The sequence below is a fragment of the Bradyrhizobium sp. genome (assembly GCF_047605465.1).
In the GTDB taxonomy this organism is placed as follows: Bacteria; Pseudomonadota; Alphaproteobacteria; order Rhizobiales; family Xanthobacteraceae; genus Bradyrhizobium.
Map to the genome: position 1 here is coordinate 1 of NZ_JASGFS010000013.1, position 57,671 is coordinate 57,671.

General features: G+C 65.1%; 52 protein-coding genes (1 of these 52 running past the window's edge). 24 read left to right on the plus strand and 28 right to left on the minus strand.

What is annotated here, in order from left to right; translation table 11 throughout:
- From QM712_RS13560 to treY, 5 genes are all read left to right on the plus strand, one after another.
- Window positions 1-2,137 (plus strand): putative maltokinase (locus tag QM712_RS13560; protein WP_415023612.1); only part of this gene is annotated, 2,137 nt, incomplete at its 5' end.
- Window positions 2,130-4,277 (plus strand): 1,4-alpha-glucan branching protein GlgB, encoded by a 2,148-nt coding sequence (gene glgB / locus QM712_RS13565; RefSeq protein WP_415023613.1) that lies wholly within the window; start codon window positions 2,130-2,132, stop codon window positions 4,275-4,277. The genes QM712_RS13560 and glgB, both read left to right, overlap by 8 nt.
- A 3-nt stretch (window positions 4,278-4,280) precedes the next feature.
- The gene (gene glgX, locus QM712_RS13570; protein ID WP_415023614.1) at window positions 4,281-6,359 is read left to right on the plus strand and encodes a glycogen debranching protein GlgX; all 2,079 of its coding nucleotides are present in this window, start codon (window positions 4,281-4,283) and stop codon (window positions 6,357-6,359) included.
- On the plus strand, window positions 6,356-8,110 hold the full coding sequence (gene treZ, locus QM712_RS13575) for a malto-oligosyltrehalose trehalohydrolase (protein ID WP_415023615.1): 1,755 nt from the start codon (window positions 6,356-6,358) through the stop codon (window positions 8,108-8,110). The genes glgX and treZ overlap by 4 nt, the downstream gene beginning before the upstream one ends.
- Before the next feature lie 2 nt (window positions 8,111-8,112).
- A complete protein-coding gene (gene treY, locus QM712_RS13580) occupies window positions 8,113-10,887 on the plus strand; it encodes a malto-oligosyltrehalose synthase (RefSeq protein ID WP_415023616.1) in 2,775 nt (924 codons plus the stop codon).
- Window positions 10,888-10,890: 3 nt separating this feature from the next.
- On the opposite strand, the gene QM712_RS13585 is transcribed toward treY, so the two are convergent.
- Window positions 10,891-11,208: a polyhydroxyalkanoic acid system family protein gene (locus QM712_RS13585; protein WP_415023617.1), complete on the minus strand. Its 318-nt coding sequence runs from the start codon at window positions 11,206-11,208 to the stop codon at window positions 10,891-10,893.
- A 179-nt stretch (window positions 11,209-11,387) separates the two neighbouring features.
- Between QM712_RS13585 and QM712_RS13590 the strand changes: the two genes are divergently transcribed.
- Window positions 11,388-11,552 carry a DUF3309 family protein gene (locus tag QM712_RS13590; RefSeq protein WP_007595743.1) on the plus strand — a complete coding sequence of 55 codons (165 nt, stop codon included), beginning with the start codon at window positions 11,388-11,390 and terminating at the stop codon, window positions 11,550-11,552.
- 99 nt (window positions 11,553-11,651) lie between these two features.
- Here QM712_RS13590 and ligD read toward each other — a convergent pair whose 3' ends face one another.
- A complete protein-coding gene (gene ligD / locus QM712_RS13595) occupies window positions 11,652-14,315 on the minus strand; it encodes a DNA ligase D (protein ID WP_415023715.1) in 2,664 nt (887 codons plus the stop codon).
- A 118-nt stretch (window positions 14,316-14,433) separates the two neighbouring features.
- Here ligD and QM712_RS13600 point away from each other — a divergent pair, with 118 nt between their 5' ends.
- Window positions 14,434-15,318, plus strand: a complete 885-nt coding sequence (locus QM712_RS13600; RefSeq protein ID WP_415023618.1) for a Ku protein — start codon at window positions 14,434-14,436, stop codon at window positions 15,316-15,318.
- A gap of 141 nt (window positions 15,319-15,459) precedes the next feature.
- On the opposite strand, the gene QM712_RS13605 is transcribed toward QM712_RS13600, so the two are convergent.
- From QM712_RS13605 to QM712_RS13630, 6 genes are all read right to left on the minus strand, one after another.
- Window positions 15,460-16,149, minus strand: a complete 690-nt coding sequence (locus tag QM712_RS13605; RefSeq protein ID WP_415023619.1) for a response regulator transcription factor — start codon at window positions 16,147-16,149, stop codon at window positions 15,460-15,462.
- A complete protein-coding gene (locus QM712_RS13610) occupies window positions 16,146-18,869 on the minus strand; it encodes a DUF4118 domain-containing protein (RefSeq protein WP_415023620.1) in 2,724 nt (907 codons plus the stop codon). Before QM712_RS13610 ends, QM712_RS13605 begins: the two co-directional genes overlap by 4 nt.
- Before the next feature lie 40 nt (window positions 18,870-18,909).
- Window positions 18,910-19,515 (minus strand): K(+)-transporting ATPase subunit C, encoded by a 606-nt coding sequence (locus QM712_RS13615; RefSeq protein WP_415023621.1) that lies wholly within the window; start codon window positions 19,513-19,515, stop codon window positions 18,910-18,912.
- Between the two features lie 46 nt (window positions 19,516-19,561).
- Window positions 19,562-21,676 carry a potassium-transporting ATPase subunit KdpB gene (gene kdpB / locus QM712_RS13620; protein ID WP_415023622.1) on the minus strand — a complete coding sequence of 705 codons (2,115 nt, stop codon included), beginning with the start codon at window positions 21,674-21,676 and terminating at the stop codon, window positions 19,562-19,564.
- Window positions 21,677-21,710: 34 nt separating this feature from the next.
- Window positions 21,711-23,414 carry a potassium-transporting ATPase subunit KdpA gene (gene kdpA / locus QM712_RS13625; protein ID WP_415023623.1) on the minus strand — a complete coding sequence of 568 codons (1,704 nt, stop codon included), beginning with the start codon at window positions 23,412-23,414 and terminating at the stop codon, window positions 21,711-21,713.
- A gap of 111 nt (window positions 23,415-23,525) precedes the next feature.
- Entirely contained in the window at window positions 23,526-23,615 is a 90-nt protein-coding gene (locus tag QM712_RS13630) for a K(+)-transporting ATPase subunit F (RefSeq protein ID WP_131869582.1), read from the minus strand.
- A gap of 621 nt (window positions 23,616-24,236) precedes the next feature.
- Here QM712_RS13630 and QM712_RS13635 point away from each other — a divergent pair.
- From QM712_RS13635 to QM712_RS13680, 10 genes are all read left to right on the plus strand, one after another.
- The gene (locus tag QM712_RS13635; RefSeq protein WP_415023624.1) at window positions 24,237-24,704 is read left to right on the plus strand and encodes a hypothetical protein; all 468 of its coding nucleotides are present in this window, start codon (window positions 24,237-24,239) and stop codon (window positions 24,702-24,704) included.
- Window positions 24,705-24,726: 22 nt separating this feature from the next.
- Window positions 24,727-25,005, plus strand: coding sequence for a hypothetical protein (locus QM712_RS13640; protein ID WP_415023625.1), 279 nt, complete (start codon window positions 24,727-24,729; stop codon window positions 25,003-25,005).
- Between the two features lie 131 nt (window positions 25,006-25,136).
- Entirely contained in the window at window positions 25,137-25,391 is a 255-nt protein-coding gene (locus QM712_RS13645; protein ID WP_415023626.1) for a hypothetical protein, read from the plus strand.
- Window positions 25,392-25,413: 22 nt separating this feature from the next.
- Window positions 25,414-26,331, plus strand: coding sequence for a 4-hydroxy-tetrahydrodipicolinate synthase (gene dapA, locus QM712_RS13650; protein ID WP_415023627.1), 918 nt, complete (start codon window positions 25,414-25,416; stop codon window positions 26,329-26,331).
- Between the two features lie 26 nt (window positions 26,332-26,357).
- On the plus strand, window positions 26,358-26,753 hold the full coding sequence (locus QM712_RS13655; RefSeq protein WP_415023628.1) for a hypothetical protein: 396 nt from the start codon (window positions 26,358-26,360) through the stop codon (window positions 26,751-26,753).
- Window positions 26,754-26,865: 112 nt separating this feature from the next.
- Window positions 26,866-27,057, plus strand: a complete 192-nt coding sequence (locus QM712_RS13660; RefSeq protein ID WP_415023629.1) for a hypothetical protein — start codon at window positions 26,866-26,868, stop codon at window positions 27,055-27,057.
- 45 nt (window positions 27,058-27,102) lie between these two features.
- Window positions 27,103-27,483: a hypothetical protein gene (locus QM712_RS13665; protein WP_415023630.1), complete on the plus strand. Its 381-nt coding sequence runs from the start codon at window positions 27,103-27,105 to the stop codon at window positions 27,481-27,483.
- Window positions 27,484-27,588: 105 nt separating this feature from the next.
- On the plus strand, window positions 27,589-27,717 hold the full coding sequence (locus QM712_RS13670) for a hypothetical protein (protein ID WP_415023631.1): 129 nt from the start codon (window positions 27,589-27,591) through the stop codon (window positions 27,715-27,717).
- 85 nt (window positions 27,718-27,802) lie between these two features.
- Window positions 27,803-28,438 (plus strand): uracil phosphoribosyltransferase, encoded by a 636-nt coding sequence (gene upp / locus QM712_RS13675; RefSeq protein ID WP_415023632.1) that lies wholly within the window; start codon window positions 27,803-27,805, stop codon window positions 28,436-28,438.
- A gap of 33 nt (window positions 28,439-28,471) precedes the next feature.
- Window positions 28,472-30,046, plus strand: coding sequence for an AMP-binding protein (locus tag QM712_RS13680; RefSeq protein WP_415023633.1), 1,575 nt, complete (start codon window positions 28,472-28,474; stop codon window positions 30,044-30,046).
- 6 nt (window positions 30,047-30,052) lie between these two features.
- Here the strand turns inward: QM712_RS13680 and QM712_RS13685 are convergent, their stop codons facing one another.
- The 11 genes from QM712_RS13685 to QM712_RS13735 form a co-directional block, all read right to left on the minus strand.
- The gene (locus tag QM712_RS13685; RefSeq protein WP_415023634.1) at window positions 30,053-30,964 is read right to left on the minus strand and encodes a flagellin; all 912 of its coding nucleotides are present in this window, start codon (window positions 30,962-30,964) and stop codon (window positions 30,053-30,055) included.
- 15 nt (window positions 30,965-30,979) lie between these two features.
- Window positions 30,980-32,755: a flagellar hook-associated protein FlgK gene (flgK, locus tag QM712_RS13690; protein WP_415023635.1), complete on the minus strand. Its 1,776-nt coding sequence runs from the start codon at window positions 32,753-32,755 to the stop codon at window positions 30,980-30,982.
- 18 nt (window positions 32,756-32,773) lie between these two features.
- Window positions 32,774-33,229, minus strand: coding sequence for a flagellar protein FlgN (locus QM712_RS13695; RefSeq protein WP_415023716.1), 456 nt, complete (start codon window positions 33,227-33,229; stop codon window positions 32,774-32,776).
- A 15-nt stretch (window positions 33,230-33,244) separates the two neighbouring features.
- Entirely contained in the window at window positions 33,245-33,505 is a 261-nt protein-coding gene (locus QM712_RS13700; RefSeq protein WP_415023636.1) for a hypothetical protein, read from the minus strand.
- A 3-nt stretch (window positions 33,506-33,508) separates the two neighbouring features.
- A complete protein-coding gene (gene flgE, locus QM712_RS13705; RefSeq protein WP_415023637.1) occupies window positions 33,509-34,774 on the minus strand; it encodes a flagellar hook protein FlgE in 1,266 nt (421 codons plus the stop codon).
- A gap of 31 nt (window positions 34,775-34,805) precedes the next feature.
- On the minus strand, window positions 34,806-35,471 hold the full coding sequence (locus QM712_RS13710) for a flagellar hook assembly protein FlgD (RefSeq protein ID WP_415023638.1): 666 nt from the start codon (window positions 35,469-35,471) through the stop codon (window positions 34,806-34,808).
- Window positions 35,472-35,845: 374 nt separating this feature from the next.
- Complete coding sequence (locus tag QM712_RS13715; protein ID WP_415023639.1) at window positions 35,846-36,118, minus strand: hypothetical protein; 273 nt, start codon at window positions 36,116-36,118, stop codon at window positions 35,846-35,848.
- Window positions 36,119-36,287: 169 nt separating this feature from the next.
- Complete coding sequence (gene fliS / locus QM712_RS13720; RefSeq protein WP_415023640.1) at window positions 36,288-36,716, minus strand: flagellar export chaperone FliS; 429 nt, start codon at window positions 36,714-36,716, stop codon at window positions 36,288-36,290.
- Window positions 36,716-38,413, minus strand: coding sequence for a flagellar filament capping protein FliD (fliD, locus tag QM712_RS13725; protein WP_415023641.1), 1,698 nt, complete (start codon window positions 38,411-38,413; stop codon window positions 36,716-36,718). The genes fliS and fliD overlap by 1 nt, the downstream gene beginning before the upstream one ends.
- Before the next feature lie 73 nt (window positions 38,414-38,486).
- Complete coding sequence (locus QM712_RS13730) at window positions 38,487-39,311, minus strand: flagellin (RefSeq protein WP_415023642.1); 825 nt, start codon at window positions 39,309-39,311, stop codon at window positions 38,487-38,489.
- 141 nt (window positions 39,312-39,452) lie between these two features.
- Window positions 39,453-40,151, minus strand: a complete 699-nt coding sequence (locus tag QM712_RS13735; RefSeq protein ID WP_415023643.1) for an RNA polymerase sigma factor — start codon at window positions 40,149-40,151, stop codon at window positions 39,453-39,455.
- A gap of 513 nt (window positions 40,152-40,664) precedes the next feature.
- Between QM712_RS13735 and QM712_RS13740 the strand changes: the two genes are divergently transcribed.
- The 3 genes from QM712_RS13740 to QM712_RS13750 all read left to right on the plus strand — a co-directional run bounded on the left by QM712_RS13740 (window position 40,665) and on the right by QM712_RS13750 (window position 45,010).
- Window positions 40,665-43,079 (plus strand): HAD family hydrolase, encoded by a 2,415-nt coding sequence (locus tag QM712_RS13740; RefSeq protein WP_415023644.1) that lies wholly within the window; start codon window positions 40,665-40,667, stop codon window positions 43,077-43,079.
- 61 nt (window positions 43,080-43,140) lie between these two features.
- Window positions 43,141-44,460 (plus strand): hypothetical protein, encoded by a 1,320-nt coding sequence (locus QM712_RS13745; RefSeq protein ID WP_415023717.1) that lies wholly within the window; start codon window positions 43,141-43,143, stop codon window positions 44,458-44,460.
- A gap of 13 nt (window positions 44,461-44,473) precedes the next feature.
- A complete protein-coding gene (locus QM712_RS13750) occupies window positions 44,474-45,010 on the plus strand; it encodes a hypothetical protein (RefSeq protein WP_415023645.1) in 537 nt (178 codons plus the stop codon).
- 5 nt (window positions 45,011-45,015) lie between these two features.
- On the opposite strand, the gene QM712_RS13755 is transcribed toward QM712_RS13750, so the two are convergent.
- From QM712_RS13755 to dctP, 6 genes are read right to left on the minus strand one after another with little or no spacing between them, the layout of a single operon-like run.
- Window positions 45,016-46,260, minus strand: a complete 1,245-nt coding sequence (locus QM712_RS13755) for an acetyl-CoA hydrolase/transferase family protein (RefSeq protein WP_415023646.1) — start codon at window positions 46,258-46,260, stop codon at window positions 45,016-45,018.
- A gap of 4 nt (window positions 46,261-46,264) precedes the next feature.
- Window positions 46,265-47,818, minus strand: coding sequence for an AMP-binding protein (locus QM712_RS13760; RefSeq protein ID WP_415023647.1), 1,554 nt, complete (start codon window positions 47,816-47,818; stop codon window positions 46,265-46,267).
- A gap of 57 nt (window positions 47,819-47,875) precedes the next feature.
- A complete protein-coding gene (locus QM712_RS13765) occupies window positions 47,876-49,042 on the minus strand; it encodes an acyl-CoA dehydrogenase family protein (RefSeq protein ID WP_074122147.1) in 1,167 nt (388 codons plus the stop codon).
- 42 nt (window positions 49,043-49,084) lie between these two features.
- Complete coding sequence (locus QM712_RS13770) at window positions 49,085-50,374, minus strand: TRAP transporter large permease (RefSeq protein WP_415023648.1); 1,290 nt, start codon at window positions 50,372-50,374, stop codon at window positions 49,085-49,087.
- Between the two features lie 12 nt (window positions 50,375-50,386).
- Window positions 50,387-50,941 (minus strand): TRAP transporter small permease, encoded by a 555-nt coding sequence (locus QM712_RS13775; protein WP_415023649.1) that lies wholly within the window; start codon window positions 50,939-50,941, stop codon window positions 50,387-50,389.
- Window positions 50,942-50,966: 25 nt separating this feature from the next.
- On the minus strand, window positions 50,967-51,995 hold the full coding sequence (dctP, locus tag QM712_RS13780; protein ID WP_415023650.1) for a TRAP transporter substrate-binding protein DctP: 1,029 nt from the start codon (window positions 51,993-51,995) through the stop codon (window positions 50,967-50,969).
- 228 nt (window positions 51,996-52,223) lie between these two features.
- Between dctP and QM712_RS13785 the strand changes: the two genes are divergently transcribed.
- Genes QM712_RS13785 through QM712_RS13800 form a run of 4 tightly spaced genes read left to right on the plus strand, consistent with a single transcriptional unit; the run spans window position 52,224 to window position 55,554 of the window.
- Window positions 52,224-53,426 carry a CaiB/BaiF CoA transferase family protein gene (locus QM712_RS13785; protein ID WP_415023651.1) on the plus strand — a complete coding sequence of 401 codons (1,203 nt, stop codon included), beginning with the start codon at window positions 52,224-52,226 and terminating at the stop codon, window positions 53,424-53,426.
- 16 nt (window positions 53,427-53,442) lie between these two features.
- On the plus strand, window positions 53,443-53,922 hold the full coding sequence (locus QM712_RS13790) for a MaoC family dehydratase (protein WP_415023718.1): 480 nt from the start codon (window positions 53,443-53,445) through the stop codon (window positions 53,920-53,922).
- Window positions 53,922-54,773: an HpcH/HpaI aldolase/citrate lyase family protein gene (locus QM712_RS13795; RefSeq protein WP_415023652.1), complete on the plus strand. Its 852-nt coding sequence runs from the start codon at window positions 53,922-53,924 to the stop codon at window positions 54,771-54,773. The genes QM712_RS13790 and QM712_RS13795 overlap by 1 nt, the downstream gene beginning before the upstream one ends.
- Window positions 54,774-54,810: 37 nt before the next feature.
- Complete coding sequence (locus tag QM712_RS13800) at window positions 54,811-55,554, plus strand: IclR family transcriptional regulator (RefSeq protein WP_415023653.1); 744 nt, start codon at window positions 54,811-54,813, stop codon at window positions 55,552-55,554.
- A gap of 12 nt (window positions 55,555-55,566) precedes the next feature.
- Here the strand turns inward: QM712_RS13800 and QM712_RS13805 are convergent, their stop codons facing one another.
- From QM712_RS13805 to QM712_RS13815, 3 genes are all read right to left on the minus strand, one after another.
- A complete protein-coding gene (locus QM712_RS13805) occupies window positions 55,567-55,971 on the minus strand; it encodes a hypothetical protein (protein ID WP_415023654.1) in 405 nt (134 codons plus the stop codon).
- 342 nt (window positions 55,972-56,313) lie between these two features.
- Window positions 56,314-57,114: a fumarylacetoacetate hydrolase family protein gene (locus QM712_RS13810; RefSeq protein WP_415023655.1), complete on the minus strand. Its 801-nt coding sequence runs from the start codon at window positions 57,112-57,114 to the stop codon at window positions 56,314-56,316.
- Window positions 57,115-57,292: 178 nt separating this feature from the next.
- On the minus strand, window positions 57,293-57,671 hold the 3' end of the coding sequence (locus QM712_RS13815; protein WP_415023656.1) for an MFS transporter. The gene runs 923 nt beyond the window's last position; 379 of the gene's 1,302 nt are visible here — the last part of the coding sequence; the start codon falls outside the window, past its right edge — the gene reads right to left on this strand; the stop codon is at window positions 57,293-57,295.

The window sequence follows — 57,671 nt, forward strand, 5'->3', positions numbered from 1 at the left end:
GATCATCTATTACGGCGACGAGATCGGGATGGGCGACAACATCTATCTCGGCGATCGCAACGGCGTGCGCACGCCGATGCAATGGAGCCCCGACCGCAATGGCGGGTTCTCCCGCTGCGATCCGGCGCGCCTCTATGCGCCGCTGATCATGGACCCCGTCTACGGCTACGAGTCCGTCAATGTGGAGGCGCAGTCGCGCAGCCTGTCCTCGCTGCTCAGCGCCACCAAGCGACTGATCTCGGTACGCAAGTCGACGCTCGCCTTCGGCCGCGGCACCATGACCTTCATCCGCCCGGCGAACCGCGCCGTGCTGGCCTATGTCCGGCAATATCGCGACGAGGTGATCCTCTGCGTCGCGAACCTCTCGCGCGCCGCGCAGGCGACAGAGCTCGACCTGTCGCCCTGGAAGGACCGCATTCCGCAGGAGATGCTCGGTCGCACCCGCTTCCCGGCGATCGGCGACCTGCCCTACATGATCACGCTCGGGCCCTACGGTTTCTACTGGTTCCAGCTCCAGGAGCGCGACAAGTCCGAGCCCGTGCGGCCGCGGGCCGTGCCTGAATTCGAGACGCTGGTGGTGCCGGTGAATTCGACCTGGGTATCGCTCGCGCGCGAGCGCGGCGTGTTCGAGCGCGACGTGCTGCCGGAATTCCTGGCGCGAACCCGGTGGTATCCGGAGCACGACCCCAAGCACATCCAGCCCAAGCTGACCTCCGCCGTTCCGTTCTGCGACATCGGCGACAACCGTCCGTGGATCGCGTTCTTCGAAGCGACGCAACACGACGTGACCTCGCGTTACGTCGTGCCGATGCAGATCGAGTGGGTGCGCTTCGACCGCGAGCGCTTCAACCCAAAGGCTCTCGCCGCCGTGCGCCAGGGCGCGCGCGAAGGCACGCTGCTGGATGTCGCGACCGACCAGATCTTCATCGGCCTGTTCCTGCGCAACCTGTCGCAGAACCTCGTGGTAGAGGAGAACAATCTGCGGCTCGAATTCAAGGCCACCAGCCTGCTCGCCGGCTACACCGTCAAGGAGCCTGAGCGCATCCGCGCGATCGAGCAGTCCAACAGCACGGCGCTGGTCGACAATCAATACGTCGCCAAGCTCTATCGCCAGCTCGAAAGCGGCATCAATCCCGAGATCGAGATCGGCCATTACCTCACCGACGTCGCCCATTTCGCCAATACGCCGGCGCTGCTGGGCAGTGTCGAACTGGTCGAGGGCGAGGAGCGCAGTTCGGTCGGCGTCCTGCACGCCTATGTCGAGAACCAGGGCGACGGCTGGGCCGTGACCACGGGCTATCTCGACCGCTATATCGACGAGCAGCGCCTGGTGCCGGCGGGTGAAACGCCCCGCGAGACCCAGGAGCAGGCCCCCTATCTGCACTTCATGGCGCAAACCGGCCGTCGGCTCGCCGAACTGCATATCGCCTTCGGCGCCGCCAAACCGGCCGATCTCGCCCCCGAGCCGACCGTCTCCGCACACCTCAAGCGCTGGACATCCGCACTCAAGTCCCGCGCCGAGCGGGTTTTCGAGCGGCTGGCCGAGAACCGCGACCGGCTGCGCGAGGCCGACCGGCCGCTGGTCGACCAGATCGCCACCGCCCGCGAGGGCCTCTCCAGCCGGCTTAACGCGCTATTGCCATCCGACATCGGCGGGTTGAACATCCGTCATCACGGAGACTTCCGCCTCGGGCAAATTCTGATCGTGAAGGACGATATCTTCATCATCGATTTCGACGGCAACCCGCACCTGCCGCCGGCCGACAAGCGCCGCAAGGCACCGGCGGCGTGTGACGTCGCGGGCTTCGTCCGCTCGATCGACCTGTCGGTGACCTCGGCGCTCAACCGCGCGCTGACGGGGGCATCCGACGACCAGGGCAGGCTCGCCGCCGCGCTCGACGACTGGCGCGAACGCGCGACATCGGCATTCCTGGCCGCCTACCGCGAAACCATGACCGATCGACGCCTGTGGCCGGAAGATCCGCATTCCGCGCAAGGCCTGTTAAGGTTTTTCCTGCTTGATCAAGCATTCGACGAAGTGGAGTACGGGCTGTCCCACCGGCCGGAGGGGCTCAACGCGCCTTTGACCGGGCTGCTTCGCATTCTGTCCAATGACGAGAGCGAAGCCCATGCCTAAACTGCCAGCCGAGGCCTACGCGATCATCGAGGGCCGCCACTCCGATCCCTTCCATTATCTCGGCCTTCACCCTGAAGGGGACCGGAGCGTGGTGCGCGCCTTCCTTCCGGATGCTTCCAATGTCGAGGCTGTCGGCGAGCATGGCGAAGTGGCCAAGCTCGACCGCGTCCACGACGCGGGCCTGTTCATCGGCGCCCTGCCCAACGGCTCCAAGCGCTACCAATTGCGTGCGAAGTTCGGCAACAACGTCGTCGAGTTCGAGGACGCCTACCGTTTTCCGCCCATCCTCACCGACTTCGATCTCTACCTCCTCGGCGAGGGGACCCATCAGCGCCTCTATGACAAGCTCGGCGCACATCCGATGACGCTGGAAGGCGTCGACGGTATCGGCTTCGTGGTGCTCGCTCCGAACGCGCGCCGCGTCTCCGTGGTCGGAGATTTCAATTTCTGGGACGCGCGGCGCCATCCCATGCGGGTGCGCGGCGTCGGCTATTGGGAATTGTTCATCCCGCATGCCAGGGTCGGTGACCACTACAAGTTCGACATCGTCGGACCGCACGGCCATCAACTGCCGCTGAAATCCGATCCGATGGCCTTCGCGGCCGAGGTGCGTCCGAAGACGGCGTCTATCATCTTCGACGAGGCGCATCTGCCGCGCCCGCGTCCGGCGGCCGACGGCATAAATGCGCTGTCGGCACCGATGTCGATCTACGAGGTGCATCTCGGATCGTGGCGGCGCAAGGACGACAATCAGTGGCTCAGCTATCGCGAGCTTGCCGAGCAGCTGCCGGCCTATGCGCGCGACATGGGCTTCACTCACGTCGAATTCCTGCCGGTCAGCGAGCATCCCTTCGACGGCTCGTGGGGCTACCAGCCGACCGGCCTCTATGCGCCCACCAGCCGCTTCGGCTCACCGGAGGACTTTGCCGCGCTCGTCGATGCCTGCCACCGCGAAGGCATCGGCGTGCTGCTCGACTGGGTGCCCGGTCACTTCCCCGATGATCCGCACGGGCTCGGCAGCTTCGACGGCACGGCGCTCTACGAGCACGCCAACCCGCTCCAGGGCCGCCATCTCGATTGGGGCACGCTCATCTACAATTACGGCCGCACCGAAGTGACGAACTTCCTGGTGTCGAATGCGCTGTTCTGGCTGGAGCGATACGGGATCGACGGCCTGCGCGTCGACGCCGTCGCCTCCATGCTCTATCTCGACTACAGCCGCCCGCCCGGTGCCTGGATTCCGAACCAGTATGGCGGCCGCGAGAACATCGAGGCGATCGCCTTCCTGCGCCGCTTCAACACGGAAGTCTTCGCCCGCTTCCCGCAGGCGACGACCGCCGCCGAGGAATCCACGGCGTGGCCGCAGGTCTCGCGCCCCGTCGAATTCGGCGGACTTGGGTTCGGCTACAAGTGGAACATGGGCTGGATGCACGACACGCTGAACTACATCAGCAAGGATCCGATCCACCGCAAGCATCATCACGGCGATATCCTGTTCGGCCTGCACTACGCCTTCTCGGAAAACTTCATCCTGCCGCTGTCGCATGACGAGGTCGTGCACGGAAAGCGCTCGATCCTCGGCCGCATGCCCGGCGACGAGTGGCAGCGCTTTGCAAACCTGCGCGCCTATTACAGCTTCATGTTCGGCCATCCCGGCAAGAAGCTGCTGTTCATGGGCGCGGAAATCGCGCAGAGCCGCGAATGGAACCACGACCAGTCGCTGGACTGGCATCTGCTCGAATACAAGTACCATGCGGGCATCCAGGCGCTGATCCGCGATCTCAACCGGCTCTATCGCGCCGTACCTGCGCTGCATCAGATGGATTGCGATCAGGCCGGCTTCGAATGGCTGATCACCGACGACGCCAACCGCAACGTGTTCGCATGGCTGCGCAAGGGGCTCGACGAACACGCGCGGTGCCTCGTGATCGTCAACTTCTCGCCCAACGTCTATCGCGACTACCGCGTGCGCGTGCCCTTTGGAGGCAAGTGGAAAGAGGCCTTCAATTCGGATTCCGCCCATTACGGCGGCGGCAATGTCGGAAACATCGGAGAGGTTCATGCCACCGACGGCAAGACGCCCGAACTCCGCCTTACTATTCCGCCCCTTGCTGCGGTCTTTCTCGTTCCGGAAAGCTGAACGATGCGCCTGACTTCTGGATCGCCCGCACGCCTCGGCGCAAGCTGGGACGGACGCGGCACCAATTTCGCGCTGTTCTCCGCCAACGCGCAGAAGGTCGAGCTTTGCCTGTTCGACATGCAGGGCCGCCGCGAGCTCGAACGCATCGAGTTGCCGGAGCGCACCGAAGACGTCTGGCACGGCTACCTCAACGACGTCTCGCCGGGCCAGCTCTACGGTTATCGCGTGCATGGTCCCTACGAGCCCGAGCACGGCCATCGCTTCAATGCCAACAAGCTGCTGCTCGACCCCTATGCCAAGCGGCTCGCGGGGCGGCTGGTCTGGAGCGACGCGCATTTCGCCTACCGCACCGGTTCGCCGCGCGAGGACCTGTCCTTCGACCGGCGCGACAACGCGCGCGGCATGCCCAAGGCCGTCGTGGTCGACGAGACCTTCAACTGGGGCCGCCGCGAGATCCGACCCAACATCGCCTGGGAAGACACGATCGTCTACGAGGCGCACGTCAAGGGACTGACGCAGAAGCGCGAAGACGTGCCGCCGAACCTGCGCGGAACGTACGGCGGCCTATCGTCGCCCGCGATGATCGAGCACCTGAAGCGGCTCGGCGTCACCACGATCGAGCTGCTGCCGATCCACAGCTTCGTCGACGACCGGATCCTGGTGGAGAAGAAGCTCGTCAACTACTGGGGCTACAACACGCTGTCCTTTTTCGCGCCCGAGCCGCGCTACGCCCAGGACAATGCGCTCGATTCCTTCCGCACCACCGTCGCGCGGCTGCACGATGCCGGCATCGAGGTGATGCTCGACGTCGTCTACAACCACACCGCCGAGGGCAATCACCTCGGCCCGACGCTGTGCTATCGCGGGATCGACAACGCCTCCTACTACTGGCTGAACCGCGAGAACCCGCGCTACTATGACGATTTCACCGGCTGCGGCTCGTCGGTGAACCTCACCCATCCGCGCGTGCTGCAGATGGTGATGGATTCGCTGCGCTACTGGGTCGAGGTCTGCCATGTCGACGGCTTCCGCTTCGACCTCGCCACCACGCTCGCCCGCGGCCCGAACGGCTTCGACCGCGGCATCTCGTTCCTGACCGCGATCCGGCAGGACCCGGTGCTCGCCACCGTCAAGCTCGTGGCCGAACCCTGGGACCTCGGCCTCGGCGGCTACCAGGTCGGTGCGTTCCCCTCGCAATGGTCGGAATGGAACGACCGCTATCGCAGCGCCATGCGGCGCTACTGGAGCGGCGAAGGCAGCCTGATCGGCGACATCTCGAGCCGCATGACGGCGTCCTCAGACCTGTTCAACCACGACGGAAGGCGGCCGCGCGCCAGCATCAACCACATCACGGTGCATGATGGTTTCACCCTCGCCGACCTCTTCAGCTACAACGAGAAGCACAACGAGGCGAACGGCGAGGACAACCGTGACGGCTCCAACGACAACCACAGCAACAATTGCGGTGTCGAGGGGCCGACCGACGATCCCACGATCCTCGGCCTGCGCAGGCAGCTTCGCAAGAACGTGCTGGCCTGCCTGATGCTGGCACAGGGCATTCCCCTGATCCTCGCTGGCGACGAGGTCGGCAATTCGCAATCCGGCAACAACAACGCTTATTGCCAGGACAACGAGGTCGGCTGGGTCGGCTGGGACAATCTCGGCACGGAGGGCGACGACATGGTCGATTTCGTCGCCCATCTTGCCGACATCCGCCGCCGCTTTTCGCAGCTCCGCAGCCATCGCTGGCTCGATGGCCGTCCCAAGGACGGGATCTCCTACGGTGCGCTGTGGCTGACGCCGTCCGGCGACGAGATGACCGAGAACGACTGGAAATTCCCGGAAGGCAGGTTTCTCTCCTATGTGATGGGACCGATGGAACCGGGCAGCGCTGCGATCTTTATTGTTCTGAACGCCGCCCCTGAAGAGATCGCATTCAGATTGCCCAAAATGACCGAGTACAAGAGCTGGCAGCAGATCCTGAACACGACTGAAGCCAAGCTGAACACGATTGAGTTCCTCCCCGGAAGCGACAGCAAGGCGCCGCCGCGCTCCGTGCTCGCCTTCGCTGGCGCCCTATGAGACCATCATTCGGTGCCAGGCCGACGAAGGACGGCGCCTCGTTCCGGCTGTGGGCGCCGAGCGCGCGGCGTGTCGACCTGCTGCTCGAACGGCGTCACGCGATGCGACGTCGCGACGACGGCTGGTATGTGGCTGACATTGCGGGCCTGACGCCCGGAAGCCGCTACAAGTTCAGGATCGACGACGAGATCGACGTGCCCGATCCCGCCTCGGCGTTCCAGCCCGAGGACGTTTTCGGCCCAAGCGAGGTGATCGACCACACCGCCTTCAACTGGCGCGCCAGGGACTGGCGCGGCCGGCCCTGGGAACAGACCGTCCTGATCGAGACGCATGTCGGCACCTTCACGGCGGAGGGCACCTATCGCGCGATGATCGACAGGCTCGATCATCTGGTCGAAACCGGCATCACCGCACTGGAATTGATGCCGCTGGCGGACTTCGCCGGCCGTCGCGGCTGGGGCTATGACGGCGTGCTCTGGTATGCCCCCGACAGCGCCTATGGCCGTCCCGAGGACCTGAAGACGCTGATCGACGAGGCGCATCTGCGCGGCCTCATGGTGTTTCTCGACGTGGTCTACAATCACTTCGGCCCCGAGGGAAACTACCTCGGCCGCTATGCGCCGACGTTCTTCACGGACGCGCACACGCCCTGGGGCAGCGCGATCGACTATCGCGTGCCCCAGGTCCGCGCGTTCGCGGTCGAGAACGCGCTGTCCTGGCTCACCGACTACCGCTTCGACGGACTGAGGCTGGACGCGGCCAACCACATCATGGCGCTTCCCGGCGAGCAGTCGATGCTGCACGACCTCAGCGTCGCCGCCGGCGAACTCGCCAAGGCCACCGGCCGCCACATCCACCTCGTGCTGGAGAATGGCGACAACCGCGCGAGCCTGCTCGACGCCGCGCAGAACCCGCCGGGCGGCAAGTATCGCGCGCAATGGAACGACGATTATCATCACGCCTGGCATGTGATGCTGACCGGCGAACTCGCCGGCTACTACGCCGACTACCAGACCCCGCGCCTGGACCTTGCGCGCGCGCTCGCGTCCGGCTTCGTGTACCAGGGTGAGATCTCCGAGTTCTGGGGCAAGAAGCCACGGGGCGAGCCGAGCGGCGAGTTGCCGCCGACCACGTTCGTGAATTTCCTGCAGAACCATGACCAGATCGGCAACCGGCCGCTGGGCGACCGGCTCGAAAGCCTTGCCTCACCGCAGCAGATCGAAGCCGCGCTTGCGGTCACGCTGCTCGCGCCCATGGTGCCGATGCTGTTTCAGGGGGAGGAGTGGGGTTCGAAAGTGCCCTTCCCGTTCTTCTGCGACTTCCAGGGCGGTCTCGCCGAGGCTGTGCGCAAAGGACGGCGCCAGGAATATGCCTGGGCGTACGAGAAATACGGCGACGAGGTGCCCGACCCTCTGGACCCGGCAACGCCGCGATCGGCCGTCCTGGACTGGACGGGCCGCACGAGCGAGCAGGACGCGCGACTGGCTTTCGTTCGTGACCTGCTCGCGCTGCGCCAAGAGCAGATCGCACCGCGCCTGAAGGGCACGACCTTCGGCAGTGCCGAGGCGGCCGACAACGGCTTGCTGACCGCCCATTGGCGAATGGGCGACGGAACGGCGCTTCGCCTGACCGCCAATCTGTCCGACCGCGAGATCGCGCATTCCAATGACAGCGCGGGCACACCGATCTGGGGCGGTGTTGCCGGCGAACGGATTCCCCCCTGGTCGGTGATCTGGCGCCTCGGAGGTTGAGCATGCCTCCCGCCATTCCCCTCGCGACCTATCGCCTGCAGCTCACCGCTGATTTCGATTTCGACAAGGCCGCCGAGGTGGTGCCTTATCTGAAGGCCCTCGGCATCTCGCATCTCTACACCTCGCCGGTGATGAAGGCCCGCAAGGGCTCGACCCACGGCTACGACATCGTCGACCACAGCCAGTTCAATCCCGAACTCGGCGGCGAGGCCGGCTTTGCGCGGCTGAACGAGGCACTGACGAAAAACGACCTCGGCCTCATCGTCGATTTCGTGCCGAACCATGTCGGCGTGCATTTCGCCGACAATCCCTGGTGGCTCGACGTGCTGGAATGGGGGCCGACGTCGCCACACGCCGTGTCTTTCGACATCGACTGGGATCAGCTGCCCTACCGCGCGCGCGGCGGCGTGCTGCTGCCGATCCTCGGCTCGTCCTATGGCGAGGCGCTGGAGCGGGGCGACATCGAGCTGCGCTACGATCCGGACGAGGGAAACTTCTCCGCCTGGTATTTCGAGCACCGCCTGCCGATCGCGCCTGAACGCTATGGCGAGGTGCTGCGCGCGATCGTGAGGGAGGCCGACGCCGCCGGGACGGAAGCGGGCAAGCGCCTGCTCTCGCTCGCCGCGCGGTACACCGGACTGCGCCGCCCCAACCGCAAGGAAGCGCCCGCCTTCAAGGCGGAGCTCAAGGAGATCGCGGGCGCGGCCGACATCATCGGACGTGGTCTATCCGCCTATCGCGCCGCCGAGGATCGCCCGGTCCAGACCCTGGCGCTGCATCACCTGCTGGAGCGCCAGCACTACAAGCTCGGGCATTGGCGGCTCGCCTCCAGCGACATCAACTATCGCCGCTTCTTCGACGTCAACGGCCTCGCCGGCCTGCGCGTCGAGGACCCCGGCACGTTCGCCGCGACCCACCGGCTGGTGAAGCAGCTCGTCGCCGACGGCAAGCTGCAGGGCATCCGCCTCGATCACATCGACGGCTTGCGCGATCCCGCCCAATATTGCCAGCGGCTGCGCCGCCTGGTGCGCGACGCACAGGGCAAGACCGCGCCATTCTACACGGTGATCGAGAAGATCCTGTGCGAGGACGAGCGGCTGCCGCACTTCGCCGGCGTCGAGGGCACGACCGGTTACGAGTGGATGAACGTCATCACCCAGGTCCTGGTCGATGCGAAAGGCCTCGACGCGCTGGACGAGACCTGGCGGCAGATCAGCAATCGGCCGCCGCGCCTTGCACCTTATGTCAAGGATGCCAAGCGGCGCGTGCTGGAGACGCTGCTCACCAGCGAATTTACCGTGTTGACGCGCCTGCTCGCACGCATCGCCAATGGACACTATTCCACCCGCGATTTCTCCGCCGACAGCCTGCGGCAGGCGCTCGAGCTCTATGTGCTGCATTTTCCGGTCTACCGCACCTATCTCACGACCAGCGGACCGACCGCGCACGACCGCAAGCTGATCGACGACACCATCGAGCGCGCCCGCGCCGAATGGTTCGCTGCCGATGAAGGCATTTTCGACTTCCTGCGCGATGCGCTGACGATGGATCTGCTCAAGCCCGACCGGCCGCCGCACAGCGCTCCGCGCGTGCGCCGCTTCGCGCTGAAGGTGCAGCAGTTCACCGGCCCGATGATGGCGAAATCGCTGGAAGACACCGCCTTCTACCAATTCCACCGCCTGATTGCCCTGAACGAGGTCGGCGGCGATCCCGCGAGCAAAGGCCTGACCGTCCCGGCCTTCCACGACGCCATGCGGGCCCGCGCCAGGGAATGGCCGCGCGGCATGACCGCAACCGCCACTCACGACACCAAGCGTGGCGAGGACGCCCGCGCGCGGATTGCCGCGCTGAGTGAAATTCCCGGCGAATGGACCAGCGCCGTCGCGCGCTGGAAGGTGTTGAACGCCCCGCATCTTGCACTGCAGGGCAGCCTGCGGGCGCCATCGGCGACGTTCGAATACATGCTGTATCAGACCCTGCTCGGGGCTTGGCCGCTCGGAGGTCCCGATGCCGACTTCGTCGCGCGTATCCAGGCCTATGCGCTCAAGGCCGCGCGCGAAGGCAAGGAAGAGACGAGCTGGCTCAACCCGCATGAGGCCTACGAGAACGGCACGAAGAGCTTCATCGAAAAGATCCTCGATCCGGCGCAATCGGCCGAATTCCTCGATACGCTGCAAACCATGGCACGCCGCGTCGCGCTGCTCGGTGCGTTGAATTCCCTGAGCCAGCTCACCCTCAAGGCGACTCTGCCCGGCGTTCCCGATTTCTATCAGGGCACCGAATTCTGGGACCTGTCACTGGTCGACCCCGACAACCGCCGCCCGGTGGACTTTGCCGCGCGGCGCGCGGAGCTGGGCTCGCTGGCGACCCCGGACTGGAGCGGGCTGGCCAAGACCTGGCCCGACGGACGGCTCAAGCTGGCCTGGACCCACCACCTCCTCGGGCTGCGCGGCAAACTCGCCGACGTCTTCAGCCGCGGCGACTACCAGCCGCTGGAGGTTCGCGGGGCGCAGGCGGACCACGTCATCGCTTTCGCCCGTCGCCACGGACACGCCGCGGCGATCGTCCTGGTCGGGCGCCTGTTCGCTCCGCTGACGCAAGCGGGTCGCTCATGGCCCGCGCTCGAGGACTTCGACGCGACCGTGGACGTCACAGGTTTTGCTTCGCCCGACCTTCCCACCCACGATCTGCGGCTCTCGCAGGCGTTCCGCGATTTCCCCGCCGTCGTCATCGAGGCGGGCGTCGCCAAGCCGGCGCGACATCGTCCACGCGGCTGAAGCTCACTTCCCCTCGCCCTTGGTCAGCAGCAATTGCCCGCGCTTGCGGATCGTGGCCTGTGCCATCTCGGCGAAGCGCTGCAGCAGCCATGGCAACACCACCTCGACCCGGACGTGGTCGTCCGCGACGTCGACCTGTCCGGTGGCGATCTGCCCGAGCGCACGAATGCGGAAATTCATGCTGTCGCCGCTCCAGCGCTCCTCCTCGACCTGCATCACGGGAATGCTCGCCGCCGCGCGCCCGAGCCCGGTCTTGAGCCTGCGCGCCGCTTCCTCGCGGCCGAGACGATGCGGAATGGAGACGACGAGCGGCGCTGACATGACCCTGACCTGTGTTGACCTGTTCTCACATAATCATGCCGGCCCGAGCGGCAAAGGTTCCATGCGCACCGCGCCTGTCGTCGTGTTTCATAAAAGGAACTTTCAAACCTGCGGCAAGTTGCCTCCACGCAACAGGACAAGTGCAAACGACCCCATAACAGGGGCTGGAGGAGAATCGCATGTCTATCGGTACGATCATTCTGATCATCTTGGTCATCGCACTGCTTGGCGGCTTCAGCGGCATCGGCGGTGGTCCGTTCTACGGCACCGGCTATTACGGCGGCGGCGGCCTCGGACTCGTCATCGTCATCCTGCTGATCTTGCTCCTGCTGGGACGAATCTAGCACGGACATGAACGGCGTGGGGTGGGTTGGCCGCAAGGCTCACCCACCGCTTTGCCCGACGCACGCAAAGCGGTGGGGTTACGCTAACGCTGACCTACCCTACTTCACCTTCCCCGCAAGCTTATTCATCGCGGCCTTGATCGAGGCGGCGGCTTCATCGTAACCCTCCCACGCCTTCGCACGCGCCAGCAAGCCCGGCACGGTCCGCACCGTGTAGCGCTTCGGATCGAGATCGTCCTTCGCCTGGGTCCAAGTTATCGGCATCGAGACGGTCGCGCCATCGCGGGCGCGCGGCGACAACGGCGCCACAGCGGTGGAAAGCCGGTCATTGCGCAGATAATCCAGAAAGATCTTCCCGTTGCGCAGCTTCTTCGACATGTTGAGCAGATAGCGCTCGGGATCGTCGTCGGCCATCCATTGGCACACCCCTTGCGCGAAAGCCTTGGCTTCCTTCCAGCTCACCTTGTCGCGCGCGCCGTGCAGCAGCGGCACCACCACGTGGAGGCCCTTGCCGCCCGTGGTCTTGCAGAAGCTTTCCATGCCGACATCGGCCAACCGCTGCCGCATCTCTTTCGCGGCATCCACGACATCGACAAACCTGACATCCGGCGCCGGATCGAGATCGAATACGAGCCGGCCCGGCGTATCATAAGCGCCGGGCGCGCAATTCGAGGGATGCAGCTCGACACCGCCGATCTGCGCGACGGCCGCGAGTCCCTCGACGCGGTCGACCTGGAGGTACGGCTTGCGATCGCCTGAGACCTTGGCCAGTTCGAGCAGGTTCGAGGTGCCCTGCATGGCGTGCCGCTGAAAGAATGTCTCGCCGCCGATGCCATCCGGCGCGCGGACGATCGAGCATGGTCGCCCCTTGAGGTGCCCGATCATCCACGGGCCGACCGCCTCGAAGTAGCGCGCGAGGTCGAGCTTGGTGACGCCCTCGCCATCGCCGCCGTCCGGCCACAGCTCCTTGTCCGGCTTGGAGATGACGACACCCATCACCTCCGCTGTGGCGTCCTTCCTTTTCGCCGGCTTCGGCACGATCCGTTTCCTAGCCGAAGGTCTCGCAAGTCCGGTATCGACGGGTGTTTCCGCTTCGACCTCTTCGGCGGGCTTGTCCTGCCGCAGGCCCTTGAAGGCAGCCTGACGAATATTGCCGTCGGCGGTGAAGCCGGCGAATTCGATCTCGGCGACGAGCTCCGGCTTCAACCAGTGCACGTCGCGCGTCTTTTTCGGCGCATTCTTGCCGCCGAAGGGACTTTCCCCGGCTTCCATCGCCTTCAGGGACGGCATGATCTGCTTGACCTTGTCGGCGCCAAAGCCGGTGCCGACCATGCCGACGAAGGCGAGATGGTCGCCGCGATACACGCCCGCCATCAGCGAGCGGAATTTGCCGCTGGTGGTCTTGTAGCCGCCGATCACGACCTCATGCCCGGCCCGGCATTTCGCTTTGGTCCAGCTCTCGGTGCGTCCTGAACGATAGGGTGCGTCCAGCTTCTTCGACACCACGCCCTCCAGCTCGAGCTTGCAGGCCGATTCGAGCACGGCATCGCCGCCGCTCTCGAAATGCTCGACATAACGGATCTGGTTCGATTTGCGCTTGCGGGCCTCCAGCAATGCCTTGAGGCGGCGCTTCCGTTCACCGAGCGGAAGCCGACGAAAATCGAGACCTTCAGCGAACAGGAGATCGAAGGCGAAGAAGATCAGGTCCGCGGTCTTGCCGTCCGACAAGGCCGCCTGCAGCGAGGAGAAGTTCGGCGTTCCGTCATGGTCTAGCGCGACGATCTCGCCGTCGATCACCGCATCCGGCAGTGCGCCGGCCTCTTTCGCGATCGCGCCGAACTTGTCGGTCCAGTCGAGGCCCTTGCGCGTCTTCAGCGTGGCCTTGCCGTCCTCGACACGGAGCTGCACGCGATAGCCGTCGAACTTGATCTCGTGACACCAGCCATCACCCGCCGGCGGCCGCTCGACGGGCGTGCACAGCTGCGGGGCGACGAAGTCCGGCATTTCCGAGATCTTCCTGGCATTCGTCGCTATCGTCGCCTTCTTCCTAGGGGCCTTGTTTTGCTTCAGCGCCGCGCGTGGCGCCGGCTTGACGGTGCGCCCTTTCGGCTCTTCGGCGCGATTGGACTGCCAGACCGCATCGGCCTTGCCGTTTGCGCTCTTTGCCAGCATGAACGGCTTCGGCGCCCGGCCCTTGCCCGCTGCGATCTGCGCCATCGCGCGGCCGGAAGCCACCGACTTGTCCTCGGCGAGAATGTCTTCGCCCTCGCGCGCGTATTCGTCGCGATGCTTGATCAGTAGCCAGTTGGTGCGCTTGCCGCCGCTGCGATCGTTGCGCATGCGCACCAGCACCCAGCTTCCATGGAGCTTCTCGCCATGGAGCGTGAACTTGAGGTCCCCCTTCTTGAATCCGCGCTCGGGATCATCCGACTCCCAGGTGCCGCGGTCCCACAGCATCACCGTGCCGCCGCCATACTGCTCGTCGGGGATGGTGCCTTCGAAATCACCGTAGTCCAGCGGATGATCCTCGACCTCGACGGCCAACCGCTTGTCGTGAGGATCGAGCGAAGGCCCCCTGGTCACCGCCCAGGATTTGAAGACACCGCCGAACTCCAGACGAAGATCGTAATGAAGGCGCGTCGCGTCATGCTTCTGGATGACGAAACGGCGCTGCTTCGAAGGCGCGACCGCAGTCTTGCCGGACGGCTCCGGCGTCTTCTCGAAATCCCGCTTCCGTCGATAAGTGGAGAGTTTTCGCAGCACGACGGACCCTGTGTTCACGTTCGCAATTCAGCTTACCACGGCGAAAGTCCCGATCGGAACCAAAACCCCGGAGGCCGGTTGGAGTTCCTGAAACGCCTTGAAATCACTGGAGAATGGCATGGCCCCGCGCGCCTACTGGAAGGGGACGTTGAAGCTGTCGCTGGTCAGTTGCCCGGTCGCGCTCTATCCCGCGACGACCGCCGCCGAGAAGACGCGGTTTCACATGATCAACCGCGAGACCGGCAATCGGCTCAGGCAGCAGATGATCGATTCCGTGACCGGCGATGTCGTCGAGGACGGCGAGAGGGCCCGCGGATACGAGCTGCACAAGGGCAAGTATGTCGAGATCGAGAAAGAGGAGCTCGAAGCGGTCCAGATCGAGAGCAACCACGCCATCGACATCGAGAGCTTCGTACCGCGGCACGAGATCGACCAGCGCTATCTCAACCATCCCTACTACATCACGCCTGATGGCAAGGCCGCGGTCGACGCCTTTGCCGTGATCCGCGATGCCATGAAGGACGAGGAACGCGTTGCGCTCGCCAGGATCGTGCTCACCAATCGCGAGCACGTCATCGCCATCGAGCCGCTGGCCAAGGGCATGCTCGGCACCACGCTGCGCTACCCCTACGAACTGCGCGACGAAGGCGAGTTCTTCGATGACATCAAGAGCCCGAAGATCACCAAGGACATGGTGGAACTCGCCAGCCACATCCTCCGCACCAAGGCCGCGCATTTCGATCCCTCGAAATTCAAGGACGAATACGAGACCGCGCTGAAGACACTGGTCAAACGCAAGGCCAGCGGCAAGACCATCGCACGTCCCGAACCCGAGGAGCGCCCCAGCAACGTCGTCAGCCTGATGGACGCGCTGAAGCAGAGCCTGAAAGGACGCGGCGGCAAGAAGACGGCGGCGAAATCCCATGCGCGGCGTGCGACCGGGCGACAGCGATCCACGCGAAAAACGCAACGCTCTGCGGGGAGGCAGCGGAAAGCGGGTTAGATCTCAGCCGCGAATTTCGCTTTTTCCCCTCATGGTGAGGAGGCGCGAAGCGCCGTCTCGAACCATGTGGGCCGCTCTGCCACAGGCGGGCCTTGATCCTTTGAGACGCGCGTTCCCCGCTCTCGGGATGAGGATCGAAGACTAATCCCCCGCCTTCAGCCGATACCCGATCCCCGTCTCCGTCAGCACATATTGCGGCCGTTCCGGATCGGCTTCGATCTTCTGCCGGAGCTGGCGGACATAGACGCGCAGATATTGCGCGTCCGTCAGCTCGTCCCATAGCTCCTTGAGCAGGAAGCGATGGGTGAGCACCTTGCCGGCGTGCTGCACGAGTACGCGCAGGAGATCGTACTCCTTCGGGGACAGCTTCACGTCGCGATCGCCGAGCTTGACGATGCGCCGGACCAGATCGACGGACAGATCGCCGGTCCGGAACACCGGGCGCTCGCCCTTGATCTGGAGCTGGTGCCGCAATGCGGCGCGCAGGCGTGCGAGCAGCTCGTCCATGCCGAACGGCTTCGTCAAATAGTCGTCGGCACCGAGATCGAGCGCCTGCACCTTGCCGGCCTCGTCGCCCCGGCTCGACAGCACCACGATCGGCACTCCCTCATTGCGGGCACGGATGGTCCGCAGCAGCTCGTGGCCCTGGATGTCGGGCAGGCCGAGATCGAGAATGATCAGCGCAGGCTCTTCGGCGAGCTTTTCCAGCGCAGTCTTGCCATTCGGCGCTTCCAGGATCTCGTAACCCTGCGTCGTGAGACCCATCCGCAACAATTTGCGGATCGGCGGCTCGTCGTCGATCACCAGGACCTTGATCGGGGCAGCGCTCATGCGGCGGTATCCAATGCGTGGGTCTGAGCGGGAACGGGCAGACGGATGGTGAGCACCGCACCGCTCCGGTCACCCCGATTGGCAGCCGAGATCGTGCCGTGCATCGCCTCGATGAAACCGCGGGAGATGGCGAGGCCGAGCCCGGTGCCCGGACGGACATGGTCGCCCTTCTGCGCACGGTAGAACTTGTCGAACACGCTTTCGAGCTCGTCAGGCGGAATGCCGCCGCCCTCGTCGGCCACCTGGAGCACCACGTGGTCCTTGTCGCGGTGACTCCTGATCGAGACCGTGGTGTCGGCCGGCGAATATTTCGCGGCGTTGTCGAGCAGGTTGAACAGCACCTGCTCGAACAGCACCGCATCGAGTTGCAGCATCGGCAGATCGGCGGCGAGCTCCAGCTCGACCTTGTGCGCGGTCAGGATCTTGCTGGCCCTCCGAAGCGCGCTGCCGACGATCTCGCCGAGATCGTGCAGCGCGGTGTTAGGTACGATGGCGCCGGACTCGAGCTTGGTCATGTCGAGCAGGTTGGCAATGAAGCGGTTGAGCCGCTCGGACTCGTCGATCACGGTCGCGAGCAGGTCGCGTTTCTCGGTGTCGGACAGCGCACCCGCGAGATCACGCATGGTCGAGGCCGCCCCCAGCACCGAGGCCAGCGGCGTCTTCAGGTCGTGCGAGATCGAGGTCAGCAGCGCCGATCGCAGCCGTTCGGACTCGACGCTGCGCTTGACGCGGTCCATGTCCTCGACCAGCAGCACACGCTCGATCGCGAGCGCCCCCTGGTCGACCAGCGCGTCAAGCAGCCGGCGCTGGTCCGGCGTCAGCAGCGGTCCAGTGCGGTCATTGTCGATCCCGATCACGCCGATCGGGCCCCGGCCGGTACGCATCGGCAGGAACAGCCGCTTGGCGCCGGGCAACGTGTCCGAGCCGCGGCCGGCAGGACAATCATTGCTCCAGGCCCAGTTGGCGGCGGCGAGGTCGGCCTGGTCGAGTTGGTCTTCCGGCGGATAGCCGGATTTCACCGTGAGCAGCCCCTCCTCCGGCAGAAGCAGCACGACGCGGACCTTCAGCATCAGCGCGGTCTGATAGGCCGTCGCCCACAGCACGTCGTCCAGCGTGCCAGTGCCGGCGAGCTTGCGGCTGAACGCATAGAGTTGCTCGGTCGTCCTGATGCGGCCGATCGCCGTGTCGGCCTGCGTTCGCACCCGGCCCGCCACATTGGACACCAGGATCGCGATCAGCATGAAGAAGAAGAACGCCGCAACATTGGTCGGATCGGTGATGGTGAAGGTGTAGACCGGCGGCAGGAAGAAGAAATTGTAGGCGAGCGAGGCCGTAATGCTCGCAAGCAGCGACGGCCACAGCCCATAGCGCACGGCCACGACCACCACCGCGGTCAGGAACACCAGATCGACATTCTCGATGCCGAACCGCGGCTTGATCACCGCAGCCGCGGCGAGGCCGATCGCGGTGATTCCGATCGCCTTGAAGTAGGGCAGCGCGTCGAAGGAGTCGGACTTAGCCGTGGTCTGCACCGCCGTCTTCGGCGCGGGCTGGTCGGCAAGCTCGTCCCCCGGAATCACGTGAACGCTGATGTTGCCGGCGCGGCGCACGAGATCGTGTACGACCGAGCCGCGCGCCATCTCGAACCAGCGTGAGCGCGTCGACTTTCCGATCACGATCTGCGTGACGTTGTTGGCGTGCGCGAAGCTGATGACGTCGTCGGCGATGCGGCGGCCGACGGCAGGAATGGTCAGCGCCTCGCCGCCCAGCGATTCGGCGAGCCGCAGCGTGTCCGCAAGCCGGTCGCGCTCGTCGTCCGAAAGCTGGAGCGAGCGGCGGGTCTCGATCGAGATCGCGGTGAACGGGGCATGCAGACGGTCGGCAAGGCGCTTGGTGTAGCGCACGAGGCCCGCCGCGCGCGGATCCTCGCTGACGCAGACCAGGATACGTTCGCTCGCCGCCCACGGACCGGCGATGGCGTTGGCCTGCATGTGGGTGAGGAGCTGCTCGTCGACGCGCTCGGCCGTGCGCCGCAACGCCAGCTCGCGCAACGCGGTGAGATTGCCCGGCGAGAAATAATGCTCCAGCGCCCGCTCGGCCTGCTTGGAGACATAGACCTTGCCCTCCCTGAGGCGCTGTATCAGGTCGTCCGGCGTGAGGTCGATCAGCTCGATCGCGTCCGCGCGGTCGAATATCGAATCCGGCACGGTTTCGCGCACCCGCACGTGCGTGATCTGGGCGACGACGTCGTTCAAACTCTCGATATGCTGGATGTTGACGGCGGTGTAGACGTCGATGCCATGGGAGAGCAGCTCCTCGACGTCGAGGTAGCGCTTCGGATGGCGGCTGCCGGCCGCGTTGGTGTGGGCGAGCTCGTCGACCAGGGCGAGCCTTGGTCGGCGTGCGATCACGGCATCGAGATCCATCTCCTCGACGATCTGACCGCGGTAGTCGAGCCGCTTGCGCGGGATCACCTCGAGCCCGCGCACCAGCGCCTCGGTCTCGGCGCGGCCGTGAGTCTCGACGAAGCCGACCACGACATCGATGCCGGCCTTGCGCTTGGCATGGGCGCTCTGCAGCATCTCGTAGGTCTTGCCGACGCCGGGGGCGGCGCCGACGAAGATCTTCAGCTTGCCGCTCGCGCTCTCTTCCCGGCGCGCGGCCTCAAGCAGCGCTTCCGGGGAAGGACGTTGTTCGGGATCGCGGCGCTCTCGGACCATCAGGCCAATATAGTCATCCAGGCATCCCCGGCATAGGCCGCTACTTCGCCGACGCGCGGTCGAGCGCGAGGTTCAGCGCCAGCACGTTGACCCGGGGCTCGCCGATCAGGCCGAACAGGCGGCCCTGGGTGTTGGCGGTCACCAGCACCTGCAGCGCGTCTTCCGAGATATTGCGCGCCCTGGCGACGCGCGGCACCTGGAATTGAGCCGCTTCCGGCGAGATGTCCGGGTCGAGGCCGCTGGCCGAGGTCGTGACCAGGTCGACCGGAACGGCGGCCTTCGGATTCTCATCCTTCAGCCTGTCGACGTCCTCCTTCAGCCGGTCGGCCAGCGCCTTGCTGGTCGGGCCGAGGTTCGAGCCGCCCGAGTTCGCGGCGTTGTAGGGGGCCGGCACCGTCTTGGTCGAATCATTCGGGTCCGGCGCAACCGTCGCCGAGAGACGGCCGTGGAAATATTTGTCGTCCTTGAACTCCTGCCCGATCAGGGCGGACCCGACCACCTTGCCGTCCCGTTCGACGAGGCTGCCTTGCGCCTGGGCGGGGAAAACCGCGCCGGCAATGCCGGTGATCGCGAGCGGATAGGCCAGGCCCGTGATGGCGGTGAGCGCCAGCAGCACGACGATGGCGGGGCGAATTTCTCTGAGCATGTTGTGTCTCCTACGATTTCGTCATTTCGTGCATCGCGGCCATGGGTCAAGCCAGATGCAGCGCAGCGACGACGAGGTCGATCGCCTTGATACCGACGAAGGGAACCACGATGCCGCCGAGGCCATAGATCAACAGATTGCGCCGGAGCAGCGCGCCGGCGCCGACGGCGCGATAGGCGACGCCCTTCAGCGCCAGCGGAATCAGCGCGATGATGACCAGCGCGTTGAAGATGATTGCCGACAGGATGGCGCTCTGCGGGCTCGCGAGGTTCATGATGTTCAGCACGCCGAGCTGCGGGTAGAACGCCAGGAACATCGCCGGGATGATCGCGAAGTACTTGGCGACGTCGTTGGCGATCGAGAACGTCGTCAGCGCGCCGCGCGTCATCAGGAGCTGCTTGCCGATCTCGACCACTTCGATCAGCTTGGTCGGGTTGGAGTCGAGGTCGACCATGTTGCCGGCCTCACGGGCCGCCTGGGTCCCGGTGTTCATGGCGACACCGACATCGGCCTGGGCAAGTGCGGGCGCGTCGTTGGTGCCGTCGCCGCACATTGCCACCAGCTTGCCCTTGGCCTGCTCGTCGCGGATCAGCTTGAGCTTGTCCTCGGGGGTCGCCTGCGCCAGGAAGTCGTCGACGCCGGCCTCGGCCGCGATTGCGGCTGCGGTCATCGGGTTGTCGCCGGTGATCATGATGGTTCGGATGCCCATGCAGCGCAGCTCCGCAAAGCGCTCGCGGATGCCGCCCTTGACGATGTCCTTGAGCTGGATCACGCCGAGCAGGCGGCCATCCTTGGCGACCGCCAGCGGAGTGCCGCCGGATTTCGCGATCTCGTCGGCAATCGTCTGGATCTCGCGGCCGACGTCCGAAAGCGCCGCCGGCTGAAGCGCACGGGCCGCATTCCCGGAGGCGATGGCCAACGGCGCTCCGCCGCCGACATAGTTCAGCATCGCATCGACCGCGCCCTTGCGCACCGACGAGCCGCCGGCGTCGACGCCGCTCATGCGGGTCTGCGCGGTGAACGGAACGAAGGTCGCGCCAAGCTCGGCCATGTCGCGGCCGCGAATGCCGTACTTCTCCTTCGCCAGCACCACGATCGAGCGTCCCTCCGGGGTCTCGTCCGCGAGCGAGGCCAGTTGGGCGGCATCCGCGAGCTCCTGCTCGGTGGCACCGCGCACCGGGCGGAACGCGGTCGCCTGGCGATTGCCGAGCGTGATCGTGCCGGTCTTGTCGAGCAGCAGCGTGTCGACGTCGCCGGCGGCCTCGACGGCGCGGCCGGACATCGCCAGCACGTTGAAGCGGACCAGCCGGTCCATGCCCGCGATGCCGATCGCCGACAGCAGCGCGCCGATCGTGGTCGGGATCAGCGTCACGAACAGCGCGACCAGCACGACCACCGAGATCGAGCCGCCGGCATAGGCCGCGTAGCTCGGAATGGTGACGGTGGCGAACACGAAGATGATGGTGAGACCGGCGAGCAGGATGTTGAGCGCGATCTCGTTCGGCGTCTTCTGCCGTTCGGCGCCCTCGACCAGCTTGATCATGCGGTCGATGAAGGTCGAGCCCTGCGCCGCCGTGATGCGCACGCGGATCCAGTCGGACAGCACCTGCGTGCCGCCGGTCACCGCCGAACGGTCGCCGCCGGATTCGCGGATCACGGGCGCGGATTCGCCGGTGATGGCGGCCTCGTTGACCGAGGCGACACCCTCGATCACCTCGCCGTCCGACGGAATGGTGTCACCGGCCTCGACCAGCACGATGTCGCCGACCTTCAGGCTCGTGCCGGGGACCAGCCGGAAGGTGCGGTCCGTGCCGGTCAGCAGCTTGGCCTGGCTTTCGGTACGCGTCTTCCGCAGCGACTCCGCCTGCGCCTTGCCGCGGCCCTCGGCCACGGCTTCGGCGAAATTGGCAAACAGCACGGTGAACCAGAGCCAGAGGATGATCTGGAAGGTGAAGGCGAGGTTCCCGCCGCCCGTGACCAGATCGCGCAGGTAGATCACGGTCGTGAGCGCAGCCACGATCTCGACCACGAACATGACGGGATTCTTGGCCATCAGCCGCGGGTCGAGCTTGGTGAAGGACGCGCGGATCGCCGGCATGACGATCTTGGGGTCGAGCATCGCCGATACGGACACGCGCTTTTGCAGTTTCATGGTTTCCATGGAGGTCACTCCAGAACGATCAGAAGGCATTGGATCAAAACACTTGGCCGGCATTCATCGCGAGATGCTCGACGATCGGGCCGAGCGCGAGCGCCGGGAAGAAGGTCAGGCCGCCGATGATCAGGATCACGCCGACGACGAGGCCGACGAACAGCCCGCCCGTGGTCGGGAAAGTCCCCGCCGACGGCGGCACGGACTTCTTGCCCGCGAGCGAGCCCGCGATCGCCATCGCCGGGACGATCATGAAGAAGCGACCGACGAACATCGCGCAGGCAAGCGTCAGATTGTAGAAGAAGGTGTTGCCGCTCAGGCCCGCGAAGGCGGAGCCGTTGTTTCCGGTCGCCGACGTATAGGCGTAGAGCACCTCGGTGAAGCCGTGCGGGCCGGCATTCGCCATCGATGCGACCGCCGCCGGATAGACCACGCCGACCGCGGTCCAGCCGAGATACATCAGCGGCAGCACCAGGATCGCCAGCATCGCCATCTTGACCTCGCGGGCCTCGATCTTCTTGCCGACATATTCCGGAGTACGGCCGACCATGAGGCCGGCGACGAAGATGGCGAGGATGACGAACAGCAGCATGCCGTAGAGGCCGGCGCCGACGCCGCCGACGATGATCTCGCCGAGCTGCATGTTGATCAGCGGGATCATGCCGCCGAGCGCGGTGAAGCTGTCGTGCATTGCGTTGACTGCGCCGCAGGAGGCGGCCGTCGTGACCACGGCGAACAGCGAGGACGCCACGATGCCGAAGCGGACTTCCTTGCCCTCCATGTTGCCACCGGTCAGGCCCAGCGCATGCAGCGTCGACGTGCCGTTGGCCTCCGCCCAGTACGCGATGGCGACGCCGGCGACGAACAGCGCGCCCATCACGGCGAGGATGGCCCAGCCCTGGCGCTGGTTGCCGACCATCCGGCCGAACACGTTGGTCATGGCGGCACCGATCGCAAAGATCGAGATCATCTGCACGAGGTTCGACAGCGCCGTCGGATTCTCGAATGGATGCGCGGCGTTGGCGTTGAAGAAGCCGCCGCCATTGGTGCCGAGCATCTTGATCGCGACCTGCGAGGCGACGGGACCGACCGCGATGGTCTGCTTGGCACCTTCGAGCGTGGTCGCCTCGACATAGTCGCCGAGCGTCTGCGGCATCCCCTGCCAGACCAGGAACAGCGCATAGACGACGCAGATCGGCAGCAGCACATAGAGCGTGCAACGGGTGACATCGACCCAGAAATTGCCGATCGTGCGCACCGAGGCGCGCGAGAACCCGCGGATCAGGGCCACCGCCAGGGCAATGCCGGTTGCGGCCGACAGGAAGTTCTGGTGCGTCAGGCCCAGCATCTGCACGAGATACGACACCGTGCTCTCGCCGCCGTAGTTCTGCCAGTTGGTGTTGGTGATGAAGGAGATCGCCGTGTTGAACGAGAGATCCTCGGCGACCGCGGACTGCCCGGCCGGGTTGAACGGCAGCACGGCCTGAAGCCGCATCAGGCCGTAGATGATCAGGAAGCCGCCGACATGGAACAACAGCATGGCGATCGTGTAGGTCAGCCAGTGCTGCTCCCGCCTCTCGTCGACGCCGGAAATCCAGTAGATGCCGGCTTCGATCGGCCGCAGCACCGGCGACAGGAAGGTCCGTTCGCCTTCGAACACGCGCGTCATGTACCAGCCGAGCGGCTTTGTCAGCGCGACGACAATGACGCAGAACAGAATGATCTGGAGCCAACCGATGACAGTCATGGCATCAACCCTTCGGGAATTGGGGCCTGCGCAGAAGCGGCAGGAGCAATGCGAGCAGGCCGGCAACGAGCACGGCATGCGCCAGCAGCAATCCGAGAAGCAGCAGCACGGTCAAAACCGCTCGGGCCGCAGCAGCGCGTAGGTGAGATAGAGCAGGATGCCGAACGAGACGGCGCCGGCCAGCGCATAATCGAAGATCATGGTCCGCTCCGTTACAGCCGTTCGCAGACGTAGGTGTAGCCGATCGCGAGCGCGAAGAAGCCAAAGCCCAGCGCCAGCATCAAGATGTCCATCATGGGATACTCCTCGCTACGCCCTCAAACCGGGCGCAACCGTCTCTCTGAACCCGACGGCATCGCTGGAAGGGAGCACAACGTGCTTCCGCGGCGCCAGCCGGAGCTTTCACCGCGTTGAAGTGCCATCACGGACATAGGTTTTCGAGATGAGGGCTATGGCGAAGTTATAGGAATCTCATAAAGGCCGGCCAAGGAAGCGATGGAGTTCAGTCGGTCAATATGTGATGGCCGGCTGACGACACGATCTCCTCCGTCGTCCCGGCGAAGGCCGGGACCCATCACCACAGAATCGGGGTTGGGCGAAGACTGGCGATGACCGGCCGCGCGGCCAACACCGACACGGCGTATGGGTCCCGGCCTGCGCCGGGACGACGCTTGAGAACGGGCATCGCCGTGGCCCTGCTCGCCCGACACTTATGAAATCCCTATATTTCCTGTCCCCTCCACATCTCGTTTTCAAATGCCGTTCCAGCCATGTTGGGACGAGGCCGGCCGACTGACCGACGCACTTTCCAGGAGGCCCGACATGACTGCTGCACGCCGACACGATGACCCGCTTCCGCTCGCCGAGCGGCTCCGCGACGCGCGGGCGATGGCGCGACCGTTGATGCTCGACATCATCGATCACGCCTGCCGACGCATTCCTTCGCTCGGACAGAGGGAGCCAAGCGCACGCATCACGCGCCTGGTCGATGCCGAGGCCTGGGCCGATGCTGCACTCGCGCTGATGGAGATCGAGCTGCCGCAGTGGCAGGTCCGCCGCATCGTCTATGACGAGGGCGAATGGCACTGCGCCCTCTCGCGGCAGCGCGAATTGCCGGACTGGCTCGACGTAGCAGTTGAAGCCCGTCACACCGATCTCGCTCTGGCCCTGTTGTCGGCCTTCATCGAGGTCCAGACCGCCGTCGCAGAAGCGTCGCGCCCCAGCGTGCCCTCGGTGCGTCCGACGCCGGACGCGCTTTACGAGCCGCTCGTCTGCGAAAATTTCAGCTAGGCCAGCCCGACGGGTTTCCACCTTGGCGCAATCTCGAAATTTATCGCCCACGCTGAGCCCGGCACGGGTCATCGCGCGCTTTGCCGTTCGCATCGTCCTGCTCGCCGCCTTTGCTGCCTTCGGCAGCATCGGCTTCGGCCGCAGCCTCGCGGCCCTGCTCTGGATGTCGGTCATCCTGTGCATCACCGTCGGCTTCATCAGGCGCGAACCGCTGTTTCGCACCTCGCTCAATCATTGGGACGAAAGCATCGCATTCGGCGCGCTGTTCGCGCTGGTCCACGTCGTCAACGACCTCGCCTGAGCTCGCGGGATTTATGACCTTCCTATGAGATCGTCGCGTGGCCTCACTCGAAATCATATCCGCTCGAAAAGATATTGGCGGACGGACGCAGGGCACGCTCCTGCGGCTAACGTCACTCGGAAGGAATATCCATGAAAATCGTCGAACCTCCCTCGTGCAGCTCGCCCTCGACCATTGTCTTCATCGGCAGGAACCGCCGGGGACAATGGGTCGCGCAGGAGCAGAACGGCCTCTATGGCGGCCTGTTCGTCAGCCGCGCGCAGGCGGTCAAATATGCGCTGTTCGAGAACGGCCAGCATCCGGAAACCATCGTCGAGTTGCCGCGCGCGATCGAGCTCGACATGGGCAGGAGGCCCGTCGTCGACGCGCCCAGCCGCGCCGCCTGATTTCCCCGCTTCGGTAACGACCATGTTCACCCCTCCCTCCGCCTGGTTCACAGGCTTCATCCCAGACCTGCCGACGCCGTTCGACGCGGCGGATGCGGTCGATATCGAGGCGTTGGCCGCTCTCTGCGAGCGGCAGATCGCGGCCGGCGTTCCCGCCATCGTCGTCTGCGAAACCGCCGGCGAGGCGCCGACGCTCTCGCCGGCCGAACAGGAGCTGATCATCCGCACCGCGGTCGATGTCGCCCGCGGCCGAGCCCGGATCATCGCAGGCGCCATGTCGAACGCGACCGGCCATGCCATCACGCTGGCGCGACGCGCGGAAGCGGCGGGCGCGGATGCCGTGATGACGGCGGTCCCCGCCTACAACAAGCCGATGCAAGAGGGGATGCTCGCGCATTTCCGGGCGATCGCCGCTGCGACCGGGCTACCCGTGATCCTGCACGATGCACCCGTGCGCACGCTGCGGCCGCTGGCCGACGAGACCATCCTGCGTCTTGCCGGTTCCCGGCAGTTCGTAGCCTTGCGCGACGGCAGCGGCGACGTCACGAGACCCCTTCGCCTCGCCCGGCAGCTGCCGGCCGGCTTCCGCTTCCTGTCCGGCGACGACAGCACCGCCTTCGCCTTCATCGCGAGCGGCGGCGATGGCGCGGTCTCGGAGATCGCCAACATCGCCCCGGATCTCTGCCGTACCATCTTTTCGCAGCTCAGGCAGGGCCGCCTGCAATCCGCCCGTTATCTCGACAAGCGCCTCATCGCGCTGATCGCCTGTCTCGGCAAGGAGAGCCCGGCGGCGCTGAAATACGCGCTGAGCCTGCTCGGCCTGATGTCACCGGTCACCCGGCTGCCGATCACGCCGCTGGACAATACCGGCCAAGCGGAAGTCACCAGGGCATTCGCCGCGATCGACGACGAAGAGTTGATCGACGGCGTCGGAGCCTGACTCTGCCGGTCCGCGCGGAATGCCGCATGAGTTCACCGCCGTTGTCCGATGGACGTCACAGGCTGCTTCGCGCCTGGCAGCTGGCGCTGCTGCGTTTCGCCGTGACGCGAGACCATGGCGACAGGTTGCATGCCGCGGCCGTCGCCGGGGAGCTCGATCGTCTTGGCCGCAACACCGAAAACTCCCTCCACTTCTTCCGGCGAACCAGCTCCCGGCTCTGCGCGGCGATCGATGGAGAGCAGGACAATGCGGACGCCGTGCTGGAGCGCTTCTGCCGGCAGCTGGACGAGCCGCGCCTGCGGCACGCCTTTGCCGCGGCCGTCGGCATCGCGCGACCGGACACCAGGCCATCTGAGGTCCGTCCGAAACGCAACCGCGATCTGTTCCGGGGACTACCTGGGCGACGGACGGCCTGCTTATGACATTCCTATGCCGCGGCCCCGGCGCTCATCTCGCAATCCTACGCACTCATGGCCATCATCCGAAGCAGATTGCGGCGGTCACGCGCCGCCACGCTGATCAGGGAATATCGGGATGTCGATGCTCACACATGGCTTTGAACGCTCGACGGGGTGGGCGGATCGCCCCGCGCGGATGTCGCGGGAGCACAAGGTCCAACTTAGGCGTCTCGCGCTGCGCGCACTGGCCGTGCTCTCGATGGGCGGCGTGCTCACCGCGCTCATCGCGCTGAAGACCGCCATCTATGTCTGGCACCTTCATGCCTGACCGGCGCAAACTGTCATGACCTTGCAGATGTGTGAGGAGGCCGCCATGGCCGCGATCGCCCTTCAAGCCGACCGGCAGCTTTCCGAACGCCGGAGATACGCCGTTTCCGGCACCGACGGCAGCGCGTTCAAACCGCTCGATCCCGATGTGGTCAGCGCGGCCATCCCCGCCTTCTTCATCGGACGCAACAGGGCCGGCCTCTGGGTCGCGCGCGATGCCAACGGAGGCGCCGGTGGCCTCTTCCTGTTCAGGGCCTCCGCGATCGAGTTCGCCAGGCGCCGGAGCGCGCCGGCGCGATGCGCGCTGGTGTTTCTCAACGAGGTCTTCGAGCTCGACATCGACAACCGGGGCAATCCGCTGGTCGCGATCGCCGGACACTGGCTCGACCAGGCAAGGCGGCGCCTCCCGCAGCCGGCTGCGAAATAGGCAATCACGACATGGTCGAACTCAAGATCATCATCCTGATCGCATTGATGGGCGCCCTGCTGCTCGGCCTGCGCATCACGGCAACATCGGCGCGGGATCGCTAGCATGCAGCCGTTCAGGGGACACCTGGAGCAGGTGGTCACCACGACCATTCTGACCATGACCTCGAGCCTAATCTGGGGCGCCATCCTGACGGTGGTGATCACGCTCGTGGCGCGCGGGGTCGGAGTCTAGCTCCGTCCCGCTCTCGGCGGCGATCACGGTGGAAGCCGAGGCCCCCGATCTGGTACAATCTCAGGGAAGCGTGTAGAGCGGTTCCATGAGCTTTCACAACGTCAACGTCGTCACCCATCCGCTGGTCCAGCACAAGCTCTCGCTGATGCGGGAGCGGGACCGCTCGATCAAGAGCTTCCGCGAGCTCCTGAACGAGATCGGGATGCTGCTCTGCTACGAGGTGACGCGCGACCTGCCGCTCGAGCTGGTCGACATCGAGACACCGATCTCGTCGATGCAGGCGCCGAAGATCGCCGGCAAGAAACTCACGCTGGCGCCGATCCTGCGCGCCGGCGTCGGCTTCCTCGACGGCATGCTGGCGCTGGTGCCATCGGCGCGCGTCGCCCATATCGGGCTCTACCGCGATCCCGACACGCTGCAGGCTGTCGAATATTACTTCAAGGCACCGCAGGACCTGTCCGACCGCACCGCGATCCTGATGGACCCGATGCTGGCGACCGGCAACTCGGCCTGTGCCGCCGCCTCCCTGCTCAAGGAACGCGGCGCCCGCGACATCCGCTTCGTATGCCTGCTGGCCGCCCCCGAGGGGGTCGCGCAGTTCCAGCAGGACCATCCCGACGTGCCGATCTGGACTGCCGCCGTCGACGAGCGGCTGAACGAACACGGCTACATCGTGCCCGGCCTCGGCGACGCCGGCGACCGGATGTTCGGCACCAAGTAGACAGTCTTGCGCAATCGGGTTACTCCGGTTGCCATGCGCCCCAACGATGTCTCGCTGCAATCGCTGATCGGCACCGACACGGCCGCCGGTCCCGCCTTCGTCTTCGACGGCACGCCGGTCACGCGGGCGGAGTTTTCCAGCAAGGTCGAGCAGACCGCGGCCTGGCTTGCCGCGCAGGACATCGACAAGGGCGATGTGGTAGCGGTCTGGCTGGTCAACCGGGTCGAATGGGTCGCGCTGCTGTTCGCCGCCGCCCGCCTCGGCGCTGTCATCGCCGCCGTGAATACGCGCTATCGCGCCGCGGAAGTCGCCCACCTGCTCCGCCTGTCCGGTGCGAAGCTGCTGGTGGTCGAGGCGGCGTTCCGTTCGATCGACTTCGCCGCCATTCTCGCCGATGTCGACAAGGCTCATGTGCCAGCGCTGAGAAAGCTCGCGGTGGTCGGCGCCGATGCGATTCCGGCACACTGGCCCAGCGTAGCGTTCGACGCCTTCACGGCCGACTCTCCGCCGGCCCCGCCGCCTCAGGACGACGTTGACCTGCCCGTGCTGCTCTACACGACCTCCGGCACGACCAGAGGACCGAAGCTGGTCGCGCATTCGCAGAGGACGCTCGCCACGCATGCCGCCGCCGTCGCCAAGGCACTGGCGCTATCGCCGCGACGTCATTCCCTGCTGGCCCTGCTCCCGTTCTGCGGCACGTTCGGCATGACCGGCCTGCTCGCCTTCCTCGCAGCCGGTGCGACCATTCACGTGCTCGACGCTTTCGAGGCGGCCCCGGCGCTGAACATCCTCGGCACGCAGAAGATCACGCATTCCTTCGGCTCCGACGAGATGTTCCGCCGCATCCTCGCGCTCACCGATGCACCGCGTCCGTTCCCGCATGCCGAGATGTTCGGCTTTGCGGCATTCCAGCCCGGCTGGCGCGAGCTTGCCGCGGAGGCCGAGGCGCGCGGCATGTCGCTGTTCGGTCTCTACGGGTCCAGCGAGGTGCAGGCCCTGTTCTCGATCGGCCGCGCCGGTGATGCCTTCACCGACCGCATCGAGGGGGGTGGCTGGCCGATGTCGCCGGACGCTCGGGTCCGCATACGCGACACCGAGACCGGGGCGTCCGCTGCTCCCGGCGTCTCCGGCGAGATCGAAATCAGCGCGCCATCACGATTCCTCGGCTACTTCAACAATCCGGACGCCACGCGCGAAGCGATCACCGCGGACGGCTTCTTCCGCACCGGCGACATCGGCCGGCTGCGCGGCGACGGCGCCTTCGTCTACGAGACCCGCGCCGGCGATGCGATGCGCCTCGGCGGCTTCCTGGTCGCGCCCGGCGAGATCGAGGACGAGCTCAAATCCTGCGACGGCGTTGCCGACGCACAGGTCGTCGCGGTCGATCTGAAAGGCCAGGCGCGCTGCGCCGCCTTCGTGATCGCGGCCGGTGAACCGCCACGGGAGGAGACGCTGATCGCCAGGTTGCGCGAGCGGCTGGCGGGATACAAGATCCCGGCACGGATCTATGTCGTCGAGGCCTTCCCCGTCACCGACAGCGCCAATGGCGTGAAGATCCAGCGCGCCAGACTTCGCGCCATCGCGATGGAGCGGATCGCGTCCGAATAGCTGCGGCTATTTCAGATAGCTCGCCAGATTCATGCTCAGGATCTTGGAGAGCGCCGAATAGGACGCCGTGAGCTGCGCCTGATAGGTCGAGAGCTGCGCCGTGATCGCGGCGACGTCGACGCCGGTGAGATCGTTCGACAGGGTGGACGCATAGCTCTTGTAGTCTGTCTGGCGCGTGCTCGCGGTCTCGATCGCGGACGACGCGTTCGACAGCTTCGCCTGCACCGCCGAAGTATCGTCGAGCGCCGTGCTGGCGAGATTGAGCGCGTTCGATATGTCGGAAGACGACAGCGAGGTGCTGTTGGCGACGAACTTCAGCACGCGCATGACCTCCTCGAACGCCGAATTGTCGGCGGTCACGCCGTAGGACACCGTCTGATCGGCCGCGACCCGCACCGAGGCGATCTCGTCATTGCCGTTATAGTAGCTGGTATCGGCCGTCGTGGTCGAGCCTGTGCCGGAGGAAAAGCTGGTGAGGTCGACCGGCGCCGTGTCCGTCTTGCTGCCGCCGAAAACGTACTGGCCGTCATACTGCGTGTTCATCAGCGAGCCCATTTCCTGCAGCATCTGCTGGGCGGAGCTGATCACCGACGTGGTCGCGGTCTCGGTTCCGGTCGAGGCGGCACTGAGCTGGGACCGAAGCTGCGTGATGATGTCGGTCATCGAGCCGACGGCCGAATACATCACCTGGACCTTGCTGTCCGCGATGGTCGCCGCATCGATGTAGGACTGCGCGCGCGTCACCGAGACCTGCAGGTTGACGACATGCTGCGCATTCGAGCCGTAGCCGCCGAAATCGGTCGAGATGACACCCGACGATTCCTGGATCTGCTCGTTGGCCATGACCGACTCCACGCGCATGGCGTCGGCGATCATCAGGTTCGATTGAGCGAACGTGGCCACCCGCATCGCCGTCATGGACCTGCTCCCGCCTTAGGACGACTGCACGGCGGTCAGAAGCGCCGAATACATCGTGTTGATGGCCTGGATCAGCGCGGACGCCGCGGTGTATTTGTTCTGGAGCGTGCTGAGCTTGGCCGATTCCTCGTCGAGGTTGACGCCCGATTGCGACGACAGCGAGTTCGCGTAGGTGGACTGCGCGGTCTGCTTGGCCGTGTAGTTGGCGGACGCCTGCGACGACTTGCTCGCGACGTCGGACACGATCGTGGCGGCATAGTCGGCGAAGGACCCGGTCGTGGCCGCAAGTCCCCCGGTGGAGGCGAACGTCCGCGAGCCCGTCAACGCGTCGTAGAGGGCATTGACAGTCGTCGCCGAGCCGGACGACAGCACGTTGCTGCCGACCGTGAGAGACGATGAAGAATCCAGCGTCGCGAGCTGCAGCCCGCTCGTTCCGGACAGGATGCTGCTGTTGACGGCAATGTCCGACGCACCCGTTCCCGTTACGAGGTCGTTGAGGCCGAAATAGTCAGAGAACCCCTCGCTTGAGCTTCCGACCGAGCTCGTCATCTCGTTGATGGCCACACCATTGCCGGATCCCGTCGCCGTGATCGAGAGATGGCCGTTGGAATCCACCGACGCGGACACTCCGGAGATGCCATTGATCGCGGTGACGAGATCCCCGACCGTGGAATAGGACGACAGGTCGAGATCGTCGTAGGAGACCAGATTGCCGCTCTGGTCGGTAACGGCGATGCGGACCGTTCCCGAGGCCGAGAGCGGCGTGCTGCTGGTGACGCTGGTGGTGCCGGTCAGCGTCGTCGGCGCCGGCACCGTGGAGGCGCTGTTGGAGACGCTGTTCATCGCCGAGGTCAGCTGCTGGGCGAGCTGGTCGAGCTGGGACTGCGCCGCCGGCAAGGTCTTGTCGCGGAGCGTGATCAGCGCTCCGATCTCGCCGCCGGTGATCTGGGAGGTGATATCGACGCCGTTCACCGTGATCGCGCTGAAGCCGCTCGACGACGAGCCGGCAGTGTAGGCCGTCGACGCCGTCACATTGGCCGCGGTCGTGTAGCTGATCGTATGCGCGGTGCTGTCGACCAGCGCCTGGCCGGTCGTCGTGTAGATCTGCAGATCGCCGTTCGACGCCGTGAAATAGCTGATGTTCATCTTGGACGCGACGTCCTGCAGCGCGGTGTTGCGCTGGTCTTCCAGGTCGGCGGTCGACTGGCCCGCCGCCGCCGTCTGCTTGATCTGGGCGTTCAGGCTCGCGATCTGCTGGAGGTCCGCATTGACGTCGTCGATCGAGGATGAGATGTCCTGATCGGCGTTGGCGCGCAGCTTCTGGATGCCGCTCGACGTCTCCCGCAACTGGCTCGCGACCGCATCGAGCGCGCTGACGACGTTGGACTGCAGCGACGCGCTGCTGGGCGTGCTGGCAAGCGCCGTCAGGGCGGATTCCAGCGACGCGATGTTGTTGGCGAGCGAGGTTCCGGTCGTGGAATCGCTGGAGCTGCTGGTCGACCCGTAGAGCTTCTGCAGCGACGTCAGATAGGTGTTGGTGGCATCGGCCGCGCCGAGATCGGAGGTCGCCCCGATCAGCGATTTCAGCAGGAGCTTGTCGACCGTCGAGGTGATGCCCGTCACCGTGACGCCGGTGCCGACGCCATTGGTGACGCTGCTCGACTGGTTCGCGGTCTTCTCGGTGTAGCCCGTCGTATCGGCGTTCGAGATGTTCGACGACGTCACGCTGATCTGCACGGACGTGGCCGACAGGCCGCTGAAGGCGATCGATCGTGCGATGTCGAGCGACACGGCGGGCTCCTCGCGTCGTCAGGCGCTGCGGATGGTGCCGCTGGACACGGCGCGGGTCGCGACACGGCCGGAGGCGCCATAGGGCGACACCGCCGCGATCTGCTCGCGGATCGCTTGCATCACCGCCTCGATCCGGCGATTGCTGGCCTCGATCGCCGCCCGCAGCCGCACCAGGTTCTCATCCATCGCCGCACGCAGCTTGAAGATCCGCTCGAGCAGCTGCTCGCGCAGGATCCGGTCACGCACATTGAGGCTGGTCGTGCCAGCCGCGCACTCGGCGACGGTCCGCTCGAAGATCTCCGCCAGCCGGTTCTTCTCGTCGACCTGTTTCAACCGCGAGGCCGGCAGGCCCTTGGCGAGCTCCACGTTCTCCTCCGCGACCAGAGCGGTCAGGGTGTCGATGAGCGTAATCAGCGACTTGATGCGCGTATCGCTTTCCGCGGCGCTCGTCTTCTTGGCTTGAGCTACAATCATGGTCATCGCCTTCTTCTAGTTATGCCGTTTGCCGCGGCCGGCCTGCGAGCTGCGCGTGTAAGCGCCGATCGCGGTCGCCCTGACGGTCGCCTGCCTCATCTCGCCCTCGATCTCCGCGCATTCGCGCAACAGGTCGCGGCGGGTCACCTCGACGTCGTCCAGCAGAGCCAGCAATTGCTTGCGGTCGCTGCCCGCGACGGTCGCCGCGCGCGCCACCAGCCGTCGCAGCTTGCGCAGCAGCGCCTCTCCGGCGATCCTGGCCTCCTCGCTGCGCATCGCTCACCTCATCGCCGAGATGAGGGTGTCGTACATCTTGTTGACGGTGGAGATGACCTGCGACGCGGCGGAGTAGGCCTGCTGAGCAGAGATCATGCTGGAGAACTGGCTGCTGGTATCGGTGGTCGACGATTCCAGCTCGCTGCCGTAGATGGTGCCCGCGCCGTTCTCGCCCGAAGACTGCAACGAGGCATTTCCCGACGTCACGGTCGCCGAATAGATCCCGTCGCTGGCAGCCGACAACCCGTTGGGATCGGCGAAGGTCGCGACCGCGATCTTGTAGATCGCAATGGTCTGGCCGTTGGAATAAGTGGCGTCGACCACACCGTTCTTGCCGATCGAGATGCTGGACAACTTGCCGTAGGACAGTCCGTCCGAATCGATGCTGGTGACGTTGACCGACGGCGTCGTCTCGCCGGACGCGTATTGCGTCAAGCCGTCGGTCTTGCCGGCCGTGCCGAGATTGAGCGTGATGGAGCTGTCAGCAGCGCCGTCGGTCCAGCCGGTCACCGCCACGGTCGGGGGGCTCGGGCTGGTGCTGGCCAGCGATCCATCGCTGTTGAACGTGATGTCGACGGTACCCGAGGCCGTGCCCGTTGCGGTCGTCGAGTCCGACGAGGAGGTCGGATTGGCGAAGCTCGCGCTCCAAGTGTTGGTGCCCGTCTTGGTCCAGGTGACCTGCATCGAGTTCGCCGCACCGAGCGAATCGTAGACCGTCATCGAGCTGGTATAGGTGGCGCCGGTCGCGGCATCGGACGGAAGGTTGGCCGCGATCGAGGTCTTGGTCGTGGCGCTGCCGCTGGTCGAGGCGACCTGGGTGTTGATGGCCTCGAGGCTGCTCGCCGATTCATTGCCGATGACATTGCCATCGGCGTCGGTGCGCCATCCCTCGAGGTAGTTGCCGTTGTTTTCGAGATAGCCGGCATTGTCCGTCGTGAAGGCGCCGTTGCGGGTGTAGCCGACGGTGCCGCCCGACGTGGCATTGGTCACCACGAAGAAGCCGGATCCCTGGATCGCGACGTCGGTGGCGTTCGAGGTTGCGGCGAGCAGGCCCTGCTGGGTGATGTTGGCGCGGCCCGAGACGGTGACGCCGCCCGAGGCATAGGTGCTCGCATTGTTCGATGCGGTGACGAGCGCGTCGAACATCGCCGACGTCGTCTTGTAGCCGGTCGTGTCGGAGTTCGCGATGTTGTCGCTGATCATCGAGAGGGATTGGCTCTGCGCGCTGAGCGCCGAGATCGCCGAAGATAATGCGCCGGTGAGACTCATGATGAAACTCCAGGAAAATCGGGACGTGAAATCAGGACGTGACGCCGATGATGTTGGCGGCGCTGACGGAGACGCCGTTCACAGTGAGCGACGGCGTGGAAGTCGAGGTGTCGATGCCGGTCACGGTCCCCGTGACGGTCGTGTAGTTCAGGACCGAATTGCCGGCCGAGTCCGTCGCGTTCACCGTGATCGTGTATTGGCCGCCGTTGGCGAGCTGCGTCCCGCTGGAATTCTGGCCGTCCCAGGTGAAGGTGTTGGAGCCGGCATTCCCCGTGCCGGTGCCGCTCCACACCGTGTTGCCGGAGGAGTCCTGAATGCTGATCGACACGTTCGAAGCCGCCGAGGACAGCGAATAGCCGAACGTCGCGGAGCCGTTGCTCAACGTCGACGTGCTGGTCTTCGCTTCGACGGTGTGACCGATATAGTTCACCGAATTGAGCGTCACGAGACTCGAGAACGAGCTGGCAAGCGACGAGAGATTGGTATTGATCGACTGCTGCTGGCTGAAGTTCGCGTAGGACGTGAGCTGATTGATGAAGTCGGTGGTCGAGGTCGCGTTCAGCGGATCCTGGTTCTGAAGCTCACTGACGAGCAGGCTCAGAAAATCGCTGGACGTCAGCGTCGACGAAGACGACGTGCTCGACGAGGACGTCGTCGTGGTGGCTGTCGAGGCGGAGCTCGTCGCGGAAACTGTCATCGGTCACTCCGATACGCATGCAGCCGAGCCATGAGAGAAGCGGCGGGCTGCACTTGAAATCTGTGTGCTGATGAAACGCGCGGGCTTGCGAATTCAGGCGCGGATTCACTGGTGCGGAAACCGCTTTCCACGCGGCAAAATCTGCCGCGTCCACGCGTCGGGCGGGCGACGGCCGCGAGCCGGTTGCGCAGATGAAGCTGCGTGACGTCGCCTGCCGAGAATGGGATTGAATGAGACCAGCGGCCTGCGAGGACGGCGAGAGTCGGCCTCGTGGAACACTCACCCGAATTCGATCGACGTGCGAATTCGGCCTCTCATCGCGAACGAGGAGAGAATGTTCAGAACCGGCAACGGAACTCGTTCGAGGAAGAGCTTCAGCTCCCCGCGGTCTCGCCTTCGGTGCGTGGCTCGGCGGTGTCGGTCTTCAGTTTCGCGGCGGCGGCGACGATGCGGTCGGCAAGACCAGCGGGTGCCCGGACCGGAGGGGCCGCGAGTGCGCGGCGCAAGGTCCGCGCCTCCTCCAGGAGGGCCCGGGCGGCGGCAGACTGGGCGACGAGTTGCTCGGCGGGCAAGCGCCGATCGTCGGGCCAGAGGGAGAGGTCCTCGCCCAGCCGATCGATCAGTTCCTCAAACTCGGTGACGTCCATCGCCCGCCGATCCCGCCTCGGTCAGGCCCCTCATAAAGCATTGCGGGCGCGACGGAAACCGGATTTCGGCCGGAATAGGCTGCAAAAGTGCCCGCGGCAGCGCGGAACGCGGCCGAATGGCAGGCCCGACGCCGGCCGGCTCCTTCCCGCCTTGCGGCGGAACGGCCGCTCAGCCCTTGCGGACCGAATCGGCCGGGGCGGCTTTGGGCCCCCGCACGGTCGTATCGACGAATTCCCAGGCTTCCCGCAATTCCGTCAGCCCCGCGATGATCCGCCGGAAGCTCTCGCGCGCATGCGGGCGGCCGTAGGCCTTGAGGCTCGCCAGGATCATCGTGTTGTAGGTCTGGAACAGCCGCTCGGCGACGGTCCCGCCCTTGGCGAAATCGAGATTGTGGCTGAGCCCGCGCAGAATCGCGGTCGCCTTCAGCAGGTGCTCGTGCCCCTCCTCGAAGCGGCGCGCTTCCTGCGCGGCAAGCGCCTTCTGGAGGAAGGTGATCGCGCCGCCAAGCAGCATCGACACCGCCTTCAGCGGCGGCACAGTGGTCGCCGCTCCCCGATAGGCCTGATTGGCCATGTACGCCATCGGATTATGCATCATCAATTACTCGAGCTGGAGTTGAGCAAGGCCTTGAGGTAGGTGAGCGTGTTGTTCGCGCTCTCGATCGCGGCCTGGTAGTTCGCATATTGCGTCTGGAGCTGCGTCTGGTAGGCGGACGCCGCGCTCTGAATGTCGGTGACCTTCTGCTGAAGGTCGGTGTCGTTCGACTGGAGATTGCTGATCAGCGTCTGCAAGGCTCCGCTGCTCGACGAATAGTTCTTCGCGATCTGATAGACCTGCGTGGCAAGGCCCGACGTCGAGGTGACCGAGATGGATTGCGACGTCGTTCCGCTGTAGCTGAAGGCCATGCCGGCATAGGCCGTGCCGGCATTCCCGATGATCGTGTTGCCGCTGATCGTGAAGAGCGAGGAATCGCCATTGACCGACGCGCCGCTGAGCGCACCGCTGGAATCCACGGTCAGATCCAGCGTGAAGGATTGCGGCGACGTTCCGGTGTTGACGACGCTGAGCTGGCTCGAAGACGTCTTCGTCTGCGCCGACAACAGAGTCGCAACGCCGCTCAGATTCGTGGTGAGCACCTGCGACAGCGTGCTGGTATCGAGCTCGAGCTCGTTGTTTTCGTTGAACGACAGGCCGATATCGGCCATCGTGAGACCCCCGACCGTGCTGGTCAGCGCGTTCTGGAGCTGGTCCATGATGTCGCGCATCGTCCCGTCGCCGAACAGGACAGCGCTGGACGATGCGGTGCCGTCCGAATTGGTCGCCTGCTGGGCGACGACGGCGTCGCGGAAGGCGTTGTAATTGGTGACGAAGGTCTGGAGCGCCGATTCGATCTGGCTCGTGTCGGTGTCGATGCTGATGTTCAGCGACGTTCCGGTCGGAGTCGCCTGGAGCAGGTTGAACGTGACGCCCGAGAGCACGTCCGTGATGTCGTTGGTGTCTCGGGTCATCGAAATCCCGTCCAACGAGAATATCGCCGATTGCGATGTCTGGAGGACGTTGCTGAACGATCCCGAACTGTCGGTCACCCCGAGCTTGTTCAGGATGTCGTCGCCGGACGTGCTGGAATAGGCGATGTCGGCAGCGTCCTCGGTCCCGGTCAGCACCATCTCGTAGGAGCCGCTGCTCACCTGCACGATCGAGGCCTGGACATTGGTCGTCGACGTCTGCGCGTTGATCGCATCGACGACGTCCTGAAGCGACATCGTGCTGGTGACGGTGATGTCAGCGGTACTGCCGCTGCCGAGCCCCAGCGAGAAGGTTCCGGAATAGCCCAGTGCCGTGGTTTGGCTGGACTGCGTAGCCCCGACCACTTTCTGCGCGGTCGCGATCTGGCTGATGGTCAACGAATGATCGCCGGTCGCGGCGCCATTGCTCACCGACATGGAAAGCGCGGATGAGGCGCTGACGTCGCCGGTCGAGCTGATCGTCGCCGCCCGCGTCGAGAAGGCGTTGGTGGCCAGTGAATTGATGACGGAGGTCGCAAGCGAGGACAATCCGCTCGACAGCGTGGAGAGGTCGGTCTGCAGTGTCTGGTAGGCGGAGATCTTGGCTTCGTTGCTCGTGATCTTGGTCGTTATCGACGTCGCCTGCGTGAGCTTGGCGTTCACCGCCGCCGTGATCAAGGCGCTCCAATCGAGGCTCGTCGAGGTCGTCGTTCCCGTGGTGGTGACCGAGGATGCGCTGCTGGTGGACGTCGACGACGTCCCGCTGGTGCTCGAACTGACGGTTGTCACTTGCTGGCTCACTCCGCTGGCGGCGCCGGGCCGGCCTCAGGCCGACCCGGTTCGATCATGTCAGCCGCGGGGCTTAGCCGAGCAGCTTCAGCAGGTATTGCGGCATCTGGTTCGCGGCCGATTCAGCCGACACCGCGGCCTGGGTCTTCACTTCGGCCGACGAGAGCGTCGCCTGCTCTGCTGCGATGTCAACGTCGGTGATCGCCGAGTTCGCGGCCTGCAGGTTCTGGGTCTGCGTGGAGATCGAGTCCGACGAGAAGTTGAACCGCGACTCCTGCGCACCGATGCTGGCGCGGGCGCCGGAGACCGTGTCGATCGCCGTATCGAGCGCCGTCAGCGCCGAAGACGCATCGGACAGCGAGCTGACGTCCAGCGAGGACACGCCGAGCGAGGACGCGGTGAGGCTCGTCAGCGTGATGGTGATGGTGTCCGAGCCGGAGGAGCCGACCAGAACCGAGACGCCGGAGGCGAACACGCTGGAACCATCGAGCAGGCTCTGGCTCGAATAGCGCGTGCCGGTCGCGATCGAATCGATTTCGCTCGTGAGCTGCGAGAATTCCGAGTTGATGTAGGCGCGGCTGGAGTCGGTCGTGGTGCCCGATGCGGATTCGGAGGCCAGCGACTTCATGCGCGCCAGAATGTCGGAGATGTTCGAGGCGCCGCCGTCGGCGGTCTGGAGGATGGCGGTCGCCTGCGAGGCGTTGGTCGCGGCCTGCTGCAGCGTGGTGATGTCGGACGAAATGCGCGTGGAGATGGCGAGGCCGGCGGCGTCGTCGGAGGCCGAGGTGATGCGCGAACCGCTCGACAGCTTGGCGAGCGCGCTGCTTTCCTGCGCCGAATTGATGTTGAGGTAGCGAACCGCGGAATTGGCGGCGGTATTGGTGGAAATTGCAGGCATTGAACACTCCTGTGCTGATGGGCATGGCGTGCCGCATCGTTGAAGACGATTGACGACGCAGACCGCAGCCCCGTCCGTTCGCTCAAACGGCGGAGTGCAAGGAGATCAGGCGGAAAAATTTTGGCGGCAGGAATTTTATGGTTAGCAGTCGGTAAACGCCGTCCTGATGTCGCGCTCGTGCTTGCGCAGGAGTTGGCGGAGTTGCTGGCGGCCGCGCTTGAGCAAAGACTCTACCGCCGCCACGGTGGTGTCCATCACCTGGGCGATCTCGCCGTTGCTCATGCTCTCGTGGTAGGACAGGATCACCGCAATGCGCTGCTGCTCGGGCAGGCGCTGCATTGCGAGCTCCAGCATGCCGTTCAATTCGTTGCGCTCGATCATCTCGGCCGCGTCGGGCTGACCGTCGGCCACTTCCGGCACCGTCTCGACGTTCTCGGTGCGCGGCTTGCGGCGCAGGTCGATGCAGCGGTTCGAGATGACCCGATAGAGCCAGGTCGAGAATTTGGCGCGACCATGCTGCCAGCGTCCGCGGTGGGTCCAGATCTTGAGCATGGTGTCCTGCACCACGTCTTCGGCATCGGCCGCGTTGCCGACGATCCGGAGCGCGATCGCATAGGCACGGTCGATGTGACGCTCCACCAGCACGCGGAAGGCCGCCTCATCGCCGGCCGCGAGCCTGTCCAGCAGCTCGCTGTCCTCGTCGAACACGATGTCCGCGTCGGCCGGCGCGCTGTCAGGCGCGATGGTCGCCGACGGCATCATTGGAACGGCCGCGTCGACCGGCACCGTCGTCGCGATCTCGGCCTCGGCGGGAGCCCAGACATCAAGCGCGTAACTCATCCCGCAACCTCCAACCCGCAATGCCAGCGGCGCACATGCCACACGGCTTCCAGGCGTTGAACGCGGCACGAAAACAATCCAGGCGGTGAATTTTTGTTATTTTTCAAGATGTTATCCGGAATTTATTGCCGGGCGAGAGGCAATAATTGCCGACATGGCGCGTCGTGCGCGCCTGCGTCCTGCAATCATCGACATCGTCTTGCATCATTGCGGATCGTCCATCCCGAACAGATGTGGTCTCGAAAAACGCTGACATTACGCGGCACTAGATGATCGAACACGGCACGTGCGCTACGCGCATCAAAGCGATTGTTTCCGAGTGTGAACGTACGCGAGACGATTTCCTCACTCGGCAATTTTTGCCGAATCACCTTTTCCGAACCTACCGATTTTTTTGAATCTGTCAGTCGCGACGCATGCGATTTTGAATCGCGCGTGAATTTTTTTCGCCGTTGTGGCGCCTGACTCGGCGCATCTGCACGTTAATCAGTTTGATTGACGGGGAATCGCACCATGAAGATCGCAACGGCCGACGTCGATCGTCGGACGCAAATTGTTTCTGCTTGGTCGTTCGATGTTTTCGATACATTTCTCGTTCGCGCCTGCTCGACGCCAGATGGCGTATTTGAAAGGACTTACGAGCTTTCCGACATTTCAAATTCATTTCCGAACGTTTCGCTCAGCTTCGTTCAGCATCGTATTCAAGCCGAATCGCGCGCACGCAGAACAGCGAAGGACGAGCGCGGCACGAGCGAAGTCGGCATCGACGAAATCTATTCCTGTTTTCCGTTCAGGCTGTTCGGCCTCACGGCGCAACACCTGAACGACCTGGTCGAAGCGGAGTTCGCCGCCGAGCTCGAGCTCTGTCGCGCCAACCCGGACATGCTTCGGCAATATATGGACATGGATCGTGCCGGGCACCGCGTCGGATTCATCTCCGATACCTACTGGGATTCCGACCGGCTGGCGCGGCTGTTGCGGGCGTGCCGTCCCGGATTGAGATGGGATTTCCTCTACGCGTCCTGCGACCACGGCAGCAGCAAGAGCGAGACGCTGTTCGCGAAATATCTGTCCGAGCAGGGCATCGACTCCGCCGCGTCCTTCCACGTCGGCGACAACGACAAGGCCGACATCAAGGGCGCGCGCCGTCACGGCATCCGCCCGCGCTATTATCCACAGGCCACGCCGCAACTGGCCTCGAAATTCCAGCGCGAGACCACGCTGTTCGAGCTGCTCTGCGCGGGCGTGCCGTCGCGGCTCGATCATGGTGCACGCACGCTGCGGCGCATGGTGGCCGCGCGCAGCGCCGAAAGATCGCCCGCCTTCCATTTGGGGCTGACTGTGCTCGGCCCGGTGATGACGGCCTTCGACGCCTTCGTGGTGAGACGCTGCGAAGAGATCGCAGGCTCCGACAGACGGGTCGCTCTCGCCTTTCTCGGTCGCGACGGCTTTCTGTCGCACCGGATCTGGCAGGATCTGCACGGGATGACGTCGGCGTATCTCGAGATCAACCGGCGCGTCAGCCTGATCGCATCGGCCGACACGATGCAGCCGCTGCTCGATCTCCTCGGCAAGGTCCTCAAGATCGATGCGCCGACCTTTCGCGATATGGTGAAGATCATGCCGCCGAAGGTGGCGGCGTTCTTCGCCGGCTCTCCCGACGGCATCGCCACCGGCAAGGAGCTTGCCAAGGCGCTGCCCCGATTGATGGACGGCAACGACATCGTCGAGCTCGCTGCCGCCTTGCGTGGCCGGCTGCTCGCCTATTTGCGCTATACGATTCCCGGCTTCGACGATTGCACCGATCTCGTGCTCGCCGATCTCGGCTATTCCGGCAGCGTGCAGAAGGCGCTGCGGCGTGTCTTTGACATGGAAGGCATCGATATCCGCCTCCATGGCGCCTATCTGATGTCGCTCGACGATACCTTCGGTGACCTCGCGGAGTCCGACAGCGCCGAAGGCTTCATCTCCGATCTCGTGGTGAGCCCGCACGTCAAGCGCATGCTGATCCGCAACGTGGCGCTGCTGGAGCAGATCTGCTGCTCCGCCGACGGCTCGGTCCGCGATTATGACGGCGATCAGGTCCTGCGCGAGGTCAACCCGCGGCCTGCAGAGCAGATCGCGTTGGCCGCCGAGATCCAGGCGGGCGCGCTGGCTTTCGCCGAAAGGGCTGACGATGTGGCTCTCGACTACGGCCTGCGTCCTTATGCTGCTCCGGATGTCGCCGCACGCTGGTGCGCGGCGACCCTGGGCCGGCTGCTGCTGCTGCCCGACCAGGACGAGCTGGCCCTGCTCGGCGGATTGAAGCACGACGTCAATCTCGGCACACACGCGCTCGCGCCGATGTGCGACGGCAGGTTCGTCCGCAGCCAGATCACCGCCCGCGGCCTTTCGGCAGCCTGCACTTCTGCCGCTCCGCCGATGTGGCTCGCCGGCAGCTTCGCCGAACTGTCGCCGTCCTATGGCTATCTCTATGCCCTGTTCGGCGCCAACCGCCTGCCGGCCGACGTGTTCGAGAACAGCGCCTGCGGCTCGGTCCAGGTCGGATTGTTCCGCGCCGGCGGCGACGCCGCGCTGGAGACGGTGAGCGTCTATCGCACCGGCCTCGGCGAGCTGCGGCTGCATATTCCCGTGTCGCGCGGCATGGCGATCACCATGATCGCACTGCCCCTGGCCAAATTCGCGCCCGAGGGCGTTCTTCACGGCGTGACGATCCAGTCGGGCGGCGAGGTTCGCGAGGCCGCCGAGAGCCAGGAGGTGATCCGCATCGCCGCCGACAGCCTGGTCTATGCCGGCATGCAGCGAAGCGGAGCGCATTATCGCGCGGAGACCGCCGACGGCTGCCTGCTGATCCCGGCCGCGCCGATGACGCAGGACATCGCGATCTATTCCGTCGCGATCACGCCGCTCGGTTCCGAACACAAATAGTGCGCCTGATCGCGTCGCCCTGGCCGTTGAAATCCAAGGGCCGGCACGAGGGGGCATGGAATTGACCGACGGGACGCACGCGAATCTGGATCGTCTGCTGCAATCGGCCTGCATCAGGCTTGGCCGGCCCCAGCATGACCGCCTGAACTGGCTGATCGCCCAGTACGGTGCCCCGACGCTCGACAGCACCCCGGACGGACGATCCGGCAACGTCATCATTCTCGGGGAGCCGCTGAGCGGCGCGGCGGCCGAGCTGTTCTACCGTTCGCTCAATCCCGCCAGCGCCGTCGTCATTCCCCGAAGCGAGAATCCCGGCTTCGACTTCCTGAAGTCCAAGCTGACCGAGTTCGGCACCGTCGGCCCCTGCGGCGCCGAGGGGCCTCATGAGATGTGGTGGGGCGGCATCGGCTGGTCGAAGTTTCTGGCCTCGGCGGACGCCCCGGCCGCCCGCCCGCGGATCGTGTCTTGCCATCCGCGCGGCAGCGACGCGACCGCGGCCTTCGCCCTGCGGCACTCGCTCGAGCGGTTCGATCTCGATTGCCATATCGAGCCGATCGAGACCCAGTTCAGCGACCGCGTGCTCTGCTTCGAGAAGGCGGAGTTCATGGTGCGGATGTGGAACAAATATCGCGAACCGCTGCTGTTCGTGGAAGCCGGCGCGGTGTTGCGCGAGGCGCCCCTGCTGCCGTCCTTCCTCGGCTGCGACGTCGCGCTCCACAAATGGAACCGCTGGGAGATGTCGGCCCGTACGCTCTATCTCGGCCGCACCGACGGCGCCGAAGCGCTGCTGCGGACCTGGCAGCAGCTCGCCGCATCATATCCCGCGATCTGGGAGGGCTATCTGCTTGACCAGGCCTGGAGCCTGACGTCGTCCCAGATGCCGCTCGACACCGTGTGGCTGCCGCGATCCTATCACGCGCTGAAGGGCGATCTCGGCGCGATGCGCGCCACGATCCTGCATGAGCGGCAGACGACCACGATGGAGCTCGGGCCGGATCCGGCCTTCGCCGGCATCGTGCGTACCGCCCGCCGCGCCGGCCGCACCGGCGCCCGCGACGCCTTCATGGTGATGACTTCGAAAGCCGAGGCCGGCAGCGGCATCGCCGTGATCCTGCGCGACGTCTCGGCCAGCGATGCCGGCACGGTTGCCGCGACCGTCGAGGCCGTGACCGGTGCCTACGCCGCCGATTGCGGCGGATATGGACGGCTGGAGCTGTCCCTTTGCGCCTGGCAGGAAGATGCCGGAGCAGCCCGCGAAGCCGCGGCGCAGGCTCGCTACCGCATCCTGGAGATCGCGCCCGGGCAGCAGATCGCCAATGACTTCTTCGCCTATCACGCATCCGCCGATGCGACCATGACCGCCCGCTATCTCTTTCCCTGACGGACATCACACGATGCTCAAGACCATCATCCTGCTCACCGACACCGTGCAACAGCAGCAACCGCTGGCAAACCTGCTGCGGGAGCACAATCGCGAGCTCGCGTTCTGCTCGGCGCTGCGCGCGAGCGATCTGGCCGCGATCGATCCCGACGTGCTGAGCGAGGCGCGACTGGTGTCCTTTGCCAACGACGCCGCCATCTCCGAGAAATTCCTGCTGCAGCTCGGCTATGGCGCCTACAGATTCTATGCCACACCGGCGCAATATCCGGGCCTGCCGCCGGCGCCCGACGAGAGCGATGACGACCCGCGCTGCTTCTCCGTGATTGCCCAGTCGATGACGATCTGGCCCGACTTCAAGAAGGTCGTCGGCCTGGAAACCGTGACCATTCCGGAAGGAACCATTGCCGCCGAGCGCGAACGGCTGGTGTTTTCCCGGCTTGCCCATCTGTTCTGGCGGATGTCGGACATGATCGCGGGCGGAGCCGCAGACCTTCCCGGCATCATCGACTCCGGCGACAGCCGGCAGTCGAGCTTCGCAACGATGAACTGAAGCCGCTAGCGCGCGGCGCCGCGCGATTGCCTCGACAACGCGTCGCGATGCTCGGGCGCAGCGATCGCGATCATGCGGCGCGCGCGCTCGACAAGACCACAGCCGCGGAGCTCCGCGACACCCCATTCGGTGACGATGGCATCGACATCCGCGCGCGGGGTGGTCACGGTCTCGACGTTCGCGACGATCCGGCTGGCGCCGTCCGATGCCGTCGCCGGCAGCGCGATGATTGCCCTGCCCCCGCGTGAGGCGTTGGCGCCACGCACGAAATCGAGCTGGCCGCCGATCGCCCCGATCGCGACGCCGTTCAGCGTCTCCGAATTCACGCTGCCGTCGAGCCCGACCTGCAGCGCCGAATTGATCGCAACCAGCCGGCTGATCCGCGCCAGCACGTGCTGGCCGTGCGTGTAGGACGTGGGCCGGACCGCCACCAGCCTGTTCTGATTCACGAAACGATAGAGCCGCGACGTGCCGATCACCTGATTGGTGACGGTGATATCGGCGTCGATCCCCTTCTCCGCATTCGTCACGGCGCCACACTCGATCAGGTCGACGACGGCATCGTTGATGAGGCCGGAATGGATGCCGAGATTGCGCGCATGCGACAACGAGGAGAGAACCGCGTCCGGAATCCGCCCTACACCGAACTGCAGCGTGCTGCCGTCAGCGATCAGCCCCGCCGCATGTTGCGCGATGCGCCGGGACACGTCATCGAGCGGCGGTGAGGCCAGTTCAACGGGCGGGCGGCCGGCATCAACGCGGATATGGATCGGTACGTCGTCCGGCCATTCGGCCCCGAATGTGAACGGCGCATCCGGATTGATCTCGGCGACGACCAGGCGTGCGCCGCGCGCGGCATCGATGACATAGTCATTGGAGAGGGAAGCGCTGAGGCGCCCATCGGTCTCCGCGAGCTGCACCAGAACGACATCGGCCTTGTGGCGGCCCGCGGCAAAATCGGCGCAGAAGGCGCTATAATTGCTCGGCATTACGTCGAGGCGCCCCGCCTTGGCGAGGCGCCGCGCATTGCCGATGACGCCATAGCTCGAGAACGACACGTTCGGCGCGCTTGTGGCGAAAGTGTCCGAGAAGATCGGCCCGACCATCATGCGGAACGCAGGCAGCTTCGCGGCCTGCGCCATGAGCGCTTCCGTCAGAGTGACGGGCTCCGCCGTCGCCTGCCCGCAGACCACGAGGTCGCCGTCCCGGATCAGTCCCGCGAAGTCGATCGGCGCCGTGGCTCCCGTCATCGTCCTAGCCCATTGGTGCAAGGCGCGCGGAAGACTCGCTCAGGAGCGTCCGCAGCTCCGTCTTCACGATCTTGCCGTAGCTGTTCTTCGGCAGCTCGCCGGTGACGTAATAATGCTTCGGCCGCTTGAAGCGCGCGATCCACGCGCTGCACATCTGATCAAGCTCGTCGCGCGTCACGGTCTTTCCCGTGACAGGGACGACGACCGCTACGACTTCCTCGCCCCATTCGGGGTGCGGCCGGCCGATCACCGAAACCTCCGCGATGGCCTCGTGCCGCAACAGCACCTCCTCGACCTCACGCGGATAGATGTTGGTGCCGCCGGAGATGATGACGTCCTTTGAGCGGTCCTTCAGCGTGAGGAAGCCGTCGCAATCGAAAGCGCCCATGTCGCCGGTAAAGAGCCAGCCGTCACGCAGCGTGCTGGCCGTCGCCTCCGGGTTCTGCCAATAGCCGGACATCACGGTATCGCCGCGCACGATGATCTCGCCGATCTCCCCCGGCGCAACGTCCTTCCCCGCCTCATCAACGGTGCGGACCTGGACCACGCCCTGCGCGATGCCGACCGAGGCCAGACGATCCTCATAGCGCGGATGTCCGTGATCGACGTGCATGGATTTCGGCAGATAAGTGATGGTCATCGGCGTCTCGCCCTGACCGTAGATCTGCGCCAGCTTCGGCCCGAAGACCGCGAGCGCGGCCTTGCAATCGGCGACATACATCGGGCCGCCGCCATAGATGATCGTCTTCAGCCCCGGCGCGGTCGAGCCCGCGGCCTCGGCTGCGACCGTCAGACGTCTCACCATGGTCGGCGCGGCGAAGAACGAAATGTTGTCGTGTTTCGCCGTCAGCTCGAGGATCTCGTCGGACTCGAAGCGGCCGCTCTCGGGAATGATCTGCGCCCCCATGCCGAGCACGTGCGGCACCATGTAAAGGCCCGAACCGTGCGACATCGGCGCGGCGTGCAGCAGCGCTTCGCCGGGCACGACCGGGTTGATCTCGGCGAGGTAGTTCAGCGACATCGCCAGAAGATTGCGATGGCTCAGCACGGCGCCCTTGGGCCGGCCCGTCGTGCCGCTGGTGTAGAAGATCCAGGCCGGGTCGGTGATCTCGACATCGGCGACGGCGATCCCCTCGGTCCGTTCGAGGCTGCGATGTTCGGCGGAGCCGATCTCCACGATGCGCGGCTGGACGGCGCTCAGCGCCAGCGCCTCCGAGGCGACATTCGCCATGTCCTCGGTCACAAACACCACCGACGCGGTCGAATTGTCGAGAATGAACGCCACCTCGCGCGGGTGCAGCTTCGCATTGATGGGAACGGCGACCAGCCCGGCATGCCAGCAAGCGTAGAGGCAAGCCACGTAGTCCGGCACGTTCTTCATCAGCAAGGCGACGCGATCGCACTTCGCCAGACCCAAGCGCCCTCGCAGCGACGCTGCCAGCGAAGCGACCGTCGCGGCGAGCCGGCCGTAGTCGGCGACCGGCGTCAGTCCTTTAAGCAGGGCCGGCGCGGCGGCGTCGGCCCTGGCGGCACGCAGAAGATGATGAGCGAGGTTCATGGCGATCCTGCCGGACTATCCGCGCGAGTTCAGTACGACTTGCTCAGTCGGGCGTGCCTAGTAGGACTTGGCCAGTCCGAGCACCTTTTCCGCGATGAAGCTCAGCGCGAGTTGCGGGCTGACCGGCGCGATGCGCGGGATCAGGACCTCGCGCAGGTAACGCTCGACGTGGAACTCCTTGGCATAACCGAATCCGCCATGGGTCATCACCGCCTGCTCGCATGCCGAGAAGCCGGCCTCGCCCGCGAGATATTTCGCGGCATTGGCGGCAGCGCCGCAGGGCATGCCCTTGTCGTACTGCCAGGCGGCCGACATCACCATCAGCCAGGCGGCCTCGAGCTCGACCCAGTTCACCGCGAGCGGATGCTGGATGCCCTGGTTCTTGCCGATTGGACGATTGAACACGGTTCGGGTCTTGGCATATTCAGTCGCGCGCGACAGCGCGAGCTTGCCGAGACCGACCGCTTCCGCCGCGATCAGGATGCGCTCGGGGTTCATGCCTTCGAGAATGTACTGGAAGCCCTTGCCCTCTTCGCCGATCCGGTCCTCCATCGGGATTTCGAAATCCTCGAAGAAGAGCTCGTTGGAATCGACGATCTTGCGGCCCATCTTCTCGATCTCGTGGACCTTGATCTTCTTGCGGTCGAAATCGGTGTAGAACAGGCTGAGGCCGTGGGTGGGCGAACGCACCTCTTCCAGGGGTGTGGTGCGCGCCAGCAGCAGGATCTTGTGCGCCACCTGTGCCGTCGAAATCCACACCTTCTGGCCATTGACGATGTAGCGATCGTTCTTGGCGACCGCGCGGGTCTTGAGCTGCGTGGTGTTGAGGCCGGTGTTGGGCTCGGTGACGGCGAAGCACGCCTTCTCGCGGCCCTCGACCATCGGCGGCAGCATGCGCTTGCGCTGCTCCTCGGTGCCGAACACGACGACGGGATTGAGGCCGAACACGTTGATGTGCACGGCGGACGCACCGGACATGCCGGCGCCGGACTCCGCGATCGTGCGCATCATGATCGCGGCCTCGGTGATGCCGAGCCCGGACCCGCCATAGGCCTCCGGCACGCAGATGCCGAGCCAGCCGGCATCGGCAAGCGCCTTGTGGAAGTCGTGCGGAAAGCCGCCGTCGTGATCCTTCTTCAGCCAATAGGCATCGGGGAAGCCCTCGCAGATCTTTGCGATGGCGTCGCGAATGGCTTCCTGCTGATCGGTGAGCGCGAAATCCATGTCGTTGATCTCCTTGCTTCGGGCCGCGACGGCCCGGACGTGCTAGCGCCCCATCTGCGAGGGCAGCCAGAGAATGATCGAGGGAAACGCCACGAGGATCGCAATGGCGATCAGGTGCGCAATGAAATGCGGGAAGGTGCCGTGGAACACCTCCGCGACCGGCCGCTTGGCATAGCGGGCGACGATGAAGCAGTTCAGCCCGACCGGCGGCGTGATCATGCCGACTTCCGCGGTGACGATCTTGATGACGCCGAACCAGATCGGATCGAAGCCGAGCGTCTTGATCAGCGGCAGCACGATCGGCACGGTCAGCACCAGGATCGCGATCTGGTCCATGAACGAGCCGAGCACGATGTAGCCGCACAGGATCAGCGTGATGATCACCCAGCGCGAGGTCGGCAGGCTGCCGATCCAGGCGACGAGGTCCTGCGTCACGTGGGTGAGCGTGAAGAAGTAGCCGAAGATGGAGGCACCGACCAGGATCATGATGATCATGCAGGTGCCGTGGCAGGCGCGCAGCAGCGTCCTGTAGAGCGATGACGGCGTGATCTTGCCCTTGAAGATCGCGAGCAGGAAGGCGCCGAAGGCACCGAACGCCGAGGCTTCCGTCGGCGTCGCGACGCCGAGATAGATCGTGCCGGTCACGATCGAGAACAGCACCACCATCGGCGAGACCTGCCACAGCAGCGCGAACTTCTCGCGCCACGGCACGGACTTCGCGGCCGGCGCGCGCGAGGGATCCTGCCAGACCAGGAAATAGATCGTGGCCATGATGGTGATGGTGACGAGGATCGCGGGGATGATGCCGCTGATCAGCAGCTTGCCGATGTTCACTTCGGCCAGCAGGCCGAAGATGACGAGCGCCACGCTGGTCGGCAGCAGCATCGACAACGTGCCCGAGATCGCGACCACGCCGGCGGCCATCTTGGGTTCGTAGCCCTGGCGGATCATCGCCGGAAGGCTGGTCGAGGACAGCGTCGCGGCCGATGCGGTCGACGTGCCGCAGATCGCGCCGAAGCCGGCGCCGGCGAGCGCGGTGGCCATGCCGAGCCCACCGGGAACACGGCCGACCCAGGCGGACGCGGTCTTGAACAGATCATCGGCGACGCCCGACAGCAGCACGAGGTCCGCCATCAGCAGGAACATCGGGATGGTGATCAGCTCGTAGGACGAAACGGTCGAGAGCGGCGCGGTCCCAAGGATACCGAACAGGGTCGGAAAGCCGCCGACCATGACGAGGCCGACCGAGCCGGCGAACGCCATGGCAAAGCCGACGGGCGTGCCGAGCGCGAGCAGGCCGAACAGCAGGGCGAGAACGATAAGAGGTGTCATGGATATCCGCCGTTACTCGAAGCCACGCGCTTCGCCGACGCCGGTAACCGGCGGCAGAGGATAAAGGTCGCGTCCGCTGAGGAGGCTCAACACATTGCCGACGAGCTGGAGCGCGAGCCGCAACACCAGGACGCCGCAGCCGAACGGGACCAGCGCCGCCGAGATCCAGGTCGGCCAGGGAATCGCGCCGGCCAGGACGTCGTGCTGCTCGTAATTCTCCAGTGCGCGCTCGAACCCGACCTTGCAGATCAGGACGAACACGAACAGGCCGGCGAGCGCGGTGACGATCTCGGACAACCGGCGCCCCGTCGGCGAGAAGCGCGACAACAGGATGTCGACGCCGACATGCACGTGCTCGCGCAACGCATCCGACAGCGTGAAGAAGAACACGCCGGCGAGGAGATAGAGGCCGATCAGGTCATAGGTGAAGGAGAAGGGACTGTTCAACGCGTACCGCATGAACACGTCGGTCACGACCAGCATCATGATCACGAACATGAACACCACCGCGATCACCGTCAGCGCGCGTTCCAGCGCGCCGAGCACGTCTCCCATTCGTTTGATCACCTCTCGCGCCTCCCTTTCCGCCGAACTACTTGGCGCCGCCGGCGGCGAGCAATCCGTCGAACTCCTTCAGCGCAGCGGACGCCTGCTTGCCGCGGCTGTCCAGGCCGGCCGCCCATTCCTGACCAACGCCTTTGAGCTTTTCCTTCATCTCGGTGCGCGTGGCCTCCGGCAGCGGATCGAAGCTGACACCCTCGTCCTGCATGTGCTTCTTGGTGACCGCGCCTTCCTTGTCGACGTCGGCGCAAGCCTTAGGCGTGATTGCTTCGGAGGCCTCGTCCATCGCCTTCTTCACGTCGTCCGGCAGCTTGTCCCAGACCGACTGGTTGATGGAGTATGCGACGATGAAGCTGCCGAAGCTGACACCCTCGGTGGCGTGCTTGACCAGCTTGTCGAGCCCATAGGAGACGACGCTGTCGAGCGGAAACAGCAGGCCGTCCATCGTCCCGCGCGACAGCGATTCATAGGCATCGGGCGCCGCCATGCGCACCGGAACCGCGTTCAGCGCACGCAGCGTCAGATCCTGCGCGCCGCCAGTGGTGCGCAGCTTCAGACCCTGCATGTCCTTGGCCGTTTCCACCTTCGACTTGATGGTCCACACCTGGTAGGGCGGCAGCACCACGGCCATCAGCAGCTTGATCTTGTTCGGCGTGTATTCCTGCTTGGCGATCAAGCCCTCGCGCGCGGTCTTCCAATAGGCCAGCGTGCCCTGGCAGCTGGTTTCGAATTTGCCGGGCAATTGCGCCACTTCCGACAGGGGCATCTTGTCGGAGACGTAGGACGGCGCGACGTAGCCGATATCGACCACGCCGGACTGCGTCAGCCGCAACAGGTCCGCGGCCTTGCCGATCTGCTGGTTCGGATAATAGGTGAAGGTCACCGCGCCATTGGTGCGCTTGGTGACATCGTCCATCCACGGCTTGAGCATCAGGCGGACGAGATAATGACCGGCGGGGAAGGAGTCGGCGACCTTCAACTCCAGCGCCTGGGCCTGCAGCGTCGAGACCGGCAGCGAAAGTGCGAGCACTGCGGCAGCCCGGACCAGATTCTTCTTCATTTCGTTCTCCTTGACGCGTCCCCGTGCCGAGGGCGGCAGCCGAATGCTGCCGCACCGCCCAGCCCTCGTTCCATTTCTTGCTTGATGAAAATGTACATATACGTGAATTTATCTGTCAAGGACGTGAACAATGCATGGAGCTATGCGCGTCACGGAGGAAGCGCCGAATTGACATCCTCAATTTCTGAATTCTAACTCCACGTATATGAATTATTCCGACGGGGACCCATGGGACCGCTTGCCGGCTTCACCATTCTCGACCTGACCTCTGTGTTGATGGGCCCCTACGGCACCAAGGTGCTGGCGGACATGGGAGCCGACGTCATCAAGGTCGAAAGCCCCGAGGGCGACATCGTTCGCCAGATCGGCCCGGGCCGCACGCCGGGCATGGGCGGGATGTTCCACAACGCCAACCGCGGCAAACGCAGCATCGTCCTCGACCTGAAGAAAAAGGAAGGCCGCAACGCGCTACTGCGTCTGGCCGAGCGCGCCAACGCGCTCGTCTACAATGTGCGCCCGCAGGCCATGGCGCGGCTTGGGCTCGATTACGAGACGCTTGCCGCGATCAATCCCGCACTCGTCTATGTCGGCGCGTTCGGCTACGGCCAGTCCGGCCCCTATGCGGCAAAGCCTGCCTACGACGACCTCATCCAGGGCGCGGCCACCATTCCGACGTTGCTCGCGGCGGCCGGCGATGGCACGCCGCGCTACGTTCCCGTGACGATCGCCGACCGCATCGTCGGCCTGATGATGGTCAACGCCATCATGGGCGGGCTGATGCACCAGCAGCGCACCGGCGTCGGTCAGCGCATCGACGTGCCGATGTTCGAATCAATGACGGAATTCGTGCTGCTCGATCATCTGGGCGGCCTGACCTACGATCCGCCGCTCGATCACGGCGGTTACGCCCGCCTGCTCTCGCGCTATCGCCGTCCCTACAAGACAAGCGACGGCCATCTCTGCGTCCTCATCTACAACGACAAGCACTGGCGCAGTTTCTTCGAGGCGATCGACCGGCTCGAATTCCTGCAGCAGCCGCGCTTCGCCAACCACGCCGCGCGCACGAAGCACATCGACGAGATCTACGAGGAGATCGGCCACATCTTCCTGACGCGCACGACCGCCGAGTGGCGCGAGTTGCTGGAGCGCGCCGACATTCCGGTGATGCCGATGCACACGCTGGAGACGATCCTGGACGATCCGCACCTGAAGGCGATCGACTTCTTCCAAACAGTGGAGCATCCCGTGGAAGGCCGCATCCGCCAGATGCGCGTGCCTTCCACCTGGAGCGCGACCCAGCCGGAGGCCGCCGGACCCGCGCCGACGCTCGGCCAGCACGGCCGCGACATTTTGCGCGAAGCCGGCTTCTCGACCGAAGAGATCGAAGCGCTCGCAGAGCAGAAGGCAGTTCACCTGGCGGCGCCGCCCTAGGGGCCGCGCCAGCCAAATCGCACGACACAGGGAGGAAACCGCGATGGCCGGACTTTATTTCGAGGACTTTTCCGTAGGCCAGGAGTTCAGGCATCCGCTGACCCGGACCGTCACGGAGATGGACAACACCATGTTCAGCCTGCTGACGCTCAACCCGCAGCCGCTGCATATCGACGCGCATTTCTCCGAGAAGACCGAGTTCGGCCAGCGCATTTTCAACAGCCTTTACACCCTCGGCATCATGATCGGCATGACGGTCTATGATACGACCCTGGGCACCACTGTCGCCAATCTCGGCATGACCGACGTGACTTTTCCGAAACCGGTCTTCCATGGCGACACGCTGCGGGCGACGACGAAGGTGCTTTCGTTGAGGGAATCCAAATCGCGCCCCAAAGCGGGCATCGTCGAGTTCGAGCACCACGCCTTGAACCAGAACGACGAAATCGTCGGCAAGTGCCGCCGCATGGCGATGATGCACAAGAGGCCCGTCTGATGCGCTCGATGCTGTTCGTGCCGGGCGATTCCCCGCGCAAATTCGAAAAGGCGAGCGAAGGCAACGCCGACGCGCTGATCATCGACCTCGAGGACTCCGTCGTCACCGAGAAGAAGGACGAAGCACGCAAGCTGACGCTGGCGATGCTGAAGGACCGCCGTGGCCCGCACCAGCTCTACGTCCGTGTCAACGCGCTCGACACCGGCATGACGCTCGCCGACCTCGCCGCAGTGATGCCCGGCAAGCCCGATGGCATCGTGCTGCCGAAATCGCGCGGCGGCGACGACGTGCGGCAGATCGCCGCCTGGCTCGAGGCCTTCGAGGCGGCGGCCGGCTCGGCCATCGGCTCGACCCGCATCGTCTGCGTCGCGACCGAGACAGCCGGGTCGATCTTCGGCCTCGGCACCTACAAGGACTGCTCCCCTCGACTCGCGGGCCTGATGTGGGGCGCGGAGGATCTCTCCGCCTCGCTCGGCGCCACCGAAAAGTCCTCGGGCGGCGTGTTCCACAGCCCCTATCGCCTGGCGCGCGACCTCTGCCTGATGGCTGCGGCTGCGGCCGAGGTCGCACCGATCGACACCGTCTATACCGACATCGACAATCTGGCGGGCCTGGAGCAGGAAACGCGCGCCGCGCGGCGCGACGGCTTTTCAGCGAAGGCGCTGATCCATCCGAAGCACGTCGACGTCGTCAACGCGGCGTTCGATCCGACGGAGGCCGAGCGCACCTGGGCGGAAAAGGTGATCGCCGCATTCGCGAGCAATCCCAATTCCGGCACGCTGCGTCTCGACGGCATGATGATCGACAAGCCTCATCTTCGCGCCGCGAAGAAGATTCTCGGCCAGCCATAGATCAGGGATAGCGCGTCGCGACAGACGGGATCGGATCATGATCGTTCGCCAAGCCGCAAACGTCCTGGAGATCATGGAATTCTTCGCGCAAGTGAGGAAGCCGGCGACGCTTGCCGAGATCGCCGATCATTTCGGCTGGCCGCGTTCGTCGACCTTCAACCTGCTCGCGACGCTGTCGGAGAAGGGCTATCTCTATGAACCGAGGCCGCGCGCCGGGTTCTACCCGACACCGCGCTGGCTGGCGATGGCGCGCATGATCTCCGAGGTCGAGCCGCTGCCGCCGTGGACGCATACGCTGATCGCCGATCTTTCGGCCGAGACCGGCGAGACCGCGTCGATCGTCGCGCCGGCCGGCGTGATGGCGGTGTTCATCGACGTCGTCGAGTCGAAGGCCGCGATCCGCTACTTCGCCACCATCGGCCATCGCGTGCCGATCCACGCCACCGCAAGCGGCCGCGCGCTGTTGCTGCAATATTCGCAGGAGGAACGCGACTCCGTCTATCGGAAGATCGAATTCAAGCAGTACGGCCCGTCGACGCCGATCAGCATCGAGGCGGTCGAGACCGAGCTGCGCAACTCGATCGCGCGCGGCTATTGCCAGAGCTTTGCCGACTACAGCCGCGACCTCGCCGGCGCCGCGATTCCCCTGCCGATCGGCGACCGCCGTCTCTCCGTCGTCGTCGCAGGTCCTGAATTTCGCATTGGCCCGAAAGTGTCGGACGTGGCGGCCCTGATCGCACGGACCGTCGACCGGCTGCGGCCGAAGACGACGGCGGCTTGAAGCCGCAAGGGCTTATTCGAATCCCTGAACGGGTGGTGTTGGCGCCTGCTCCGGCACCGCGGGAGCGGCTTGAACGGGCTGCACCGCAGGCGCGGCCTGCACCGGCGAGTTGCCGGCAGCTCTCATCTGGCCGTTGGCATTCATGGCCTGTCGCGCACGCGGCTGCGCCCGGGCGACGGGGTAGCCTTCGCGACGCTGCTGATGCCGCGCCGAGCGCGAACCGCTGATGCCCCAGGAACGAGCGATTGAAGGCCCTGCGGTGTAGCCGACCACCGCGCCCGCGACCGCGCCGATCGGACCCAGCACGACGGCGCCAGAGACGGCCCCCAATGCCGCAGCACCCGCACGCTCCTGCGCAAATGCGCTCGCAGGCACGCTAGCGAACATGACGATGGCAACCATCAGAGCTTTGTTCATCGAAGTGCCCTCCCTCACGGGAAATCACTCTGACTCAAATATGGCTGCAGGACGTTTGTTCGTGGCCCAATAAGGGGCATCGGCTGGGGAACTCCGGCAATACCGGGGCGGGCGCATGCTCCGCCAATAGAGGCGACGGTGTGCGGCTCGGCCTGCATGGTTCGAGACTCCCGCCCACGGCGGGCTCCTCACCATGAGGATCCGAAATCTCAGTGCGTAACGCGGCCTCATTCTGAGGTGGTGAAGCGAAGCGGAAGCCCCGAAAGATAGCCGCGGGGTGTCCTGCCGCGGCTTGTCTTTAATCCACGCCGTTTCCGGGAAGGGCGAAGCGTACTGCAGCCGCTACACGATCCTGATCGACATGTCCGGCAGTCCCTCGAGCTTGCACAAGAGCACGTCCCCCTTGACCACGGGACCGACATTCTCCGGCGTACCGGAATAGATGATGTCGCCCGCTTTCAGCTCGAAGGCTTCCGACAGCTTCGCGATCTGCTCGGCGACGCTCCAGATCATCTTGCTGAGATCAGAGCTCTGCCGCACGGTCCCGTTCACCGCGAGCGAGATCGCGCCCTTCTCGAAATGGCCCGTCTTGCTCGCCGGATGGATCGGGCCGAGCACCGCGGCATGGTCGAAGCTCTTGCCGATCTCCCAGGGCTTCTTCTCTGCGGCCATGCCGTTCTGGAGATCGCGCCGGGTCATGTCGAGACCGAGCGCGTAGCCATAGACGTGATCGAGCGCCTTCTCGGGCGGGATGTTGATGCCGCCGGATTTGAGCGCGGCGACCAGTTCGACCTCGTGATGGTAGTTCTTCGTCAGCGACGGATAAGGGTGATCGGCGACCTCGCCGACCGCGACGTTCTGGATCGCATCCGTCGGCTTCTGGAAGAAGAACGGCGGCTCGCGGTTCGGATCCGAGCCGCGCTCGATCGCATGCGCGGCATAGTTGCGCCCGATGCAATAAATGCGGCGCACCTGGAATACACTTGTCTCCCCAACGATCGGGATCGTCACCATCGGGACGGGAAAGATCGGCTTCGGTTCGGCCTGCGCGGCGGCCGGTGCGGTCTCGGCGATCGTGGCTGCGGTCACCACGGCGGCACTTGCGAGCAGATCGCGGCGCGTGGGCGAGGAGGTCTTTTTCATGTCTTATGCTCCCGGTGACGATCGTTGACGTCGAACCGACCGATAGTGGATCGGACATCTCCGGGCAACGTCTTTGGCCTCGATATCGCAGCGCATCATGCGGACAACGCGTTGGAATCGGCCGGTCGACAGATCGTGGGCCCTGCTTCCGGCGAGCTGAGCGCGATCGGCACGACACTCAGGACCGCAAGCGGTCCCGTGCCGTTTCCGGCGCCATCAGCGTTGCGACGATCGTGATGATCGACAGTCCGACGATGTAGACCGACACCGGCCAGTACGAACCCGCCCATGCGAGCAGCGCCGTGGCGATCAGCGGGGAAAAGCCGCCGGAGATCGCGGCCGCGACATTGGCCCCGAGCGAGGCGCCGCTATAGCGCACCTGGGTGCGGAACAGTTCGGGCATGAAAGCGGCCTTCGGCCCGAACAGTAGCGCATGCGTCAGCGTCATCGTCACGACGAGCGCGAGCGTGATCAGCAGCGGGTCCCTGGTGTCGAGGAACCAGAACAAGGGAAACGCCAGCGCCACCGAGAACACGCCGCCAGCGAGATACAACGCC

What these genes read in the sequence shown, in the direction of transcription:
- glgB (WP_415023613.1), top strand. Translation starts at nt 2,130, where the DNA reads ATGCCTAAACTGCCAGCCGAGGCCTACGCGATCATCGAGGGCCGCCAC.
- glgX (WP_415023614.1), top strand. Translation starts at nt 4,281, where the DNA reads ATGCGCCTGACTTCTGGATCGCCCGCACGCCTCGGCGCAAGCTGGGAC.
- treZ (WP_415023615.1), top strand. Translation starts at nt 6,356, where the DNA reads ATGAGACCATCATTCGGTGCCAGGCCGACGAAGGACGGCGCCTCGTTC.
- treY (WP_415023616.1), top strand. Translation starts at nt 8,113, where the DNA reads ATGCCTCCCGCCATTCCCCTCGCGACCTATCGCCTGCAGCTCACCGCT.
- QM712_RS13585 (WP_415023617.1), bottom strand. Translation starts at nt 11,208, where the DNA reads ATGTCAGCGCCGCTCGTCGTCTCCATTCCGCATCGTCTCGGCCGCGAG.
- QM712_RS13590 (WP_007595743.1), top strand. Translation starts at nt 11,388, where the DNA reads ATGTCTATCGGTACGATCATTCTGATCATCTTGGTCATCGCACTGCTT.
- QM712_RS13600 (WP_415023618.1), top strand. Translation starts at nt 14,434, where the DNA reads ATGGCCCCGCGCGCCTACTGGAAGGGGACGTTGAAGCTGTCGCTGGTC.
- QM712_RS13605 (WP_415023619.1), bottom strand. Translation starts at nt 16,149, where the DNA reads ATGAGCGCTGCCCCGATCAAGGTCCTGGTGATCGACGACGAGCCGCCG.
- QM712_RS13610 (WP_415023620.1), bottom strand. Translation starts at nt 18,869, where the DNA reads ATGGTCCGAGAGCGCCGCGATCCCGAACAACGTCCTTCCCCGGAAGCG.
- QM712_RS13615 (WP_415023621.1), bottom strand. Translation starts at nt 19,515, where the DNA reads ATGCTCAGAGAAATTCGCCCCGCCATCGTCGTGCTGCTGGCGCTCACC.
- kdpB (WP_415023622.1), bottom strand. Translation starts at nt 21,676, where the DNA reads ATGGAAACCATGAAACTGCAAAAGCGCGTGTCCGTATCGGCGATGCTC.
- kdpA (WP_415023623.1), bottom strand. Translation starts at nt 23,414, where the DNA reads ATGACTGTCATCGGTTGGCTCCAGATCATTCTGTTCTGCGTCATTGTC.
- QM712_RS13630 (WP_131869582.1), bottom strand. Translation starts at nt 23,615, where the DNA reads ATGATCTTCGATTATGCGCTGGCCGGCGCCGTCTCGTTCGGCATCCTG.
- QM712_RS13635 (WP_415023624.1), top strand. Translation starts at nt 24,237, where the DNA reads ATGACTGCTGCACGCCGACACGATGACCCGCTTCCGCTCGCCGAGCGG.
- QM712_RS13645 (WP_415023626.1), top strand. Translation starts at nt 25,137, where the DNA reads ATGAAAATCGTCGAACCTCCCTCGTGCAGCTCGCCCTCGACCATTGTC.
- dapA (WP_415023627.1), top strand. Translation starts at nt 25,414, where the DNA reads ATGTTCACCCCTCCCTCCGCCTGGTTCACAGGCTTCATCCCAGACCTG.
- QM712_RS13655 (WP_415023628.1), top strand. Translation starts at nt 26,358, where the DNA reads ATGAGTTCACCGCCGTTGTCCGATGGACGTCACAGGCTGCTTCGCGCC.
- QM712_RS13660 (WP_415023629.1), top strand. Translation starts at nt 26,866, where the DNA reads ATGTCGATGCTCACACATGGCTTTGAACGCTCGACGGGGTGGGCGGAT.
- QM712_RS13665 (WP_415023630.1), top strand. Translation starts at nt 27,103, where the DNA reads ATGGCCGCGATCGCCCTTCAAGCCGACCGGCAGCTTTCCGAACGCCGG.
- QM712_RS13670 (WP_415023631.1), top strand. Translation starts at nt 27,589, where the DNA reads ATGCAGCCGTTCAGGGGACACCTGGAGCAGGTGGTCACCACGACCATT.
- upp (WP_415023632.1), top strand. Translation starts at nt 27,803, where the DNA reads ATGAGCTTTCACAACGTCAACGTCGTCACCCATCCGCTGGTCCAGCAC.
- QM712_RS13680 (WP_415023633.1), top strand. Translation starts at nt 28,472, where the DNA reads ATGCGCCCCAACGATGTCTCGCTGCAATCGCTGATCGGCACCGACACG.
- QM712_RS13685 (WP_415023634.1), bottom strand. Translation starts at nt 30,964, where the DNA reads ATGACGGCGATGCGGGTGGCCACGTTCGCTCAATCGAACCTGATGATC.
- QM712_RS13695 (WP_415023716.1), bottom strand. Translation starts at nt 33,229, where the DNA reads ATGATTGTAGCTCAAGCCAAGAAGACGAGCGCCGCGGAAAGCGATACG.
- QM712_RS13700 (WP_415023636.1), bottom strand. Translation starts at nt 33,505, where the DNA reads ATGCGCAGCGAGGAGGCCAGGATCGCCGGAGAGGCGCTGCTGCGCAAG.
- flgE (WP_415023637.1), bottom strand. Translation starts at nt 34,774, where the DNA reads ATGAGTCTCACCGGCGCATTATCTTCGGCGATCTCGGCGCTCAGCGCG.
- QM712_RS13710 (WP_415023638.1), bottom strand. Translation starts at nt 35,471, where the DNA reads ATGACAGTTTCCGCGACGAGCTCCGCCTCGACAGCCACCACGACGACG.
- QM712_RS13715 (WP_415023639.1), bottom strand. Translation starts at nt 36,118, where the DNA reads ATGGACGTCACCGAGTTTGAGGAACTGATCGATCGGCTGGGCGAGGAC.
- fliS (WP_415023640.1), bottom strand. Translation starts at nt 36,716, where the DNA reads ATGATGCATAATCCGATGGCGTACATGGCCAATCAGGCCTATCGGGGA.
- QM712_RS13730 (WP_415023642.1), bottom strand. Translation starts at nt 39,311, where the DNA reads ATGCCTGCAATTTCCACCAATACCGCCGCCAATTCCGCGGTTCGCTAC.
- QM712_RS13735 (WP_415023643.1), bottom strand. Translation starts at nt 40,151, where the DNA reads ATGAGTTACGCGCTTGATGTCTGGGCTCCCGCCGAGGCCGAGATCGCG.
- QM712_RS13740 (WP_415023644.1), top strand. Translation starts at nt 40,665, where the DNA reads ATGAAGATCGCAACGGCCGACGTCGATCGTCGGACGCAAATTGTTTCT.
- QM712_RS13750 (WP_415023645.1), top strand. Translation starts at nt 44,474, where the DNA reads ATGCTCAAGACCATCATCCTGCTCACCGACACCGTGCAACAGCAGCAA.
- QM712_RS13755 (WP_415023646.1), bottom strand. Translation starts at nt 46,260, where the DNA reads ATGACGGGAGCCACGGCGCCGATCGACTTCGCGGGACTGATCCGGGAC.
- QM712_RS13760 (WP_415023647.1), bottom strand. Translation starts at nt 47,818, where the DNA reads ATGAACCTCGCTCATCATCTTCTGCGTGCCGCCAGGGCCGACGCCGCC.
- QM712_RS13765 (WP_074122147.1), bottom strand. Translation starts at nt 49,042, where the DNA reads ATGGATTTCGCGCTCACCGATCAGCAGGAAGCCATTCGCGACGCCATC.
- QM712_RS13770 (WP_415023648.1), bottom strand. Translation starts at nt 50,374, where the DNA reads ATGACACCTCTTATCGTTCTCGCCCTGCTGTTCGGCCTGCTCGCGCTC.
- dctP (WP_415023650.1), bottom strand. Translation starts at nt 51,995, where the DNA reads ATGAAGAAGAATCTGGTCCGGGCTGCCGCAGTGCTCGCACTTTCGCTG.
- QM712_RS13785 (WP_415023651.1), top strand. Translation starts at nt 52,224, where the DNA reads ATGGGACCGCTTGCCGGCTTCACCATTCTCGACCTGACCTCTGTGTTG.
- QM712_RS13795 (WP_415023652.1), top strand. Translation starts at nt 53,922, where the DNA reads ATGCGCTCGATGCTGTTCGTGCCGGGCGATTCCCCGCGCAAATTCGAA.
- QM712_RS13800 (WP_415023653.1), top strand. Translation starts at nt 54,811, where the DNA reads ATGATCGTTCGCCAAGCCGCAAACGTCCTGGAGATCATGGAATTCTTC.
- QM712_RS13805 (WP_415023654.1), bottom strand. Translation starts at nt 55,971, where the DNA reads ATGAACAAAGCTCTGATGGTTGCCATCGTCATGTTCGCTAGCGTGCCT.
- QM712_RS13810 (WP_415023655.1), bottom strand. Translation starts at nt 57,114, where the DNA reads ATGAAAAAGACCTCCTCGCCCACGCGCCGCGATCTGCTCGCAAGTGCC.